Source organism: Pseudomonas sp. 4CAES_32.4 (genome assembly GCF_058136335.1).
Window position 1 is genome coordinate 4,934,062 of record NZ_CM176882.1, and the last position, 56,901, is coordinate 4,990,962.

The following is a 56,901-nucleotide window of genomic DNA, read 5'->3' on the forward strand; positions in this document are numbered from 1 at the left end:
GATGCCGCTTGCCTGTAGGAGCTGCCGCAGGCTGGGATCTTTTGACCTTAAAGACAAAAATCAAAAGATCGCAGCCTGCGGCAGCTCCTACACTCAGGCATCGCGTCGTTGTTCATGATTATCACGGTGCAGAATCAGGCAAGCATCTCGCAGGATGTGTCTACCGCTGGCGCTTGCACAAACATATGCTCTGCTCCATTCCACCTCCCCTGCCGAGGATGCCGTGCATGACGTCATTCGATCGTTTTCAAGCCGAACCCACCGCTGACATGGAAAAGCAGCGCGCGGAACTGGCGGCGATCATCCGCCGCAATACCACCGACGATGGCAGCTACGAGACCGCCATCGGTTCGCTGTACATGTCACGCCACACAAAATCCCACGACTTCGCCCCGGTGCTCGCGCAACCGGCGCTGTGCATCATGGCGCAGGGTCGCAAAGAGGTGCGGCTGGCCGACGAGTTCTTCAACTACGACCCGCTGAATTATCTGGTGGTGTCGGTTTCGATGCCGCTGAGCGGGCGCGTGGTCAATGTCTCGCCCGAGGATCCGATCCTCGCCGTGCGCCTGGACATCGACCCGGCGGAAATCACCGCACTGATCGCCGACGCCGGTCCCATGGGCGTACCGACCCGCCCCACCGGACGCGGTTTGTATGTCGAGCAGATCGACAGCTCGATGCTCGACGCTGTGCTGCGCCTGGCGCGTTTGCTTGATGCACCGAAAGACATCGCCATGCTCGCACCGCTGATTCGCCGGGAGATTCTCTATCGTCTGCTGCGCAGTCCGCAGGGCCATCGTTTGTATGAGATCGCGATTGCCAACAGCCAGAGCCACCGCATCAGCCAGGCGATCAAATGGCTCAATGGCAACTTCGAGCAGCCGCTGCGCATTGATGATCTGGCCAAGGAAGTAAACCTGAGCGTGTCGACCTTGCATCACCGCTTCAAGGCGATGACCGCGATGAGTCCGCTGCAGTATCAGAAGCAGTTGCGTCTGCAAGAGGCGCGGCGGTTGATGCTGGCCGAAGGGTTGGAGGCGTCGGCGGCTGGGTATCGGGTGGGGTATGAAAGTCCGTCGCAATTCAGCCGTGAGTACAGCCGATTGTTTGGTGCGCCGCCGTTAAGGGATTTGGCGCGGTTGCGGTTATCTGTCTGATCCGGAAGCTACGGTGTGGCGGCTGGCCTCATCGCGGGCAAGCCCGCTCCCACAGGAATCGATGCCATGCATAAATTTTGTGCACCCATAAACCTGTGGGAGCGGGCTTGCCCGCGATGAGGCCAGGCCAGCCAATACGCCTCTGTGATCAAACCGCGCGAATCACATGTTTGATCTCCTGAAACGCCGCCAACCCCCAAGGCCCCAGCTCGCGGCCAATGCTGCTCTGCTTGTACCCGCCCCACGCTGCCTGCGGGAAAATCACTTGCGGTGCATTGATCCACACCATCCCCGCCTGCAAGGCATTGGCCACGCGCTCCGCCGCTACAGCATCCGCCGTCACCACACTCGCGACCAAGCCAAACGGCGTGTCATTGGCCAGCCCAATCGCTTCGGCCTCATTGCTGAAACTGCGCACGCACAGCACCGGCCCGAAAATCTCTTCACACCACAATGCGCTGTCCAGCGGCACGTCGGTGAAAACGGTCGGCTGCAAGAAATAGCCACGCGGCAGATCTGCCGGGCGATTGCCGCCACAGAGCAAACGCGCACCGGCGCTGAGGCCACGATCGATGTGCCCAAGCACTCGCTGGTACTGCGCCTGATTGACCAGCGCGCCCATTTCCACCTCAGGGTCAAACGGATCCGCCACACGAATCGCCTGTGCGCGTTTGTGCAAACGAGAGAGAAATTCCTCCTCCAGTTCTTCAGCGACCAGCACACGACTGGTGGCCGAACACATCTGCCCGGCGTTGAAGAACGCGCCGCCGCAGGCCAGTTCAACGGCGAGATCAATGTCGGCATCCGCCAACACCAGCAGCGAAGATTTGCCGCCCAATTCCAGGCTGACACCCTTCACCGTTTCCGCCGCGCGTTGCATCACTTGCACGCCGACCGCGTTGCTGCCGGTAAAGGAAATCTTCGCGATACGCGGATCCGCTGACAACGGCGCACCGACCGCCAATCCCGTGCCGCAGACCAGATTGAACACGCCATTCGGCAGACCCGATTCCGCGATAATTGCCGCCAGTTCCAGCTCCGGCAGCGGCGTTACCTCTGAAGGCTTCAGCACCACGCAGCAACCCGCCGCCAGCGCTGGCGCGAGCTTCCAGGCGGTGGTGACCATCGGGAAATTCCACGGCACGATCAACCCGACCACACCGCACGGTTCGCGGCGCAGGCGTGCGCTGAAATCATCGCTGGGCAGCGGCACATTGCTGTCCTGTTTGGCGTCGAGGCCTTCGGCGAGTTCGGCGTAATACTCGAACGTGGCGATCACGTCGTCGACGTCGATGGCCGCTTCGAATTGCGGTTTGCCGTTGTTGCTCGATTGCAGGTTCATCAAATGCTCGCGACCGTTGCGCACGCCGTTGGCGATGTTGCGCAGGATCGCGCCGCGCTCGGCACCCCTGGTTTGCGACCAGTTCTTGAACGCTGCGCTGGCGGCCGTAACAGCTTGATCGACCGCGTCCTCGTCACCGCCATTGACCGTGGTCAGCAGCGCTTCGCTGGCCGGGTTGATCACGCGCAAATGCTCGAGGCCGGCGAACCATTGGCCGTTGATGTAGAGGCCGTCGAGTGTGGTTGGGAAACTGATCATTGCGCCACCGCCTTCATCCATTGGGTCTGGTCGATTTCAATCAGGGTCGGGCCCTGACGATCGCTTGCACTACGCAACGCGGCACGCAGTTGTTCGATGCTACTGATGGCCTCCGCCGCACAGCCAAGACCCTTGGCCACCGCGACAAAATCCGGGGTGTAGATGTCCACGCCGACCGGTTCGATGGCGCGGTTGACCATGTATTTCTTGATCTCTTCGTAGCCCTGGTTATTCCACAGCAGGACGATCACCGGCACCCGTGCTTCGACGGCGCTGGCCAGTTCCGGCAAGGTAAATTGCAGCCCGCCATCGCCGATCAAACACACCACCGGAGGGCGCGCACCTTTGTCGAGTTGGCCGCCGAGCCACGCACCGATCGCGGCCGGCAAGGCGTAGCCGAGGGTGCCGTAACCGGTCGAGGCGTTGAACCAGCGGCGCGGGTGATCCGGGTTGAACGTGAGGTTGCCGGTGTACACCGGTTGCGTGGAGTCGCCGACGAACACAGCGTTCGGCAATTCATCGAGCACGGTGTCGAGGAAGCGGGTTTGCGCGAGGGTCGGCGCATCCCAGCTCGCGGCCAGTTCGGCGCGCAGTTTGCCGGCGCGGGCCTGACCCCAATCGCTGCTGCGCTCGTCGAGTTTTTCTTGCGACAGCGAGTTCAGCAAGGCTTGCGCGGCATTGCGCGCATCGGCCACCAGCGCCAGGTGCGGCGGGTAGTTGCGCACGGTCTGATCCGCATCGATGTCGATGCGCAGCAGTTTGCCGGGAATATCGAAACCACCGGCGAAGGTGACGTCGTAGTCGGTCTCGGCCAGTTCGGTGCCGATGGCGAGCACCACATCGGCCTCGGCGACCAGCGCGCGGGTGGCGACCAGCGTCTGGGTCGAACCGATCAGCAGCGGATGATTGCCCGGCAGCATGCCTTTGGCATTGATCGTCAGCGCTACCGGCGCGTCGAGCAACTCGGCAAGTCGGGTCAGCTGCGGCGCTGCGTCGATGGCACCGCCACCGGCCAGAATCAGCGGACGTTTGGCGCCAGCGAGCAATTCGCTCATGCGCTTGACCGCACTTGGTGCAGCGCCGGCGCGGTCGATATTGACCGGCACGCTGGCGAGCAAGTCATCGGCGTTTTCGACCAGTACGTCCAACGGAATTTCAATGTGCACCGGACGCGGGCGGCCGGCCTGGAACAGCGCAAAGGCACGCGCCAGCACCCCCGGCAATTCCGCAGCGGACATCAACGTGTGCGAGAACGCCGCGACACCGGAAACCAGCGCACTCTGGTTCGGCAATTCATGCAGCTTGCCGCGACCGCCGCCCAATTGGCTGCGCGACTGCACGCTGGAGATCACCAGCATCGGGATCGAATCGGCGTAGGCCTGGCCCATGGCGGTGGTGATGTTGGTCATCCCCGGCCCGGTGATGATGAAGCACACCCCCGGTTTGCCCGCGGTGCGCGCATAGCCGTCAGCCATGAAACCGGCACCCTGCTCATGCCGAGGGGTGACGTGGCGAATGCTCGAACGCGCCAGCCCGCGATACAGCTCCACGGTGTGCACCCCGGGGATGCCGAACACCTGCTCGACCCCGTACCCTTCGAGTAACTTGACCAGTACTTCGCCACACGTCGCCATGTCGATTGCCCTTGTTGTTCGCTGAAAACACAAGGCTCCTATGTAGGAGTGAGCCTGCTCGCGCTGGCGTCTTTTCATTCACCATTGCGGTGAGTGATTCACCGCTATCGCGAGCAGGCTCACTCCTACATAAAAGCCCTTCATGGCTTCATTGAACGGTCGGCAGGTAGCCGCAACAATCGATTAAAAGTCATACTAGCCATGTCCTCACGTCATACCTTGGATCCCCATGAAGCGCCTGCCTCCTCTCCCCGCCCTGCACACGTTTCTGATCACCGCGCAGTGCTGCAACTTCACCCGCGCCGCCGAGCAGTTGCACATCACTCAAGGCGCGGTGAGCCGGCAGATCGCCGGGCTGGAAGCGCATCTCGGCTATCCGCTGTTCATCCGTCTGGCCCGTGGCCTGGCGCTGACCGCCGAGGGACGCGAATGGCTACCGCGTGTGGAAAAGATCTTCGGGCTGATCAGCGAAGCGACCGAGCAAATCGGCCTGCAGCGTGAAACCCTGCAACTCAAGGCACCGAGCTGCGTGATGCGCTGGCTGCTGCCGCGCCTGCTGCAATGGCAGAAAGAACGCCCGGACGTGCCGGTGAAACTCACGGCATCGTTGCAACACGGCGTGGATTTTCAGCGCGAACAGTTCGATGCAGCGGTGATCTACGGCCCGCCACCCGATAACTCACCGGGCGCCTTGCACCTGTTCGATGAACAACTGACGCCAGTGTGTTCGCCGCTATTGCTCAAGGGCTCGCCTGCGCTGAATTCACCGGCGGATCTGCAACAGCATCTGTTGTTGCATCCGACGCACGATATTCAGGATTGGTCGGTGTGGCTCAACGCTGCGCAGCTGCAACTGAGCAATATCGGCAGCGGCCAGCATTTCGAAACGCTAGATCAGGCGATGTCGATGGCATCGCACGGGACGGGCGTGGCGATCGGGGATTGGTCGTTGATCGGCGATGACCTGCGCGCCGGGCGACTGGTGATGCCGTTTGAATTGAAGGTGAAGACGGGGTTGGCGTATTACGTGGTGTTGCCACCGGGGATTGAAGCTTCGCCGCAGCTGGAAGAGCTGATGATCTGGTTGGTCGAACAAGCGCATACCCGCTGAACACAGAGATCCCCTGTAGGAGCTGCCGCAGGCTGCGATCTTTTGATCGGGTTTTTAAGATCAAGATCAAAAGATCGCAGCCTGCGGCAGCTCCTACAGGGGGGATGTGTTAGTAGCCGACAGTAAACCGCTGACGCGAATGCTTCGGCGTTTCCACTTCGTCGATCAGCGCAATCGCGTAGTCGGCAAAAGTAATCCAGCTACGGCCTTCGGCGCTCACCAGCAAGTGATCCTTGCCGACACGAAATTTTCCCGTGCGCTCACCTTCAACGAATTCCGCCGATGGCGACAGGAAGGTCCAATCCAGATCCTGCTCCTGACGCAACGCATCAAGAAAAGCCGCACCGGCACTGGCCTCGGTTTTGTACTCGGCCGGGAAACCCGCGCTGTCGATCACCCGAGAATCGTCCGGCAGCAACAACGAGCCGGCACCGCCCACCACCAACAGACGCTTCACACCGGCCCGCTGCACCGGCCCGACGATAGCGCTCGCAGGAACAGTAGCGAAATGTGCAGCGGTAATCACCGCATCATGACCTGCCACCGCGTCTTGCAACGCGGCTGAATCCAGCACATCGACATTCTTGCTGACCACACCGGCACGGGCGCCGATCTTCGAGGTATCGCGGGCAATAGCGGTAACGCTATGACCACGACGCAGGGCTTCTTCCAGCAATTGGCTACCGGCACGACCGGTGGCCCCAATGATTACGATCTTGCTCATGACATTCTCCAGTTGGCTTGAGAGTGCTGCGTTTTCAGGTTCGGCTTACCACTGCATTTCGCCCTTGGCGACTTTCGCGCTCAACTCCAGCGAGCTTTCTTCACCGAGTGTCGGGTAGCGCTTTTTCATCGCTGCGATCAGGGCGGTGGCGCCTTTGGCCTTGGCGGTTTCCTGGTCGAAAGCCTTAATGTAGTCGGCGGTGAATTTCACGCTGGCCAATGATCGGCTGCTGTCACCGAGGTAGTGACCCGGCACCACGGTGTTCGGCTTCAGGGTTTCGATCGAGTGCAGGGTTTGCAGCCAGTCGGCGTGGGATTGCGCGGTTTGGGTATCAGCCATCCAGACGTGGATGTTCTCGGCGACCACCACGCCACCGACCACAGCCTTGAGCGAAGGAATCCACACGAAACTGCGATCCGGCTGTTTGCCGTCAAGGCCGACCACCTGCAATTTCTGCCCTTCGAGGATCAGGCTGTCGCCTTTGAGCACGCCCGGCACGATGGTCTTCGCTGGCACGTCGGCGCCCATTTTCGGGCCCCAGAACGCTAGTTTGCCGACGACGGTTTGGTTGATGTGATCGACGGTCGGCTGCGAGGCCAGCACCTTGGCGTCAGGGAAGGCCTGGGTCAGGGTGTCGAGGCCGAAGTAGTAATCCGGGTCACCATGGCTGATGTAAATGGTGGTCAGGTGCTTGCCGCTGGCGCGGATCTTTGCCACGACTTGCTCGGCCTGGGATTTGCCGAATTGCGCATCGACGAGGATCGCGTCTTTCTCGCCGCTGACCAGCACCGAAGTCACCGGGAATATTGCTTCGGTGCCAGGGTTGTAGACATCAAGGGTCAGGTTGGCTGCGGCGGCATGTGCCGCAAAACCCAGTGCGGTGCTGGCGAGTAAAACGCGTTTGATTAGAGTGAAGCCGATCATCTGTTGCTCCGGTGTCCGAATGCCGTGCTTGGCGATGGGACAAAGCTTAGTTGCCTGACTCAGTACAAAAAATGCGATGCTTGGACATAGTTTGTTTCTGAAAGCGGGCAAATCATGGATCGTCTCCAGGCAATGCGGGTGTTTGTGACAGTGGTGGACTTGGGCAGCCAATCAGCGGCGGCGGATCACCTGGACCTGTCACGCCCGGTGGTTTCACGTTATCTGGCGGAGCTGGAAGACTGGGTCGGCGCGCGATTGATGCACCGCACCACGCGCAAATTGAGCCTGACCGCCGCCGGCAGTGAAATTCTGCCGCGCTGTCGGCAGATGATAGAACTGTCGAACGACATGCAGGCTGCCGTCAGTGAACCCCACGATGCGCCGCGCGGATTGCTGCGGATCAGCGTCAGCACCTCGTTTGGTCAGGCGCAACTGGCCGATGCGGTGGCCGCTTACGTCAAACGCTATCCGGGGGTGAGCATCGACCTGCAAATGCTCGATCGCACGGTGAACCTGGTGGATGAACGCATCGATCTGGCGATTCGCACCAGCAATGATCTCGATCCCAACCTGATCGCCCGGCGTCTGACCGTATGTCGCTCGGTGGTGTGCGCCGCGCCGGCTTATCTGCAAGAACAGCCGATGCCTTTACGGGTGGAAGACCTGAGCCGCCATAACTGCCTGACGCATTCGTATTTCGGCAAGAGCCTGTGGCATTTCGAGGAGGATGGCGAACCGGTTTCGGTGCCGGTGCAGGGCAACATCAGCGCCAACGAGGCCAGCACGTTGTTGCGTGCGACGCTGGCCGGCGCAGGTGTGGCAATGCTGCCGACGTATCAGGCCGGGGTGCATATTCACAGCGGTGAACTGGTGCGCCTGCTACCGCATGCCGAGCCCCGGCAGCTGAACATCTACGCGGTCTACGCCTCCCGCAAGCACATGCCGGCGGCGCTGCGCAGCATGCTGGATTTTCTGGTGCAGCGGTTTCCTGAAAATCCGCAATGGGACGTGGGATTTTAAAAGTCAAAAGATCGCAGCCTTCGGCAGCTCCTACATGGATCGGTGTAGGAGCTGCCGAAGGCTGCGATCTTTTGATCTTGTTCTATGCTGAAAGTAATACCGCAGGGTATTTCGTTCAGAGGTGAACGCCATGAACATCAAAACAAGAAGATACGTCGCGATTTTCATCACCTGCGCTGCCACGCTGGCGCTTTACGGCACCGCGGCCTGGCGGGTCGAACAATTGCGACAGCTGCCCCGCGAATACGCGAGCTGCAACTACGAGCGCTGCATTCCGCATAACGCCACGCTCAATGCGTTGCGCTGAGGCTGAAGTTGACTCATTACCTGTGGGAGCTGGCTTGCCAGCGATTGCGGTCTGACATTCAGCATTGAAGGTGACTGGGTCACCGCTATCGCTGGCAAGTCGGACCGTCGCACCGAAGCTCCCACAGGTTTTTACGGTGGTTATGAAATTACTGTTCGGCCTTCAACCGGTCGCGGAACGCCTTTGGCGATATCCCCACCCGGCGCCGAAACAGGCGCGTGAAGTTGGTCGGATCGGAAAACCCCAACAACTCCGACATCTCGTAAATGGTCATGCTGGTGTATGTCAGTAAGCGCTTGGCTTCGAGCAACTGACGCTCATGCATGATCTGCAGCGCCGGCTGCCCCGCCAGTTCACGGCACGTGCCGTTGAGGTGCGATACCGAAATGCCCAGGCGATGCGCCAGATCCTCGACCTTCACATGCTGGCGATAGGTCTCTTCCACCAACTGTATAAAACCGTTGAGGTATTCGCGCTGGCGCTGCGGGCGCTGACTGGCCTTGTGGCGCACGATGGCTTGGCGACTGACCCAGACCATGATCACACTGACCAGCGAATGCATGAGCATTTCCCGCGCCGGTTGATGGCCGTTGTATTCGGCCTGCAAAGCCATGAACAGACTGTTGAGATAATCGCCGTCCTTGCCGGCCGGGTAGTTTTCCGCCTGAGCCAGAGCATGCACCGAGTCGCCCAGTTGCGCCTGCAAGTGGTTGATCAGCGGCGTGGCGAGGGTAACGATAAAGCCTTCAACGTCTTCGGAAAAACGAAAGCCATGCACCGACAACGGTGGCAGGACCTGAATGGCCGGGGTCTCGAGTTGCGTGCGTTGTCCTTCGATTTCAAGCTCTGCCTGACCTTTGAAAACGAAGAGTAATTGGCACAAATCAGCATGGCGGTGGGGTTTGATTTCCCACTCGTGTTCGCGGCTGCGGGAGGAAATGGTTTCACAGTGCAGCAAGTCGGGGGTCGGCCAGTCCAGGCTTTCACCGTAGAGCTTGAACACTGGAATCGAAGGCAGCTCAGGCTTGTTCATCACTTCAATCCAGGCCTCAGGGGTTGTGGGGCGATAATCGCACCGATTGGCAGAATGTACAGGTATCGGCTCAGTTTTCACCTTCAATTGACAGACCCGCAAGGGAAAAATGCAAGCACTCGATCCATAAAAAATATTCGCCGGCGCTTGCCGCGTGAAGCTTGCGAGTCATAAAAACAATGAAAACGCTGAAAACCCAAGTCGCCATTATCGGCGCCGGTCCGTCCGGTTTACTCCTCGGCCAGTTGCTCCACAACGCTGGCATCGACACCCTCATCCTTGAACGGCAAACCCCTGATTATGTGCTTGGGCGCATCCGTGCCGGCGTGCTTGAACAAGGCATGGTAGAGCTGTTGCGTCAGGCTGGTGTGAGTCAGCGCATGGACGCCGAAGGACTGGTGCATGGCGGCTTCGATCTGGCACTGGAAGGACGTCAGGTGCACATCGACCTGCACGCTTTGACCGGCGGCAAGACCGTGATGATCTACGGCCAGACCGAAGTCACCCGCGACTTGATGGCCGCTCGTCGGGAGGCTGGCGCGCCGACTGTTTATGAGGCGAGCAATGTCGTTCCTCACGGCATGAAAAGCGACGAGGCGTTTGTCACCTTTGAAAAGGACGGCGAAACCTGGCGCGTCGATTGCGATTACATCGCCGGTTGCGACGGTTTCCACGGCGTAGCCCGACAGTCGATTCCGGCCGATTGCCTGAAAGTGTTCGAGCGGGTTTACCCGTTTGGCTGGCTGGGCATTCTCGCCGACACGCCGCCGGTGCAGGACGAATTGGTCTACGCCCGTCACGAGCGCGGTTTTGCCTTGTGCAGCATGCGTTCGGCGACGCGCACGCGCTATTACCTGCAAGTGCCGGCCAAGGAAAACGTCGATGACTGGAGCGATCAACGTTTCTGGGATGAGTTGAAAAGTCGTTTGCCTGAGGCGCTCGCCGAGAAACTGGTCACCGGGCCATCGATTGAAAAAAGCATCGCGCCACTGCGCAGTTTTGTCGTCGAGCCGATGCAGTACGGGCGCATGTTTCTGGTCGGTGACGCGGCGCACATCGTGCCGCCCACTGGCGCCAAGGGTTTGAATCTGGCGGCCAGCGACGTCAGCACGCTATTCAATATTCTGTTGAAGGTTTACCGCGACGGTCGCACCGAGCTGTTGGAGAAATACTCGGAAATCTGCCTGCGCCGCGTGTGGAAAGCCGAGCGGTTTTCCTGGTGGATGACTTCGATGCTGCACCGCTTCGACGATCACGATGCGTTCAGCCAGCGCATCAGCGCCTCGGAACTGGACTACTTTGTCAGTTCAGAAGCGGGGCGAAAAACCATTGCAGAAAATTACGTCGGACTTCCTTATGAGGCTATCGAATAGCCTGCTACCGACTTACACTGGCGAGCATCCCCGCTCGCCTGACGATCTGCGGGACTCTCATTGCCCGCAGGTTTTGCCCGTGACCAATCTTAATCACCCCGAAACGCCCAAACCGGCCATTCGCAGCGTGCTGGTCGCGTTGATGATGGCGATCTTTCTCGGTGCGCTGGACCAGACCATCGTCGCCGTATCGATGCCGGCCATCTCCGCACAATTCAAGGATGTCAGCCTGCTGGCCTGGGTGATTTCCGGGTACATGGTGGCGATGACCGTGGCCGTGCCGATCTACGGCAAGCTCGGCGACTTGTACGGGCGGCGCAAACTGATGTTGTTCGGCATGGGTCTGTTCACCCTTGCTTCGCTGTTCTGCGGCATGGCTCAGAGCATGGAGCAACTGGTGCTGGCGCGGATTCTTCAGGGCATTGGCGCTGGCGGGATGATTTCGGTGAGTCAGGCGATCATCGGCGACATCGTTCCGCCGCGTGAGCGCGGCCGTTATCAGGGTTACTTCAGCAGCATGTACGCGGTGGCCAGCGTCGCCGGCCCGGTGCTCGGCGGTTACATGACCGAATACCTGTCGTGGCGCTGGGTGTTTCTGATCAACCTGCCACTCGGCCTCGGCGCGTATTGGGTGGCGCGGCGCAACCTGCGCGGGCTGCCGATTCCGCAACGCAAACCGATCATCGATTACCTCGGCACGCTGTTGATGATCATCGGTCTGACCGCGCTGCTCTTGGGCATTACTCAGGTCGGCCAAGGCCATTCCTGGCGCAGCAGCGAAGTGCTCGGCTTGTTCGCTTGCGCGGTGGTGGTGCTGGCGGTGTTTGTCTGGCATGAGCGTCGGGCTCGGGAACCGTTGCTGCCGATGCACCTGTTCGCCAACCGCAATGCACTGCTGTGCTGGTGCACGATTTTCTTCACCAGTTTCCAGGCGATTTCGCTGATCGTACTGATGCCGCTGCGCTTCCAGAGCGTCACCGGTGCCGGCGCCGACAGCGCTGCGTTGCACTTGCTGCCATTGGCGATGGGGTTGCCGATTGGTGCTTACTTCGCTGGCCGGCGCACCTCGATCACCGGACGCTACAAACCGCAGATTCTGACCGGCGCGATGCTGATGCCGATCTCGATTCTCGGCATGGCCTTCAGCCCGCCCGAGGCGACGCTGGTCAGCGGTTTGTTCATGCTGCTCAGTGGGATTGCCGGTGGCATGCAGTTCCCGACATCGCTGGTCGGCACACAGAACTCGGTAGAACAACGCGACATTGGCGTGGCCACCAGCACCACCAACCTGTTCCGTTCCCTTGGCGGCGCGGTGGGCGTGGCGTTGATGTCGGCGCTGTTGCTGGCGCTGCTGCAGGATTCGAATTTCGCCCATTTGGCGAGCAGTTCGCTGATGAGTGAAGGGCATAGCGGCAACGTGTTGCTGGATGGTCTGAACGCGGCACCGGGGGATGCGCAAAACGCCTTGCGCGCGGAGTTGCTGGTGACGTTCCGGCACTTGTTGTGGGTGAGTGCGGCGGTGTCATTGCTCGGGCTGGTAGCCGCGATTGCGATGCCGAACAATTTGCTGCGCGGGCGTGAGCACGGCGCCAAATAGCCTTTTCACACGATCGTTCCCACGCTCTGCGTGGGAATGCTGCCTGGGACGCTCCGCGTCCCATCCAAAGCCGAACGCAGAGCGTCCGTTGAGGCATTCCCACGCCGAGCGTGGGAACGATCGCGCTGGGATTCAAGGGCTGTAGTAACCCACCGCGACGAGAAAATGCCCGACCTTTTTCAGGTAAGCATGTTTGTCTTCGACCTTGCCGGTCACCGGGTTCTTCCAGCGGTATTCATATTCGCCCTCATCCTGCTTGTCGATCTGCGCCAGAATCGGCTCGCCCACCGGTTTGCCTTCCGGGTCCTTGATCTTGCCGAAGTCGGTATTGATCAAGCGCAGGTTGGTGCCGTGGGCGACGTAGCGCTGGGTGTTCAGATCGACGACAAACACGTACAGATCATCCTGCAGGTAACCGCCCTTGAGCGAGTTGATCGCCGTCAGCGTGCCCTTCTCGTCTTTGCCCAGATCTGTCGCTGCTTTGTCCAGCAGCGCTTTGGCCTGCTCGGCCGAGGCGCGCGGCAAGTAATAACCTACCGCAAGAATCCGCTGGCCGATGCGCTGATAGAACACGTGCTTGCGTTCGACCTTGCCATCGGCCCAGTTCTGCCAACGATATTCAGCCTGCTGAATGCCGTTGCCCTCCGGCACCGTCAATGCTTGTTTGAAGGCTTTCTGCAAATCCGGTCCGAGCACTTCGCTGACATCGCGGCCAATCAGGGCCGAAGAAGGCCCGCCCGCTGGCGAGCATCACCCCTTTGGTATCGACCACAAACACGTAGCGATCCTTGTCGACAAATTCCCCTTGGCGGCTGAAAGCGGCAAACGCCTTGTCGCCGTTGTCGTGGTAATAGGCCAGCGCTTTTTCCAGCAGGGCGATGGCGGCCTGGCCGTCGTCTTTGGCAGTGGTCGCGGCGCTGGCTTGGCCGAGACCGGCCAATAACAGCAAACAGAGACAGGCGAATTTATGCACAAACCCCATGACGCATCCCTCGTTCTTGTTGGTGTTTCAAGAGCGTAGACGGCTTGGGCTGATGCATGGATATTCAGAGGGTTTCTGAACGTGTCGGGAGTTGCGGTGGCGAGAAATTCCTCACCACCGCTGTCAACGGTCAGGGACGCGCGTTGATCTGCTGCTGCAAGTTCTGGATCTGCGCCTGCAGGGTATTGAGGTTACGGGTCATCTGGCCGCGAAAGGCATCGAACTCGGCGGTATTGCCGCCGCCCTGTGGGGCTGCCGGACGATTGTCCTGCTGGCTTTTGAGGACAACGATGTCCTGCTCCAGACGGTCGATGGCCGCGCTTGGATTGCCCTGTTTTTTCAGTGCGGCAATGTCAGCGCCAAGGCTCTTGAATTGCGCGTCGAAACCCTTGAGCTGGGCGTCGACCTTGCTGGTATCGGCCGGGGTGCTTTTCACCGTCGCCAGCTCTGCGGTCAAGGCTTTGACCTGCGCCTGCAACTGGGTGTTGGCGTTCTGCTGCTCGGTGGTCTGTGCAGTCATTTGCGCCAGACGCTTGTCCAGATCGCTGGCCTGCCCGGCCACGCCCTGTTGCTGTTTGCTCTGATCGAGCAGTTTGCCTTCGAGCTGTTTGATCTGCAGTTTCAAGGCTTCGCTGTCGCTGGTGACGTTGCTCTGGCTGGCCACGACCTTGCCGGAAATATCCTGCAGGCGCCCCGCCGCTTCTTCGCTGATCCGGGCGAAACTTTCCTGGGTCGCGACCAGTTGCTGCTCCATCAGCGAAATCTGCTGAAAGCTCCACCAGGCCAGGCCGATGAAAGCAAAGAACAGCGCGCCGACCAATGCCCACAAAGGCCCGGTGCTCGCGGCTTTGACCTTGACCACTGGCGGGGTGCGCGAGTGCACGGAAGTGCGCGCGGTGGTCGGAATGTCATCGTCGTCGAAGGTGTCGGCACGCAGGCTCGGGACATCGTCGAAATCGTCGTGGGCATCATTACGCATGGACATTGAGGCAACCTTTGTGAAACGCGGTGATGGCTAAATGCTGCGAAGTATAACCGCCGCAGCCGCAGGCATTGACCCCCAACCTGCGGTGCGGTTCATTGCCGCCCGGCCGAATCGTTTCAACGGATGTCCTGGGCTTTCCACCACGCACAGAACTCATCCAGCGCCGACCACAGGCTGACTTTCGGATCGTAATCCAGATAATGCCGGGCGCGGCTGATGTCGAGGGTGAAATTTTTCTTCATGACTTGCATGCCCAGACGCGACAGGGTCGGCTCCGGACGCCCCGGCCAGAGCTTGCACGCCCCTTCATTGAGTGCCGCGACGCTGTAGGCCAATCCGTAGGAACGGTACTTGGTGACCTGTGGGACTTCCATCCTGCGCATCACGTAGTTGACCACATCCCACAATGGCACCGGCGCGCCGTTGCTGATGTTGTAGGCCTTGCCCAACGCAGAACCGGCGGCCAGCAGACTGCTGAGCATGGCTTCGTTTAGGTTCTGCACGCTGGTGAAATCGACTTTGTTGAGGCCGTTGCCGATGATCGCCAGACGGCCCTTGCGCTGCATGTTCAGCAGGCGCGGGAAGATGCTCATGTCACCGGCACCGGTGACGAAGCGCGGGCGCAGAGCGATGGTTTCGAGGCCGAACTCCTGCGCGCCGAAGACCTTTTGTTCGGCCAGGTATTTGGTCGCGGCATAGTGATGGTTGAAGCGTTTGGGCACTTGTTCTTCGGTCAGATCGAGGTGATCGCGGCCATCGAAGTAGATCGATGGCGACGACAGGTGCACCAAACGGCGGACGCGCTGCTTGAGGCAGGCTTCGACGACGTTTTCGGTGACCTGCACATTGCCTTGGTGGAAGTCCTGATACCGGCCCCACAGCCCGACGGCACCAGCGCAATGCACCACGGCTTCGACGTCGGAACACAGTTCGCGGACTAAATCAGGATCGGTCAGATCGCCCGGTACAAACTCGGCACCCCGGCGCACCAAGTGCTCAACGCTTTCGGCCCGGCGACCGTTGACCCGCACGTCCAGGCCCTGCTCCAAAGCGAAACGCGCAAAGCGCCCGCCAATGAAGCCGCTTGCGCCGGTGACCAAAATCTTCATGCATAACTCCAACAAAAAAGCAGCTGCGAGCGTCAAGCCTCTAGCTGCAAGTTTAAAACGGTGCGCAGCGCTTGACTTGCCGCTTGCAGCTTGACGCTCGCAGCTGCTTTTAAGCCACCAGCCATTGCGCTGAGGCGCGCACCAATTGCTCGGTCAGCAAACCCAGCAACTGACCGCCATTGCGCCAATGATGCCAGTACAACGGCACGTCGATCGGTTTATCTGGCAGCAACTCGCGCAACACGCCACGTTGCAGTTGATCGCGCACTTGCAGTTCTGGCACCAGCCCCCAGCCCAAACCCGCTTCGGTCAGGCGAATAAAGCCTTCCGAGGATGGGCATAAATGGTGTTCGAATCCACCGTCGACGCCGAGCGAGGCGAGATAGCGGTGCTGGAGCAAATCGTCTGGCCCGAACACCAGTGCTGGCGAGCGCGGCAGCTGTTCGGCGCGCACGCCGTCGGGGAAATGTCGTTCGATAAACGCCGGGCTGGCCAAGGCGCGATAACGCATCGCGCCGAGCAATACGCTGCGCGCACCGGCTACCGGTCGTTCACTGGCGCAGAGGCATGCGGCCACTTCCCCGGCACGCATGCGTTTGAGGCCGACGGTCTGGTCTTCGACGATCAGATCGAGCAACAAATGTTGTTCGGCGCAGAAATCGCCGACCGCTTCGGCCCACCAAGTTGCGAGGCTATCGGCATTGAGCGCGATGCGCAGACGTTCCGGCAGCCCCTCTTCGTCCAATGCCGGCACCAGGGTTTGCAAGTCACGCTCAAGCAAGCGCACTTGCTGCACATGGTTGAGTAGGCGCCGGCCGATTTCGGTTGGTGACGGCGGTGTGCTGCGTATCAGCACCGGTTGACCGACCCGCGCTTCGAGCAGTTTGATCCGCTGCGAAATCGCTGATTGCGACAAACCCACCACCTGCGCCGCGCGCTCGAATCCAGCCTGCTCGACCACGGCGGCCAGAGCGGAAAGCAATTTGTAGTCGAACATCAGTTTTCCTAATGAGCGATCAGCACTATTGGTTTTTCTTATACAGGTTTCGCCCGGAGAATAGCCAGCAAGCACTCTTTATCAAGGAACACTTCCATGGCTGGCGAAACTTCACTCACGACCCTGTTGCGCAGCATGAGCCCGCAACTCAATGCCGGTGAATATGTGTTCTGCACCCTGCCAGGCGGCCAATTGCCGAGCGGGGTGGACATCATCGGCAGCTTCCGCGAACAGGAAGGTCTGACGGTGATTCTCGAACGTTGCGACGCCGAACAGGCCGGTTTCAGCTTCGACTACGTCGCCGCATGGATCACCCTCAACGTGCATTCGGCGCTGGAAGCGGTTGGGCTCACCGCTGCATTCGCCACGGCACTGGGCAAGGCCGGGATCAGTTGCAACGTGATTGCCGGTTACTACCACGATCATTTGTTCGTCGGCCAGGCCGATGCCGAACGCGCCATGCAAGTGCTGCGCGATCTGGCAGCCAACGCGGAGTAATTCTTATGTGGCAAAGCTATGTGAACGGCTTGCTGGTCGCGTTCGGGCTGATCATGGCGATCGGCACGCAGAACGCCTTTGTATTGGCGCAGAGCCTGCGTCGTGAACACCATTTGCCGGTAGCGGCGCTATGCGTGGTGTGCGATGCGCTGCTGGTCGCCGCTGGCGTGTTCGGGCTGGCGACGATCCTGGCGCAGAACCCGACGTTGCTAGCGGTTGCCCGCTGGGGCGGCGCGACATTTTTGATCTGGTACGGCAGCCAGGCGCTGCGGCGAGCCTGTTCGAAACAAAGCATGGGTCAAGGTGAAAACCAGACCGTGCGCTCGCTGCGCGCGGTGATGCTCAGTGCTCTGGCAGTGACACTGCTCAACCCGCACGTTTATCTGGATACGGTGTTGCTGATCGGTTCGCTCGGCGCGCAGCAATCAGTGCCGGGGGCTTATGTGGTGGGTGCTGCGAGTGCTTCGCTGTTGTGGTTTTTCACCTTGGCGTTGGGCGCTGCGTGGTTGGCGCCGTGGCTGGCACGGCCAAGTACCTGGCGAATCCTTGATCTGGTGGTGGCGTTGATGATGTTCACGGTCGCGGGGCAGTTGATAATCGCGAGCTGATTTATTCCAAACGGCTCTGGAACCTCTATCCCACACAGTTGTTGCGTGGTTATGGCGCAACCCCGGTGCTATGATCGAAACCCTGCGCCGCAAAGAGTAAAAACTCGCCGGTGCATTTCTGGCCGCCCGTGATCGGCCTTGCGCTCACCGCAACAGACCTGATTAGGAGAATCATCATGGCTTTCGAATTGCCGCCGCTGCCTTACGCACACGATGCCCTGCAGCCGCACATTTCCAAGGAAACCCTGGAATACCACCACGACAAGCACCACAACACCTACGTCGTGAACCTGAACAACCTGGTGCCAGGCACCGAGTTCGAAGGCAAGACCCTGGAAGAAATCGTCAAGACTTCCTCGGGCGGTATCTTCAACAACGCCGCTCAGGTCTGGAACCACACCTTCTACTGGAACTGCCTGGCGCCAAACGCCGGCGGTCAACCAACCGGCGCACTGGCTGAAGCCATCAACGCTTCGTTCGGTTCGTTCGACAAGTTCAAGGAAGAGTTCAGCAAAACCTCGATCGGCACCTTCGGTTCCGGCTGGGGCTGGCTGGTGAAAAAGGCTGACGGTTCCCTGGCTCTGGCCAGCACCATCGGCGCCGGCAACCCGCTGACCAGCGGCGACACCCCGCTGCTGACCTGCGACGTCTGGGAACACGCTTACTACATCGACTACCGCAACGTTCGTCCTAAGTATGTCGAGGCGTTCTGGAACCTGGTCAACTGGAAGTTCGTTGCTGAGCAGTTCGAAGGCAAAACCTTCACCGCTTAAGCTGCGCGCCAGTCAAAAAACCCGGCTTTTGCCGGGTTTTTTTATGGGCGTTCAATGATCATTCCCGCGCTCCTGCGTAGGAATGCAGGCCGTGACGCTTCGCGTCATTGGACGCAGAGCGTCCCTAGCGGCATTCCCACGCAGAGCGTGGGAACGATCATGGCGTTATTCCCACAGAAAATGCAGCCGCAGACTGCTTGCCGCCCCGGCACAGACGGCTAACATCAAAACATTGGGAAAATTGTTGCGAACCGCTCAAGTTGAGGGCCGATACAACCGACACAGTACAAATAGGGCTAATACTCCAAACAGCAGCATTTCGGCCAACGCCACGGGTAAATCCTCCCGGGCCTGATTGTCCCTTTGACTGCCAACACGGGATTGCCAATACTCATGGCAAACTGACGCTACCCGCTCGGAACAAGGAATAACCCTTTGAAGCTGGAACTCAAGAACAGCTTGTCGGTGAAGTTGCTCCGGGTCGTGCTCCTGTCGGCATTGATCGTCGGCGTGGTCTTGAGCTGCGCGCAGATTGTTTTCGATGCCTACAAAACTCGTCAGGCGGTGGCCGGCGACGCCGAGCGCATCCTCGACATGTTCCGCGACCCCTCGACCCAGGCAGTTTATAGCCTCGACCGGGAGATGGGCATGCAGGTGATCGAAGGCCTGTTCCAGGACGATGCCGTGCGTCAGGCGTCCATCGGCCATCCGAACGAAGCCATGCTCGCGCAGAAATCCCGCGACCTGCAGCATTCCAACAGCCGCTGGCTGACCGATCTGATCCTCGGTCAGGAACGCACCTTCACCACCCAACTGGTAGGGCGCGGCCCGTACAGCGAGTATTACGGCGACCTGAGCATCACCCTCGACACCGCCACCTACGGCGAAGGTTTTATCGTCAGCTCGGTGATCATTTTCATTTCCGGCGTGTTGCGCGCGCTGGCCATGGGCCTGGTGCTGTATCTGGTCTATCACTGGCTGCTGACCAAACCGTTGTCGCGGATTATCGAACACCTCACCGAGATCAACCCCGATCGCCCCAGCGAACACAAGATTCCGCAGCTCAAGGGTCACGAGAAAAACGAGCTGGGCATCTGGATCAACACCGCCAACCAGTTGCTCGAATCGATCGAGCGCAACACCCATCTGCGCCACGAAGCGGAAAACAGCCTGCTGCGCATGGCCCAGTACGACTTCCTGACAGGCCTGCCGAACCGCCAGCAACTGCAGCAGCAACTGGACAAGATTCTGGTCGACGCCGGCAAGCTGCAACGCCGGGTTGCGGTGCTGTGTGTAGGGCTGGATGACTTCAAAGGCATCAACGAACAATTCAGCTACCAGACCGGCGACCAATTGCTGTTGGCGCTGGCTGATCGTCTGCGCGCCCACAGCGGCCGCTTAGGTGCCCTCGCCCGCTTGGGCGGTGACCAGTTTGCGCTGGTGCAGGCCGACATCGAACAGCCTTACGAAGCAGCAGAACTGGCGCAAAGCATCCTCGATGATCTGGAAGCGGCGTTTGCCCTCGATCATCAGGAGATCCGCCTGCGCGCGACCATCGGCATCACCCTGTTCCCGGAGGACGGCGACAGCACCGAGAAGCTGCTGCAAAAGGCCGAGCAGACCATGACGTTGGCGAAGACCCGTTCGCGCAACCGCTATCAGTTCTACATCGCCAGCGTCGACAGCGAGATGCGTCGCCGTCGCGAACTGGAAAAAGACCTGCGCGATGCCTTGCTGCGCGATCAGTTCTACCTCGTCTATCAACCGCAGATCAGCTATCGCGATCACCGCGTGGTCGGCGTCGAGGCGCTGATTCGCTGGCAACATCCCGAGCACGGCCTGGTGCCGCCGGACTTGTTCATTCCACTGGCAGAACAGAACGGCACGATCATCGCGATTGGCGAGTGGGTGCTGGATCAGGCCTGCAAGCAGTTGCGCGAATGGCACGACATGGGTTTTGCCGATCTGCGCATGGCGGTCAATCTGTCCACCGTACAACTGCACCACGCCGAATTGCCACGGGTGGTCAACAATTTGATGCAGATGTACCGCCTGCCGCCGCGCAGTCTGGAGCTGGAAGTCACCGAAACCGGCCTGATGGAAGACATCAGCACCGCCGCCCAACACTTGCTCAGCCTGCGCCGCTCCGGAGCGTTGATCGCCATCGATGACTTCGGCACCGGTTACTCATCGCTGAGTTATCTGAAAAGCCTGCCGCTGGACAAGATCAAGATCGACAAGAGCTTCGTTCAGGATCTGCTCGATGACGACGACGATGCAACGATCGTTCGCGCGATCATTCAACTGGGCAAAAGCCTTGGCATGCAGGTGATTGCCGAGGGCGTGGAAACGGCCGAGCAGGAAAGCTACATCATCTCCGAAGGCTGCCACGAAGGTCAGGGTTACCACTACAGCAAGCCGCTGCCCGCGCGCGAGCTGAGCGTCTACCTCAAACAAGCACAACGCAGTAACGCGGCGATCCTTTGATCCATGCCGCTTTGCCGTCGTAAATAAGAAATATTTCCAGCCACAACCCTTTACACATAATGCGAAAGATTTGCATTATGTCGCAGCTTTGCGCACCCCCGCGCCTGTCAATCAATCAACGAAGCAGGATGTTCGCCATGATTCGTATGCCTCTGGCTACCGCCAGTCTGCTGGCCATCGCTATTTCCCTCGCCGGTTGCGGCGAAGGCAAAGACAAGGCCGCCGCGCCGGCCGCACCGACACCAGCCGCCAGCACCGCCGCACCTGCGGCTGCTCCTGCCGCTGCCGGTAAAGTCGATGAAGCCGCCGCCAAGGCTGTGGTTGCGCACTACGCCGACATGGTCTTCGCCGTTTACAGCGATGCCGAATCCACCGCGAAAACCCTGCAAACCGCCGTCGACGCGTTCCTCGCCAAGCCGAACGCCGACACCCTGAAAGCCGCCAAGGCTGCCTGGGTCGCTGCACGCGTTCCATACCTGCAGAGCGAAGTGTTCCGCTTCGGCAACACCATCATCGACGATTGGGAAGGTCAGGTTAACGCCTGGCCGCTGGACGAGGGTCTGATCGACTACGTCGACAAATCCTACGAGCACGCACTGGGTAACCCGGGCGCAACCGCCAACATCATCGCCAACACCGAAGTTCAGGTGGGCGAAGACAAGGTCGACGTCAAGGACATCACTCCGGAAAAACTCGCCAGCCTCAATGAGCTGGGCGGTTCCGAAGCCAACGTTGCAACGGGCTACCACGCCATCGAATTCCTGCTGTGGGGCCAGGACCTCAACGGTACCGGCCCTGGCGCTGGCAACCGTCCGGCTTCCGATTACCTGGAAGGCGCCGGCGCCACTGGCGGTCACAACGATCGTCGTCGTGCTTACCTGAAGTCCGTGACCCAACTGCTGGTCAGCGACCTGGAAGAGATGGTCGGCAACTGGAAGCCGAATGTGGCTGACAACTACCGCGCCACCCTGGAAGCCGAGCCGGGCGAAACCGGTCTGCGCAAAATGCTCTTCGGCATGGGCAGCCTGTCTCTGGGCGAACTGGCCGGCGAACGCATGAAGGTTTCCCTGGAAGCCAACTCCCCTGAAGACGAGCAGGACTGCTTCAGCGACAACACGCACTACTCGCACTTCTACGATGCCAAAGGCATTCGTAACGTTTACTTGGGCGAGTACACCCGTGTTGACGGCACCAAAATGACTGGCGCCAGCCTGTCGTCGCTGGTGGCCAAGGCCGACCCGGCTGCCGACACCGCACTGAAAGCCGATCTGGCCGCGACCGAAGCGAAGATCCAGGTCATGGTCGATCACGCCAACAAGGGTGAGCACTACGACCAGTTGATCGCTGCGGGCAACACCGCTGGCAACCAGATCGTTCGCGACGCCATCGCGTCCTTGGTCAAGCAGACCGGTTCGATCGAAGCCGCTGCCGGCAAACTGGGCATCAGCGACCTGAACCCGGACAACGCTGATCACGAGTTCTGATCACAGCGTCCGCGTCAAAAAAAGGCGACCTTCGGGTCGCCTTTTTCATGCCTGTTTTTTGTGGTGATGCTGATGGCTCCATCGCTGGCAAGCCAGCTCCCACAGTAATCGGTGGCGTACACAAATTTTGCAAGCACCCGAAATCCTGTGGGAGCTGGCTTGCCAGCGATAGGGGCGACTCGTCCTCGAGTGAAACCCTGCCACAAATCAAGCAAACGATAATTCCTCTTATTCAAACCCCCTCGCCCTGTTAGACTTTGCGCCTTTGTTTTCGCCCGTCCGCAGGATGTCTGATGCCCTTGCTGCCTCTTCGCTTGTCCGCACTGTTTCTGGCCTTGGGCCTGAGTGCCTGCGATGACGCCCCGCGTTTCACCAAGGCCGAGCCAGGTGAAGCGCGTTCCGGCGGTGCGGCAACCGTGCGCAAGACGGATCAGAATGCGTTCTCGCTGCCTTCGGCGAATCTGCCGCCGTCGCGCCGGGTGGATTTCAGTGTCGGCAACAGCTTCTTTCGCAGCCCGTGGGTGATCGCGCCGTCGACTACCACGGCGCGCGATGGCCTCGGCCCGTTGTTCAACACCAATGCCTGCCAGAACTGCCATATCAAGGACGGTCGCGGTCATCCGCCAATGCCGGATGCCGCCAACGCGGTATCGATGCTGGTCAGACTGTCGATTCCTGACGCGCCGGAATATGCCCGACTCATCGAGCAAGTCGGCGTGGTGCCAGAGCCGGTGTACGGCGGGCAGTTTCAGGACATGGCCGTGCCCGGCGTCGCTCCGGAAGGCAAAGTGCGCGTCGACTACACGCCAGTACCTGTGCGCTTCAAGGACGGCACCGAAGTCGAGCTGCGCAAACCGGTTTTGCAGATCACCCAGCTCGGCTACGGCCCGATGCACCCGGACACGCGGTTCTCCGCACGCGTCGCCCCGCCGATGATCGGCCTCGGCCTGCTCGAAGCGATCCCTGAAGAAGCGATCCTCGCCAACGCCGCCGCACAGGCCAAAGAAAAAAACGGCATCCATGGCCGGCCCAATCAGGTCTGGGATGACGCGTTGCAAAAAACCGTCATGGGCAGATTTGGCTGGAAAGCCGGGCAACCGAACCTCAATCAACAAAATGTTCACGCGTTCTCGGGTGATATGGGCCTCACGACCAGCCTGAGACCGTTCGATGACTGCACCGACGCGCAAACCGCCTGCAAACAGGCGCCGAACGGCAATGGCCCCGACGGCGCACCGGAAGTCAGCGATAACATTCTGCGTCTGGTGCTGTTCTACAGCCGTAACCTCGCTGTGCCTGCGCGTCGTGGCGTTAATGATGCAGAGGTCATCGCCGGCAAAAACCTGTTTTTCCAGGCCGGTTGCGATTCCTGCCACACGCCGAAATACACCACCGCCGTCAACGCCGCCGAACCTGAACTGGCCAATCAAGTGATTCGCCCGTACAGCGATCTGCTGCTGCATGACATGGGCGACGGCCTGGCTGACAACCGCACTGAATTCCAGGCCTCCGGCCGCGACTGGCGCACGCCGCCGTTGTGGGGGATCGGCCTGACGCAAGCGGTCAGTGGTCACACACAGTTTTTGCATGATGGTCGCGCGCGCAATCTGCTCGAAGCGGTGCTCTGGCACGGCGGCGAAGCGAAGGCGGCGCAGCAACAGGTTTTATCTTTCAATGCCGAGCAGCGCGCCGCGCTGCTGGCGTTTCTGAACTCACTTTAAACACTGATAAAAGAATCGGGAGCCCGACATGTTCCGTCCCAAGCTACTGTTCACCAGCCTTGCCGCGCTCGCCCTCGGCGCCTGCTCGCCGCAGGATCCGCAAGCGGTCACTTCGGCAGCCATCGCCAAATCGGTGATCCTGCCGACTTATACCCGTTGGGTCGAAGCCGACAAGCAACTGGCCGTCAGTGCCCTCGCCTACTGCCAGGGCAAAGAAACCCTGGAAACCGCCCGTGCCGACTTCCTGCATGCGCAGAAAGCCTGGGCCGAGTTGCAACCGCTGCTGATCGGTCCGTTGGCCGAGGGCAACCGTTCGTGGCAGGTGCAGTTCTGGCCGGACAAGAAAAACCTTGTCGGTCGTCAGGTCGAGCAACTGGTGGTCGCGCAGCCACAGATCGACGCCGCCGCACTGGCCAAATCCAGCGTTGTCGTCCAGGGCCTGTCGGCTTACGAATACATCCTGTTCGACGCCAAGCCTGACGTCGCCAACGCCGAGCAGAAAGCCAAGTACTGCCCACTGCTGATCGCCATCGGCGAGCGTCAGAAGCAACTGGCCGAAGAGATTCTGCAGAACTGGAACAACACCGACGGCATGCTCGCGCAGATGACCAAGTTCCCCAACCAGCGCTATGCCGACTCCCACGAAGCGATCGCCGATCTGCTGCGCGTGCAGGTCACCGCGCTGGACACCCTGAAGAAAAAACTCGGCACGCCAATGGGTCGCCAGAGCAAGGGTGTGCCACAGCCGTTCCAGGCCGATGCATGGCGTAGCCAGTCGTCGTTGACCGCGCTGGAAGCCAGCCTCGCCGCCGCGAAAACCGTGTGGGAAGGCGTCGACAACAAAGGCCTGCGCAGCCTGCTGCCAAGCGATCAGAAGCCACTGGCGGACAAGATCGACGCGGCTTACGCTGCTTCGCTGAAACTGTTCGACAGCACCCAGCGTTCCCTCGGCGAAATGCTTGAAGACGACGCCGGTCGTCAGCAACTCAACGATATCTACGACAGCCTCAACGTCGTCCATCGCCTGCACGAAGGCGAACTGGCCAAGGCGCTGGGTATCCAACTGGGCTTTAACGCCAACGACGGTGACTGATGAGGGCAAGTGCCATGCTGCGACGCCAGGCTCTGACTTTAGCTAGTACGCTGCTGGGAGCAGTGACACTGGGCGGCTGGACGCTGTTCAAACGCAAGGATCAGAGCCCGCTGCTGTTGTCGGCGCGCGACGATACCGACGGCAAGCATTACGCCGTCGGTTATCGCCTGGACGGCAAGCAGGTGTTCGCCACCGAAGTCGGCCAGCGTTGCCACGACATCATCAACCACCCCACGCAGCCGATTGCGTTGTTCGTCGCGCGGCGTCCGGGCACCGAGAGTTACCTGATCGACATGCGCGACGGTAATTTGCTGCAGACGGTGACCTCGCAGCCGAACCGGCACTTCTACGGCCACGCCGTGGTGCACAAGGACGGCGAGTACCTGTACGCGACCGAGAACGACACCAGCGATCCCGGTCGGGGTCTGCTCGGCGTGTACAAGTTCGAAGGCGAGCGGCTGGTGCACAGCGGTGAGATTTCCACCCACGGTCTCGGCCCGCATCAGGTGTCCTGGATGCCTGACGGCGAGACCTTGGTGGTGGCCAACGGCGGGATTCGTACCGAGGCGGAAAGCCGCGTCGACATGAATCTCAATGCCATGGAGCCGAGCCTGGTGCTGATGCAACGCGACGGTACGCTGCTGAGCAAGGAAACCCTCGCTCAGCAGATGAATAGCGTGCGCCATTTGGGCATCGCCAGCGACGGCACCATCGTTGCCAGTCAGCAATTCATGGGCGCCTCCCATGAGCGTTCGGAGTTGCTGGCGATCAAGCGTCCGGGTCAACCGTTCGTGGCGTTCCCGGTGCCGGAGCATCAGTTGCAATCGATGGGGCATTACACCGCCAGCGTCGCCGTGCACAGCGATCTGCGTCTGGTCGCACTGACGGCACCGCGTGGCAACCGCTTCTTTATCTGGGATCTGGACAGCGGCGAAGTACGCCTCGATGCGCCGTTGCCTGATTGCGCGGGCGTCGGTGCGGTGAAGGATGGTTTCGTTGTGACGTCTGGTCAGGGCCGGTGCCGCTACTACGATTGCCGTCAGGATGAGTTGTTGGCCAAACCGCTGGAATTGCCGGCGGGGCTCTGGGACAACCATCTTCATCTGATGGCATAAAACGCCCTTAAAAGATCGTCCGAGGCTCGGGCCGCGATAGGACGATCTTTTTAAGCCCCTGTAATAAGTGCCAGTTGGAATACCCCCTGTACTCGGAGTAATGTGCCCGCCTGTCTCACCTGATTTATCCAAGGAACTGGAAATATGCTGCGTCGCCGCATGCTGATCATGTTGGGTGTTGTTTTGCTGATCGTCCTGGTGCTGGGCGGCTACAAAGCCTTTTCGGTCTATACGATGATCCAGGGCTTTTCCAAGCCGAAGCCGCCGATCAGTGTCGCCGTCGCCAACGCGACCGAACAGCCGTGGCAGATGCGCCTGCCCACCGTCGGCACACTCAAGGCGCTGCAAGGTGTCGAGCTGAGCCTGGAAGTGGCCGGCACCGTCACCGAACTCAAATTCGAATCCGGACAGAAGGTCAAGGCCGGGCAGCCGCTGCTGCAACTCGACAGCGCCGTCGAAACCGCCCTGCTGGAAACCGCCAAAGCCGACCTCGGTCTGGCGCAACTGGATTTCGGTCGTGGCGCCCAACTGGTCGACAGCCGCGCGATCTCCAAAGGCGAGTACGACCGCCTCTCCGCCGTGCTGCAAAAGAACAAGGCCACGGTCAATCAGCTCAACGCCTCGCTGGCAAAAAAACGCATCCTTGCGCCGTTCAGCGGCACCATTGGCATCCGTCAGGTCGACGTCGGCGACTACCTCGCCAGCGGCACCAAAATCGCCACGCTGCAGGATTTGAGCAGCCTCTACGCCGACTTCTACCTGCCCGAACAATCGGTGCCGAAACTGGCCATCGGCCAACCGGTGCAAATCTCGGTCTCCGCTTACCCCGGACAAAATTTCGCCGGCAAGATCAGCGCGATCAACCCGATTGTCGAAAGCACCACGCGCAATATCCTGATTCGCGCCACCCTGGCCAACCCGGACGGCAAACTGTTGCCGGGCATGTTTACCAGCCTTGAAGTGCTGCTGCCCGATCCGCAAAAACACATCGTGGTGCCGGAGAGTGCGATCACCTACACCCTCTACGGCAACTCGATCTACGTGGTCGGGCAGAAGAAAGCCGAGGACGGCAACGTCGAAAAGGATGACAAGGACCAGCCGGTGCTGATCGCCGAGCGACGCTTCATCGAAACCGGTGAGCGCCGTGATGGCCTGGTGATGATCAACAAGGGCGTGCAGAGCGGCGAACAAGTGGTGACGGCTGGCCAGATCAAACTGGACAACGGCGCACACATCGCCATCAGCGACGACAAGACCCTCGGCGAGCAGAACAGTCCGCCCCGCGCCGACTGATCAAGGAATCCCCATGGCTTTTACCGATCCGTTCATCCGCCGCCCGGTGCTCGCCACCGTGGTCAGCCTGTTGATTGTGCTGCTGGGCTTCCAGGCCTGGAGCAAGCTGCCGCTGCGCCAATACCCGCAAATGGAAAACGCCCTGATCACGGTAACCACCGCTTACCCCGGGGCCAACGCCGAAACCATTCAGGGCTACATCACCCAACCGATGCAACAGAGCCTGGCCAGCGCTGAAGGCATCGATTACATGACCTCGGTCAGCCGGCAGAACTTCTCGACGATTTCAATCTACGCGCGCATTGGCGCCAACACCGACCGCTTGTTCACCGAGCTGCTGGCCAAGGCCAACGAGGTCAAGAACCAACTGCCGCAAGACGCCGAAGACCCGGTACTGAGCAAGGAGTCCGCTGACGCTTCGGCGCTGATGTACATCAGTTTCTTCAGCGATGACCTGAGCAACCCGCAGATCACCGACTACCTGTCTCGGGTGATCCAACCGAAACTGGCGACACTGCCCGGCATGGCAGAAGCAGAGATTCTCGGCAATCAGGTGTTCGCCATGCGCCTGTGGCTCGACCCGGTGAAGCTCGCCGGTTTCGGTCTCAGCGCCAGCGACGTGACCAACGCGGTGCGCCAGTACAACTTCCTCTCCGCTGCCGGCGAAGTGAAAGGCGAGTACGTGGTCACCAGCATCAACGCCAACACCGAACTGAAATCCGCCGAGGCGTTCGCGGCGATCCCGCTCAAGGTCAGTGGCGACAGCCGCGTGCTGCTCAGCGATGTCGCACGGGTGGAAATGGGCGCGGAAAACTACGACTCGATCAGCTCGTTCGGCGGCACGCCGTCGGTGTACATCGGCATCAAGGCCACGCCGGGCGCCAACCCGCTGGACGTGATCAAGGAAGTGCGCAAGATCATGCCGGAGCTGGAGGCGCAGCTGCCGCCGAACCTCAAGAGCGAGATCGCCTACGACGCCACGCTGTTCATTCAGGCCTCCATCGATGAAGTGGTGAAAACCCTGTTCGAAGCGGTGCTGATCGTGATCGTCGTGGTGTTCCTGTTCCTTGGCGCCTTGCGTTCGGTGGTGATCCCGGTGGTGACCATTCCACTGTCGATGATCGGCGTGATGTTCTTCATGCAGATGATGGGTTACTCGATCAACCTGCTGACGTTGCTGGCAATGGTGTTGGCCATCGGCCTGGTGGTGGACGATGCGATTGTCGTGGTGGAGAACATTCACCGGCATATCGAGGAAGGCAAAACCCCGTTTGACGCGGCCCTCGAAGGCGCACGGGAAATCGCCATGCCGGTGGTGTCGATGACGATCACCCTGGCGGCGGTGTACGCGCCAATCGGTTTCCTCACCGGACTGACCGGAGCGTTGTTCAAGGAATTCGCCCTGACGCTGGCCGGGGCAGTGGTGATCTCCGGCATTGTCGCCCTGACCCTGTCGCCAATGATGTGCGCCTATCTGCTGCGCCATGAACAAAACCCCAGCGGCCTCGCCCATCGTCTCGACCGCATCTTCGACAGCCTCAAGCGCCGTTACCAGAGCATGCTGCACGGCACGCTGAACACGCGGCCGGTGGTGCTGGTGTTCGCGGTGATCGTGCTGTGCCTGATCCCGGTGTTCCTCAAGTTCACCAAATCGGAACTGGCGCCGGACGAGGATCAGGGCATTATTTTCATGATGGCCACCGCCCCGCAGCCGACCAACCTGGATTACCTGAGCGCCTACACCGACGAGTTCATCAAGATCTTCAAGGAATTCCCTGAGTACTACTCTTCGTTCCAGATCAACGGCTACAACGGTGTGCAGGCCGGCATCGGCGGTTTCCTGCTCAAGCCGTGGAACGAACGCAGCCGCACGCAGATGGAAATCCTTCCCGAGGTGCAGGGCAAACTCGAAGGCATTCCGGGCCTGCAGATCTTCGGTTTCAACCTGCCCTCCTTGCCCGGCACCGGTGAAGGTTTGCCGTTCGAGTTCGTGATCAACACGGCCAACGACTACGAACTGCTGCTGCAAGTCGCTGACCGGATCAAGAAACGCGCCATGGAGTCGGGCAAGTTCGCCTTCGTCGACCTTGATCTGGCGTTCGACAAACCGGAAGTGGTGGTCGACATCGACCGCGCCAAAGCGGCACAGATGGGCGTGTCGATGCAGGACTTGGGCGGCACGCTGGCGACGTTGCTCGGTGAGGCGGAAATCAACCGTTTCACCATTGAAGGGCGCAGCTACAAGGTCATCGCCCAGGTTGAACGGCCCTACCGCGACAACCCGGACTGGCTGAACAATTACTACGTGAAAAACACCCAGGGCGAATTGCTGCCATTGTCGACGCTGATCAAGGTCAGCGACCGCGCACGACCGCGCCAGCTCAACCAGTTCCAGCAACTCAACGCGGCGAAGATTTCCGGTTTTCCGCTGGTGAGCATGGGCGAAGCCATCGACACCGTGCTGCAGATCGCCCGCGAAGAAGCGCCCGCCGGTTTTGCTTTCGACTATGGTGGCGCCTCACGGCAGTTCGTCCAGGAAGGCAGTGCCTTGTGGGTGACGTTTGCCTTGGCGCTGGCGATCATTTTTCTGGTGTTGGCCGCGCAGTTCGAGAGTTTCCGCGATCCGCTGGTGATTCTGGTGACGGTACCGTTGTCGATCTGCGGGGCGTTGATTCCGCTGTTCCTCGGCTGGTCGAGCATGAACATCTACACCCAGGTCGGGCTGGTGACGCTGATCGGTCTGATCAGCAAGCACGGAATCCTGATCGTCGAATTCGCCAACCAGTTACGCAAGGACAAGGGACTGACCGCACGCGAGGCGGTCGAGGAAGCCGCGGCCATTCGATTGCGCCCGGTGTTGATGACCACGGCGGCGATGGTATTTGGCATGGTGCCGCTGATTCTGGCGACCGGTGCCGGCGCCGTCAGCCGCTTTGATATCGGCATGGTAATCGCCACGGGGATGTCGATCGGGACGTTGTTTACGCTGTTCGTCTTGCCGTGCGTCTACACCCTGCTGGCGAAACCTGATAAGTCTTGAACGCAAAAGATCGCAGCCTTCGGCAGCTCCTACACCGATCCATGTAGGAGCTGCCGAAGGCTGCGATCTTTTGATCTTGCTTGCATAAAAAAGGCCTCGCATCTGCGAGGCCTTTTATGTGGGCTTCAATCGGTTCAACTCTGTGGCCTCATCCCTTGAGAGAGTCCGAACATGAACAACAACAAGTCATGATCGGGTTTGGTCGCCACGGAGGCTTTTGCCACCCGTGGGACTGCGCAGTGGGCGTCGTCTATTGACGCGCCAACAACCTGCATACGGGGCTGCTCCCAAGCTGCCACCGCCAATGATGCAACTGCCAAGGCTCCAACCAGAAACAAACCTCGTGCAATTTCTAGTTTCATCGCTATAAACCTTTGATAGCGCTGCCAAACGCCGTCTCATAAAAGTAGACGAGTTTTTTCCAGTCTGTGTCGCTGAACGACGAATGGCGGCGCAATTGTTTCATGTCGTGGGAGGCTGCGCGATGAGCGGTCAGACGCTGCCGGCATTTCTCCAGATCGATCAACGCCACTTCGACCTTCGCCGAATCGCCTTCGCCGGTAACCCGTACGAACACGTGCTTGATATAGATGCAGCTGTGCTGCCAACGGCCCTTGTGCATGCGCGCGAGGTTTTCGGCGAGGTCTTTCAATACGCGCTCGTAAACGGCTTCACTGTACTGCGCACGCCCGCCTGCAGCTTGCCATTTTTCCAGCTCGTCAAAGCCATCCAGCGACTTGGTCACCAGCAGCGCACGCCATTTGTATTGCGGATCAGGCTGAGCGCCGCAGAAAACGATTTCCGGCACCCGCACACCGAGCTTACTGACGCCGGTCAGCGCATCGAGCTCACGCAGCACCGTCGGGCGACCGAACGGATGCAGCCAGCTGCGATAGATATGTCCGGTCTGGCGCTTTGCATACAACAGCTGGCCATCACGTCCCATGACTCGTTGCACACCACTTTCGCCACCACGGCGAACGTTGGGTTCTTCTACCCATTCACCCTGCTGGCTCCAGTAATAGTCAAAGCGATCCTGCGGAGCGAGGCCCGTTTCTGTTGCAAATTGCACTGCCATCCCACTACCTCTTGCGTAATACGTAAACCCGCCACATGGCATAGAGCGGGATGAAATCCAGTTGTTCCTGAATGCGGAACCCTGCTGCTTCGAATTCTTTTTCCACCGTAACAGCGGGTAACACAAAACGGTTTTGGTAACCTTCCTGCCCACGCTTGGCCTCAGCCTTTTTGCGTTTCCAGGCCTTGAAGTTGCCATCCACCCACAGCGAAATAATCACGCTGTCTCGGGTGACGCGCTCAAATTCACGCAGAATGGCCCGTCGATGCTCGGCTTCACCGATGTGATGGAGCAAACGCATGCAGAAAATGCTGTCGACGGCGTTATCAGGCAAGGCAATGTCGAACGCAGACGTGTGCAAGGGTTGTACCCGTTTCACCACATCTGCCGGTTGCGATTGCATCGCTGTCTTGATCATCGATTCGGAGTTGTCCGCACCGATGATCACGCGGTTGGGCTTTTCCGCCAGCAAGGGCCAGAAACGTCCCGCACCACACGGCAAATCCAGTACCAGGCCCGGTTCACCCGCCAGCGTCAAGGCCTTGCGGGCCAACTGTTCGTCACGCCAATGAGACAGACGGCGGCCAAGATTGGCTTGATGCTTGTGCAGGTATTTCTCTGCGTGCTTATCGTCGTACTTTTCGGAAAAATCGAGCTTGATCGGGCCGGCCATCACCAGGACTCCAGAATTACTGATGTCCCCACCTTAAGCGGGGGCGTGTCAGCGTCAGGTCATCCATTTGTGAAAAAAATGTTGGGTAAACCTGCAAACTATTTCAAGGTTATACAGGATTTAGACAGGTTGGCGGGAGTGGCTGGGTGCCACTACCGGGTGTCAATGTTGCCAAGATCTACCTCAAACCGGCAGCCATTGGGTTCCATCGTACTCAAACTGACGGTCCAGCCCTCGTTTTCGCAGATCCGCTGTACCAGGGACAGGCCAAGCCCCAGCCCCTCGCCGCGATTTTCCTTGCCGCGCACGAACGGCTGGAACATGGCCTCGCGCTTCTCTTCGGGAATACCCACGCCCGAGTCCTCGACCACAAATCCTCGCGGCGTCAGTGTCAGGCGAATGAACCCCTGCTCGGTGTAGTGGCAGGCATTGCGCAGCAGATTGCCCATCACCGCCGTCAACAACGTCGCGTTGTAACAAGTCGCTGGCGGGTTGCCCGCCTCGAACTGCAGATTCAGGCCTTTGCTTTCGATCGGTTCGCGCCAGACACACAGCAGGCTGTCCGCCACCTGGATGATATTTTGCTGCGGCGCCAGACCGGCGTCTTCGCGCTGAGCGCGGGCGAGCATCAGGAAGGTTTGCACCAACTCGCGCATTTCCTCACTGGCGCGGGCTATGCGCTCGACTTGAGAGCGACCGCGCTGATCGATCGCAGGGTTTTCCAGCAACAGCTCACACGAGCTGGCCAGCACCATCAGCGGTGTGCGCAATTCATGGCTGACATCACTGGTAAACAAACGCTCGCGGGTCAGCGCCTGACGCAAACGACCCAGCGTGGCATCGAACGCCACCGCCAGTTCACCGACTTCGTCCGCCGCATAATCCGGCGCCAGCGGCGGCGCCAGCCCGAGCAACTGGTCGCGATGACGCACCTGCCGTGCCAGTCGTACCACCGGGGCCATCACTTTGCGCGCCAGCACCCAACCGAGAAAAACCGCCAGCGCCAGGCTGAGTACGAAACCCACCAGCACCACGGCAAACAGCACGCGCTCACGCTCTTCGAAATCGCTTTGATCCTGCAGCAACACATAGCGACGACCGTCGACGACCTCGACCATCGCGTGATACGACAGTTGCTCGCGGAAGACTTCATGAAAACCCGAATCGAGATGACGCAGATCCTTCGGCAGTTCGAAATCGCCCGGCCCACCGCTGAAATAGAACAGCTGATCGGGCTCCGGCCGATGGCTCCAGTCCGAGACGTTGTCCATCAGCAGCAGACGCTGCAGGTCACCACCCAGCCCCGCCGAAATCAGTTTTTCTTCGACCAGATGCACGGTCGCGACGATGCCCATGGCGAAGGCGCCGGCCACCAGCGCACTCATTAGCGCGAAGGCAATGATGATCCGCTGGGAAAGGCTCTGTCTAAACTCCATTACGCATCGGCCAGGCGGTAACCCACGCCGTGCACGGTATGCAGCAGTGGTTTGGCAAAAGGTTTGTCGATCACTTGGCGCAACTGGTGCACATGGCTGCGCAGGCTGTCGCTGTCCGGGCAATCATCGCCCCACAGCGCTTCTTCGAGAATTTCCCGACGCAAGACGTGCGGGCTCTTCTGCATCAACACCGCCAGCAACTTGAGGCCGACCGGGTTGAGTTTCAGCAGTTTGCCTTCGCGGGTCACTTCCAGTGTGTCGAGGTCGTAACTCAGATCGCCGACCTGCAGCGCCCGACGGCCGCCGCCCTGCGCTCGGCGCATCACTGCTTCGACGCGCGCGGCCAGCTCAGACAAGGCGAAGGGTTTGATCAAGTAGTCGTCGGCACCGGACTTGAAGCCCTGCAAACGGTCATCGAGTTGATCGCGTGCGGTGAGCATGATCACCGGCGTGTCGCGGCGGGCATCTTCGCGCAGGCGTTTGCACAGGGTATAGCCGTCGATGCCCGGCAGCATGATGTCGAGCACGATCAAGTCGTAATGCTCGGTGGCCGCCAGATGCAGTCCCGACAGACCGTCCTGGGCACAATCGACGGTATAGCCCTTGAGGCCCAGATAATCGGCCAGATTGGCCAGGATGTCGCGGTTGTCTTCGACCACTAGGATTCGCATGGGCACCTCTTCCGTACACGGTAACGGCCGTCTTGGCCCGCGCAGCTTAAGGCCAAGTGTGGCTCACCGCTAGGCATGTGTTGGGTTGTTTGCGGAGAAAAACGTTCATTGTGCCGGGCAACGTTTTTTTCACTTTCGATTAACAAATCCACGACGCCAGCACGCGCAGACTCCCCGCGGTTGCGCTCCTCAGAACACACTTACCGACCAAGGAATTACCATGGTGTCGACCTCTGCCCGTCCCGTTTCCAGGCCGCTGAATTTCTGGTGGTGCCTGGGAGTACCTGCCGTTGCGGCGATCATTCTGGTGCTACTCGAACTCACCGATCTGGACATGTCTCTGGCCAGACTGTTTTACGACCCGGTGGCGGGCGACTTTATCGGGCGCCACAGTTACTTTCTCGAAGACATCCTGCACGACCGCGCCAAAGAAGTGGTAATCGCCTTTTCGGTGTTTGCGATCCTCGGTTTCATCGGTGCGTTCTTCATTGAGCGGCTGAAACCGTTCAAGCGTGAGCTGGGTTGTCTGGTGTTGTCGCTGGGGTTGGCCACGTCTTTCGTCACGCCAGTAAAAGCCGTGACGGCTGTGCAGTGCCCGTGGAGCCTTGAGCAGTTTGGCGGCCATGAGACTTACAGCAAACTGATGGAGCATCGTCCGCAGACTGACAAGCCTGGTCGTTGCTGGCCGGGTGGGCATGCGGCCACCGGGTTTACCTTGTTCGCGCTGTTCTTTGTGCTGCGTGATCGCCGCCCGCGTCTGGCCAGGCAAGCGTTCATCTTTGCCTTCGCGTTGGGCGCGGTATTCTCGATCAGCCGGATGATGCAGGGCGCGCACTTCTTTTCGCACAACGTGTGGACGGCGATTTTCTGTTGGCTGATTTGCCTGGGCTCGTATTACTGGGTGCTGTATCGCCCGGCGGTGGGGGCGGAGGCTGCAGTCAAAGTACAACCCGTCAGCGCCTGATCTGACGCCATCGCTGGCAAGCCAGCTCCCACAGGGATTCAAGGTATTCACACAATATTTGTTTCACCTTGGACACTGTGGGACCAATCAGCGCCTGATCTGACGCCATCGCTGGCAAGCCAGCTCCCACAGGGATTCAAGGTGTTCACACAATATTTGTTTCACCTTGGACACTGTGGGAGCTGGCTTGCCAGCGATAGCCGCGCCTCGATGTCGTGCCAACACAAAATCGGAGGCAATAAAAAACCCCGCTGACTCGCGCCAGCGGGGTTTTGCGTTACGGGGGTAAGGCTGGCTTACATCATGCCGCCCATGCCACCCATGCCGCCCATGTCTGGCATACCGCCGCCAGCGCCGCCGTCTTTCTTCGGCGCGTCAGCTACGGCTGCTTCGGTGGTCAGGATCAGACCGCCGATCGACGAGGCTGCTTGCAGAGCCGAACGGGTTACCTTGGTTGGGTCCAGGATGCCCATTTCGATCATGTCGCCGTACTCGCCAGTCGCAGCGTTGTAACCGAAGTTACCTTTGCCGTTCTTGACTTCGTTGACCACAACGCTTGGCTCGTCACCGCTGTTGGCAGCGATCTGACGCAGCGGAGCTTCGATTGCACGGCGCAGAACAGCGATACCTACGTCCTGATCGGCGTTGTCGCCTTTCAGATCAAGGATGGCTTCCAGAGCACGGATCAGCGCAACGCCACCGCCAGGTACCACGCCTTCTTCAACGGCTGCACGGGTAGCGTGCAGGGCGTCTTCAACGCGGGCTTTCTTCTCTTTCATTTCAACTTCGGAACCAGCGCCAACCTTGATCACTGCAACGCCGCCGGACAGTTTGGCCAGACGCTCTTGCAGTTTTTCACGGTCGTAGTCCGAGGAAGTTTCGGCAACCTGAGCACGGATCTGAGCGATACGCGATTCGATGTCACCAGCAACGCCAGCACCGTCAACGATGATGGTGTTTTCCTTGGAGATGGTCACGCGCTTGGCGCTGCCCAGGTTTTCCAGGGTGGCTGCTTCCAGGCTCAGGCCGATCTCTTCGGAGATAACGGTACCACCGGTCAGAACAGCGATGTCCTGCAGCATGGCCTTGCGACGGTCGCCGAAGCCTGGCGCCTTGACGGCTGCGACTTTGACGATGCCACGCATGTTGTTCACAACCAGAGTCGCCAGGGCTTCGCCTTCAACGTCTTCGGAAACGATCAGCAGTGGACGGCCAGCTTTGGCAACGGCTTCCAGTACTGGCAGCATTTCGCGGATGTTCGAGATCTTTTTGTCGACCAGCAGGACCAGTGGGTTGTCCAGTTCGGCAACCATGGTTTCCGGCTTGTTGACGAAGTACGGGGACAGGTAGCCACGGTCGAACTGCATGCCTTCTACAACCGACAGTTCGTTTTCCAGGCCAGTGCCTTCTTCAACGGTGATCACGCCTTCTTTACCGACTTTTTCCATGGCTTCGGCAATGATGTCGCCGATGGAGTTGTCGGAGTTGGCCGAGATGGTGCCTACCTGAGCGATAGCCTTGGTGTCAGCGCATGGCTTGGACAGGTTTTTCAGCTCTTTGACAATGGCGATGGTCGCCTTGTCGATGCCGCGCTTCAGGTCCATCGGGTTCATGCCGGCAGCGACGGCTTTCAGGCCTTCGTTGACGATCGACTGAGCCAGAACGGTAGCAGTGGTAGTACCGTCACCAGCGTCATCGTTGGCACGGGAGGCAACGTCTTTGACCAGCTGCGCGCCCATGTTTTCGAAGCGATCTTCGAGTTCGATTTCTTTGGCGACGGAAACGCCGTCCTTGGTGATGGTCGGAGCGCCGAAGCTCTTCTCGAGGATCACGTTACGGCCTTTCGGGCCCAGGGTCGCTTTTACTGCGTCAGCCAGCACGTTGACACCAACGAGCATTTTCTTGCGGGCGGAATCGCCGAATTTAACTTCTTTAGCAGCCATGATCGATATTCCTTAAATACTTTGTAGTAGCGGGAAAATGAACGGGGGTATCAGCCTTCGATAACAGCGAGGATTTCGTTCTCGCTCATTACCAACAGGTCTTCGCCGTCGACTTTCACAGTGTTGCTGCCGGAGTAAGGACCGAACACAACCTTGTCGCCTTCCTTCACGGACAGTGCGCGCACTTCGCCGTTTTCCAGAGCTTTGCCCGGGCCTACAGCGAGAATCACACCGTGGTTGGCTTTTTCAGCAGCCGAACCTGGCAGGACGATACCGCCAGCGGTTTTCTTTTCTTCTTCGCTGCGACGGATTACGACGCGGTCATGCAGAGGACGAAGCTTCATTGTCGATCTCTCCTAATTGTGGTTTTCATCGGCCGGTGTATTCCCGGCGGGTTTAACAAATCCGGCCTGCGCCGGTTGCGGTTCGTCGAGCGAGCCGCGGAAGTCTGTCCGACTCAAATGTCGGAAACCTTTCGGTGACCGATACATAAGGGCGCATAAGCTTATTACAAGGGCGAGGCGAAAAATTTTTCACCGATGTTCTGCACAAAAGCAGCCCATAAACGAACACGGCACCCGAAGGTGCCGTGTCGATGCAGATGTTACTTGGTGTCGCGGTGTTCGAACTCGCCTTCGATCACATCACCCTCGCGGCCCAGAGGCTGGCGCGGTGCCGGACCGCCACGGGGTTGCAGGTCATCGGCGAACGCACGCTGGCGCATGGCCTGTTCCTCGGCGCGCTGGCGCATCTTGTTTGCCAGCAGACGACGGGATATCGGCAGCAACATCACCAGACCGACCACATCGCTGATGAAGCCCGGCAGGATCAACAGACCACCGGCCAGGGCCAGCATCAAACCTTCCAGCATGGTTTGCGCGGGCAGTTCGCCGCGGTTCAGGCTTTCACGGGCACGCAATGCAGTGGCCAGACCGGCGACGCGCAGCACGAAAATGCCGAACATCGAGCCGACAATGATCAGCAGCAGGGCCGGGAAAAACCCGATAGCCCCTGCCACTTTGACGAATACGAACAGCTCCAGCACCGGAAACAGCAGAAAGAGCAACAGAAAAGGGCGCATCAAAGTTTCCTCAACGCAAGAAATGCCTTGCAGTAAGCCTTAGATGACGTCGCCCTTTCGTGAATTCAAGCGTTGGCCACCTCATTTTTTGGCCAGACCTCGGCGTGAGCCAGAGAAACCAAGGCTTCGCGCACTTGTGTCGGCGTATTACAAACTGCTGGAAACGGCAACCAGTACAGCGCCTGACCGATGCGCAGGTGGATGCCCTCGGTGTCGATCCCGGCCAGTTGCGCCGGCACGGTTTGCGGCAGGCCAGCCAGGTCGACGTAGTGCGCGATGGCTTTGGCGTGGTCGCTGTTCATGTGCTCGACCATGCTGATTTCGGCTTTGCCGGCAAACGGATTGGCCAACGTCAGCTGATCAACCCAATGAATCGCGCCGAATCCGCCGATGTAACGATGGCGCACCGGTGTCAGCACCCAAAAGTCGAAATCGTGGGCCTTGTGGTAATTCTGCGAATCCGGGAAATAGCGGTAGTAACGCTCGGCGGCGGACTCTATCGCAGCGGCGTCTTCGATCTTTTGCGCTTCAGCCAGATAGGTCAGGCGACCAACGGCTTGCACGTCGTCAGCCTCGCGCTCGCCGACCAACAGCGAGCATTTTGGGTCTTTTTGCAGGTTGTGGGTGTGCTGGGCGATGCGGCTGATCAGGATCAGCGGGCGGCCCTGCTCGTCCAGGCAGTAAGGCACCACGGAGCCAAAGGGAAAACCGGGCATCGATTTGGAGTGAGTCGACAGCACTCCACGGTATTCCTTGAGAAGCAATTCTCGGGCATTCTTGGCCACTTCAACGCTCAATTTATGACTCCTTAAATAGAATCCGTCGAAAAAACGGACAGGCGACGGGGTTCAAGTCCCAGTCACGCCTTGAGGCAATTCTCGTGTGCAAACCAGCCACGGCCGGTGCAGATCGGGAGTCGCTCACAACAATAACTACTCAGACCTGCTCGGGGCATGCGAATGCAACTCAACGACAAAGTAATCATTATCACTGGCGGTTGCCAGGGTTTGGGCCGCTCGATGGCCGAGTATTTCGCCGGCAAAGGCGCGAAGCTCGCGCTGGTCGACCTGAACCAGGAAAAACTCGACGACGCGGTCGCAGCTTGCAAGGCCAAGGGTGTCGAGGCGCGCAGCTACTTGTGCAACGTTGCCAATGAGGAGCAGGTCGAGCACATGGTCGCTCAGGTCGCCGCCGATTTCGGTGCGATTCACGGCCTGATCAACAACGCCGGGATCCTGCGCGATGGCCTGCTGTTGAAGGTCAAGGACGGCGAAATGACCAAGATGAGCCTGGCACAGTGGCAGGCCGTCATCGATGTCAACCTGACCGGCGTGTTCCTCTGCACCCGTGAAGTGGCAGCGAAAATGGTCGAGCTGAAGACCAGCGGCGCGATCATCAACATCTCGTCGATCTCACGTGCCGGTAACGTGGGCCAGACCAACTATTCCGCCGCCAAGGCTGGCGTTGCAGCAGCAACGGTGACCTGGGCCAAGGAATTGGCGCGTTACGGGATTCGCGTGGCGGGCATCGCGCCGGGCTTCATCGAGACCGAGATGACCCTGGGCATGAAGCCGGAAGCGCTGGAGAAGATGACCTCGGGCATTCCGCTAAAGCGCATGGGCAAGCCTGAAGAGATTGCGCATTCGGCGGCGTATATCTTCGAGAACGACTATTACACCGGGCGGATTCTGGAGATGGATGGCGGGTTGCGTCTCTGACTGACAACACAAAAAACAATGTGGGAGCCAGCCCTGCTGGCGATTGCGCTGGTTCATTCAACCTGTATGTTGAATGTGACCACGCTATCGCTGGCAAGCCAGCTCCCACAGTTGATTGTGTTTCAGGCCATTAATCGTCGCTGATGGTGATGTTCGGCATCGCCGGCGTTGCCGCTTCTTGCAACACAATCCGCGCGCCGACGTGGCGGGCGAGTTCCTGATAGACCATGGCAATCTGGCTGTCCGGCTCGGCGATCACCGTTGGCTTGCCGCCATCGGCCTGCTCGCGGATCAGCATCGACAACGGCAGCGAGGCCAGCAGTTCAACGCCGTACTGCGTCGCCAGCTTCTCACCACCGCCCTCACCGAACAGATGCTCGGCATGCCCGCAGTTCGAGCAGATGTGCACGGCCATGTTTTCCACCACGCCCAGCACCGGAATGTTGACCTTGCGGAACATTTCCACGCCTTTGCGCGCGTCGAGCAGCGCCAGATCCTGTGGCGTGGTGACGATCACCGCACCGGCCACCGGGACTTTCTGCGCCAGGGTCAACTGGATGTCGCCAGTGCCCGGCGGCATGTCGATAACCAGATAATCCAGATCGCCCCAGGCGGTTTGCGTAACCAGTTGCAGCAGCGCACCGGAGACCATCGGCCCGCGCCAGACCATCGGCGTGTTGTCGTCGGTCAGGAAGGCCATGGACATGACTTCCACGCCATGAGCCTTGAGCGGCACGAACCACTTCTGATCCTTGACCTCTGGGCGAGTGCGCTCGGGAATGCCAAACATGATGCCTTGGCTCGGGCCGTAGATATCGGCGTCGAGGATGCCGACCTTGGCGCCTTCACGGGCGAGGGCCAGCGCAAGGTTGGCGGCGGTGGTCGACTTGCCCACGCCGCCCTTGCCCGAGGCCACGGCAACCACGTTCTTGACGTTGGCCAACCCCGGAATCTGCGCCTGGGCCTTGTGCGCGGCGATCACGCTGTTCACTTCAACCTTGGCGATCACCACGCCATCGAGGTTTTCGATGGCCAGTTGCAGCAATTGCGCCCAGCCGCTCTTGAACAGACCGGCGGCGTAACCGATTTCCAGCTGCACGTTGACGCGATCACCGACAATCTCGATGTGCTTCACGCAACCGGAGCTGACCGGGTCCTGGTTCAGGTAAGGGTCGGTGTATTGGCTGAGGACGGCTTCCACCGCTGCGCGAGTGACGGCGCTCATGGGCAACTCCGATAACAAGACTGGGAAAAGATGGCGGGTATCCTACCCCTTCTATCCTCCGGACGGCATGCCTGGCAACGATTTGCAGGGGTGAAATATCTTGCCCGGCGCTTTATAGTGGCCGACCTCCGTTTCATCAAGTAGCGAAGCCCCACATGTCCGAACCACGCAAGATCCTCGTCACCAGCGCCCTGCCCTACGCCAACGGTTCGATTCACCTTGGCCATATGCTGGAATATATCCAGACCGATATGTGGGTGCGCTTCCAGAAGCATCGCGGCAATCAATGCATTTATGTCTGCGCCGACGACGCCCACGGTTCGGCGATCATGCTGCGTGCAGAAAAGGAAGGCATCACCCCGGAACAACTGATCGCCAACGTGCAGGCTGAACACAGCGCCGACTTTGCCGAGTTCCTGGTTGATTTCGACAACTTCCACTCCACTCACGCTGAAGAAAACCGTGAGCTGTCGAGCCAGATCTACCTCAAGCTGCGTGACGCCGGGCACATCGCCCAGCGCTCGATCACCCAGTATTTCGACCCGGAAAAGAAAATGTTCCTGGCCGACCGCTTCATCAAGGGCACTTGCCCGAAGTGCGGCACTGAAGACCAGTACGGCGACAACTGCGAAAAATGCGGTGCGACCTACGCACCGACGGACCTGAAAGATCCGAAGTCGGCGATCTCCGGCGCCACCCCGGTGCTCAAGGATTCCCAGCACTTCTTCTTCAAACTGCCGGACTTCCAGGAAATGCTGCAAGCCTGGACCCGCAGTGGCACCCTGCAGGACGCCGTCGCCAACAAGATCGCCGAATGGCTGGACGCCGGCCTGCAGCAGTGGGACATCTCCCGCGATGCGCCGTACTTCGGCTTCGAGATTCCGGGCGAGCCGGGCAAGTATTTCTACGTGTGGCTGGACGCGCCGATCGGCTACATGGCCAGCTTCAAGAACCTCTGCGACCGCACGCCGGAGCTGGACTTCGACGCGTTCTGGGGCAAAGACTCCACCGCCGAGCTGTACCACTTCATCGGCAAGGACATCGTCAACTTCCACGCACTGTTCTGGCCAGCCATGCTCGAAGGCGCCGGCTACCGCAAGCCGACCGGCATCAACGTACACGGCTACCTGACCGTCAACGGCCAGAAGATGTCCAAGTCGCGTGGCACCTTTATCAAGGCGCGCACTTATCTGGATCACCTGTCGCCGGAATACCTGCGCTACTACTACGCGGCCAAACTGGGCCGTGGCGTCGATGACCTCGACCTCAACCTCGAAGACTTCGTGCAGAAGGTCAACTCTGACCTGGTCGGCAAAGTGGTCAACATCGCCAGCCGTTGCGCCGGTTTCATTCAGAAGGGCAACGGCGGCCTGCTGGTCGACACCAATGCTGCGCCTGAGCTGACCGAAGCGTTCCTCGCCGCCGCGCCAAGCATTGCCGACGCCTATGAAGCCCGCGACTTCGCCCGCGCCATGCGTGAAACCATGGCCCTGGCCGACCGCGCCAACGCCTGGATCGCCGACAAGGCCCCATGGTCGTTGAACAAGCAGGAAGGCAAGCAGGATGAAGTCCAGGCGATCTGCGCAACCGCCATCAACCTGTTCCGCCAACTGGTGATCTTCCTCAAACCGGTGTTGCCGCTGCTGGCCGCCGATGCCGAGGCGTTCCTCAACGTCGCCCCGCTGACCTGGAACGACCACACCACGCTGCTGGCCAACCATCAGCTCAACGAATTCAAGCCGTTGATGACCCGCATTGACCCGGTAAAAGTGCAAGCCATGTCCGACGCCTCGAAGGAAGACCTGACCGCCAGCCAGACCGACACCGGTGCTGCTGCCCCGGCCGGCAATGGCGAACTGGCCAAGGATCCACTGTCGGCGGAAATCGACTTCGATGCATTCGCCGCGATCGACCTGCGCGTCGCGCTGATCGTCAAGGCCGAACACGTCGAAGGCGCCGACAAGCTGCTGCGCCTGACGCTGGATATCGGTGACGAGCAACGCAACGTGTTCTCCGGGATCAAGAGCGCTTATCCGGATCCGTCGAAACTCGACGGTCGCCTGACCATGATGATCGCCAACCTCAAGCCACGGAAAATGAAGTTCGGTATTTCCGAAGGCATGGTGATGGCGGCCGGCCCTGGCGGTGAAGAGATTTACCTGTTGAGCCCGGACAGCGGCGCCAAGCCGGGTCAGCGCATCAAGTAAGCGACAGCAATAAAATCGATCCCACCGACGTGCCCCGCATGCCGGTGGGATTTTTCATATCTGGGCGGATACTGCCTAACCTTAAGAGACACCTGCCCTTTCGCCGACAGAACCATGACCGAACTCGTGCTTACGCTTATCAGTGCTGCGCTGCTCAACAACTTCGTGTTGCACTGGCCGCTGGGCGTAGATCCGCTGTTGGCGGGCAACCGTCGCCAAGTGCATGCGCTGGGGCTGGCGACGTTGTGTCTGATGTTGCTCGTTGGCGTCATCGGTTACGCGATCTGGCACTGGCTGCTGGTGCCGTTGCAACTTGAAGCATTGCGCCTGTTCGTGTTTTTGCCGTTAAGCGTTTTGCTGATCACGCCACTGTTGAAACGGTTGGCGCGTTGGTGGCCGAAGCTGCCGTTTGACGGGTTATGGCCGCTGTTGCTGGGTAACGCCGGTGTGCTCGGTCTGGCATTGATCAACGCTCAAAGCGATCAAGGCCTGCTCCACGCGACCGCGTTGAGCCTCGGCGCCGGGCTGGGTTTCTGGCTGGTACTGAGCCTGTTCTGCGATTTGCGTGAACGCACGGCCGATAACGATATTCCCCTGCCCTTTCGCGGCCTGCCGATCGACCTGATCGGCGCCGGACTGATGGCAGTGATTTTTCTCGGATTCAGTGGACTGATCAAAACATGAGTCTGATTCAACGCATCGATGCCCTTCTGCCGCAGACCCAATGCGGCAAATGCGGCCATCCCGGATGCAAACCGTACGCAGAAGGCATTGCCGACGGCGAGCCGATCAACAAGTGCCCGCCGGGCGGTGAGGAAACCATCGCGGCGCTGGCTGAATTGTTGAAAGTGCCGGTGCTGGAGCTGGACATCAGCCGTGGTTCGGCGCCGCCACAGGTTGCCTATATCCGCGAAGCCGAATGCATCGGCTGCACCAAATGCATTCAGGCCTGCCCGGTTGATGCCATCGTCGGTGCCGCAAAATTGATGCACACGGTGATCATCGACGAGTGCACCGGCTGCGACCTGTGCGTCGCACCTTGCCCGGTGGACTGCATTGAAATGCACCCGCTGCCGCTCGGCACTTTGCCGGTGGTGGGCGGTCTGGCCTTCAACCTCGACGAGCAACGCGCCCGCGCCGCCAAGCGCGATCACGCACGTCAGCGTTTTGAACGTCGCAATGCGCGTCTGCGGCGGGAAGAACAGCAGAAACAAGCTGAGCGTGAAGCCCGCGCCAAACGCGCCGCCCAACCGGAGGTAACAGCAACCGATCCGGTGCAGGCAGCACTGGAACGTGTGCGCGCACAGAAAGCCGCGACCGCCGATGCCGCACTGAAAAAAGCCAAGATCGATGTGGCGATGAGCCGCGCGCAGTTGCACAAATCGCTGAAAGCCTTTGGCCATCCGCCGACGTTCGAGCAACAGTCGCAGCTGGTCGTGCTGCAGCAGCAGTTCGAAGTCGCGGAACACGCTTTGGCCAAACTCGAAGCCAGCGCCCCACCGGCTCCGGTCGTCGCGGCGCCAGCGAAAGATGCAGACTTGAAGCGAGCGAAAATCCAGCTGGCCATGCGCCGCGCCGAACTGAAAAAAGCGCAAACCGCCGAAGCCGCGCCCGAGCAGATCGCACCGCTGGAACAGGCTTTGCGCGATGCCGAACAGGCCTTGCATGATGCCGAAGCGGCAAGCGAACAGCCTTTGCCTGACTTGGTGCGGGTCGAAAAACGCCCGATCGACAGCCAGCTTCGCCAGCTGAAAACCGAATTGGCCTACGCCCGCGCTGACCTGAACAAACTCGAACGCCGCGCCGACACCCCCAGCGAGATCCTCGACCAAGCCCGCGCTCGCCTGCAAGATGCCGAGCGCCAGGTGCAAGACCATGTCACCCCTTGAAACGCCGGATGATCGCCTGCAACAGGCGATGAAGCTGGTGTTGCTCGCCACATTGCCAGGGCTGCTGGTGCTGTTCTGGTTATATGGCTGGGGGGTGTTGATCAACCTGATCGTGGCGGTTGCCACGGCGTTGATCGTCGAGATGATGGTCGCTCGGTTGCGCCGCCAACCGTTACAGCCGACGTTGAGTGATGGCAGCGCGCTGGTTAGCGCAACGTTGCTCGCCGCCGCTTTGCCGCCTTATTGCCCTTGGTGGCTGACGGTGACGGCGGTGGCCTCAGGCCTGTTGTTCGGCAAGCATCTGTACGGTGGCGTCGGTAGAAATCCGTTCAACCCGGCGATGCTGGGGTTTGCGCTGGTGATGGTGATGTTTCCGCAGCCAATGACCCATTGGCCGGAGCACGGTCTCGACCTGACAGCCACTTTTCAGCAGATATTCAACGTCGGCCAGGCGCCTGACGCCTGGGCACAGGCCACCGCGCTGGACAGCCTGCGCATCAACAAAAGCCTGACCATGGACGAATTGTTCGCAAGCAATTCGGCGTTCGGCCATTTCGGCGGACGCGGTGTGGAATGGCTGAATCTTGCGTTTCTCGCCGGTGGACTGTTTCTGCTGCAACGACGAGTGATTGCATGGCATGCGCCGGTGGGCATGCTCGCCAGCCTGTTTGTGGTCAGCCTGTTGTGCTGGAACGGTTCGGGTTCCGATTCCCATGGGTCGCCGCTGTTTCACCTGCTCAGCGGCGCGACCATGCTCGGTGCTTTTTTCATCATCACCGAACCGGTTTCCGGCGCTAGAACGGCGCTGGCCCGATTGCTGTTCGGGGTTGGTGTTGGCTTGCTGACCTATCTGATTTGCACGTGGGGCGGTTATCCGGACGGCGTCGCCTTTGCGGTGCTGTTGATGAACCTGTGCGTGCCGGCACTGGAGCGGTTTGCCGCTCGTCATCAACCACAGGTGAGCCCATGAACCGCGTGGCCAGCGCGCTCATCCTGCTGCTATTGGCCGGCGCCGGCATTGGGGCGACGTATCTGCTGCAACGCAGCAGCGCGCCACAGATCGCCGCAGAGCAACGCCTGGCTGACAGCCGCCAGTTGCTCGACGTACTGGCGGCCGATGCCTACGACAATCAACCGCTGGAACAGCCGCTGACGCTGACCGATGCACAGTTGAGCCATAGCACGCTTTTGGGTGGTTATCGCGCGACCAAAACCGGACGAACCGTCGCAGTCCTGCTGCGCAGCCAGACCGAGGGCTATGCCGCTGCCATCGAGCTGCTGATTGCGATTGATGCCAACGGCAAATTGCTCGGTGTGAAAACCCTCAAGCAAAACGAAACACCGGCACTTGGCGGCGCCATCGGCGACTGGCCTAACCGTTGGCTTCAGGCGTTCAGCGGCAAATCTCGCAACGAACCGCCGGATGCCGGTTGGGCGCTGAAAAAAGATCCGGGCCAATTCGATCAAATGGCCGGTGCGACCATCACTTCGCGCGCGGCCATCAACGCCATCCACGATGCGTTGCGCTATTTTGACGAGCATCGAACGATGTTACTGGGGGGCGGGGCATGAGCCTGGTCAACTCAATGCTGCTGGTGTTTTTGCTGGGCACCAGCGGTTCTCTTTCGGGAGCTCTGGGCACGCTCCTGATGCTTGCGATCGTGATGAGCGTTTACAGCCTGACCATGCCGCCCCTGCGATCGCGCCTGGACAGTGCAAACACCCTGCTGGCCAGCGTGCTGCTTGCCGCGACACTGGCCAGTTGTGCCGATCTGTTCGCGCAACGCTGGTTTCTGGCATGGCATCAGACTCTTGGACTTTATGGCGGACTGATCGCTTTGCAGTGTGTGGTACTGGAGCAGCATGGCTTCTTCCAGCGACCGCTGGCCAAACGCATGAGGCTCTGCGCGCTGTTCGTCGTGTTGATGCTGGTGCTCGCCACTGCGCGTGAACTGATCGGCAGCGGCAGCCTGGGTCGTGGACTGACTGAGCACGGGACTGGCCTGGTTCTATTCAGCAAAACGCTGCCGCTGGCAACCCTGGTTCCCGGCGCTTTCATTATCTTGGGGCTACTGCTCGCCGCCCGACAGGCGTGGACTCGCTCGAACTCTATTTCCAAGGAAACGCATCGCCCATGAATGCCGCAAAACGTCTTGAGATCTTTCGCAGACTGCACGAAGACAATCCCGAGCCGAAGACTGAACTGGCGTATTCCTCGCCCTTCGAACTGCTGATTGCAGTGATCCTTTCGGCGCAGTCGACCGATGTCGGGGTCAACAAGGCCACCGCCAAACTGTTTCCGATCGCTAACACGCCGGCAGCCATCCATGCGCTGGGCGTCGAAGGCTTGTCCGAGTACATCAAGACCATCGGTCTCTATAACAGCAAAGCCAAAAATGTCATCGAGACCTGTCGCCTGCTCGTCGAACGTCACGGCAGTGAAGTGCCGCAGACCCGCGAAGAGCTGGAAGCCTTGCCCGGCGTAGGCCGCAAGACCGCCAACGTGGTACTCAATACCGCATTTCGCCAGTTGACCATGGCAGTCGATACGCACATTTTCCGGGTCAGCAACCGCACCGGGATTGCTCCCGGCAAAAATGTGGTGGAGGTGGAAAAGAAGCTGATGAAGTTTGTACCAAAGGAATTCCTGCTCGACTCGCACCATTGGCTGATCTTGCACGGCCGCTACGTGTGCCTGGCGCGCAAGCCCCGGTGCGGCAGTTGCCGGATAGAAGACCTGTGCGAGTACAAAGACAAAACCTCGGACGATTGACTGACTATTGGATTTATTGATTTATCGATTGAAAAAATCTTTTTTACCCGCTGCAGGAATATCGATATAAGGGGCGCCAAAGGCATTATTAGCCGGGAGTCAGCTTATGAGTAGCGACAAAGAGCCACTGGATGTAGATGAAGATATCGCTGCAGAAACTGATGACGCCGAACCTGTAGTCGAAGTCGCCAAGACCAATCTGAGCAAGCGCCGCACCATCGATAACCTGCTGGAGGAGCGCCGACTGCAAAAGCAATTGGCCGATTACGATTTTGATCTCTGAAACCTGAAGCCTCCCGCAACGGAGGCTTTTTTCTTTCTATCGTTAGCTGAACTCGATCGGCCCATGATCCGGTCAACTAGCGAAACGCTCAGACCAGCCCATTGCGTTGCGCTAATTCAATCAGATCGACCAGCGACCGCGCATTGAGTTTAAGCAACAATCGGGTTTTGTAAGTACTCACGGTCTTGTTGCTCAAAAACATCCCGTCGGCGATTTCCTTGTTTGTCTTGCCCCGCGCCAATTGCTGTAACACCATCATTTCGCGCCCTGAAAGGCGATCGACCATATCGGCTTCGCTAGCATTGCCCAGACTGGTTCGTACAGTATGCAATGCCTGGTTCGGGAAATAACTGTAGCCCGACAGAACTGCCTTGATTGCGCTGAGCAACTCGGTCAAGTCTTGTTGCTTGCAGACATACCCTGCGGCCCCCGACTGCATACAACGCATGGAAAAGTGCCCGGGCGCTTGAGAAGTCAACACCAGCACTTTCATTGGCATCGCCACTGAACTCAAACGGGCGATAACTTCCAGTCCATCAAGTTTTGGTATGCCAATATCCAGGATAACGATATCGGGCATTTGTTCACGAGCCAGTTGTAATGCATCAACGCCATTGTCTGTTTCTGCAATGACTTCGTAGCCATGACGCTCCATCAGCATGCGCACAGCAAGCCGAATGACGGGGTGATCATCCACGATCAGCACTTTATTCATGGGCAGGTCCAATTTCGCTGTTCGATTTTTAGAGCCCGCACAATAGCGTAGTCAATTCACTCGTGGGACAGACGAGTTCACTTGCACTTGCAGCGAGAGACACCTCCTACAATCATTGAAGATTATTCCTACAAAAAACACACTTCAGACAATCAACAAGCTTGCAAATGCAACACGGCGCAGTCTGCACAGCCTGCTCAGACAACACTGCTGCCCCTAAAAACCTGAAACAAGATACGTCTATTCAATCAGATTCTTTTAATATAAATATTAACTTCCACCCCACCCAAACTAACGCCAAGGAAGTTAACGTGAACAAAATAAAAAACCAAATAAGTAATCCAATGACGGTTATTGCAACATTCGCATTTATCTCGGAAACGTCTGCCGCCGTATCGCTGCCTTTCCTTGAGAATGAAGAACGTAAAATCTATATCTGGTTCTTGATAAGTTTCCCTTTTTATCTAATATTTCTTTTCTTTCTAACTCTGAACTTTAACTATCGCTCTCTCTATGCGCCTTCTGACTTTGCCAAGGACGATAACTTCTTAAAAGCCTTTGATGACACAGAACCTAGTAACAAGTCCCAGGAAACCGCAGATGACGCGGCACCGAGATCGAAGATTTCAGATGTTCACTGCGCAGTGAACATTGCATCTCCTCACCCAGGCCAAGTACCCGATCCGCCCGAATGTGATTTATCGGAAGTCTTTCCCTGGGTCGAGTACGCTGTTCAATTGCCGAAAGCGATAGGCACGCTGCGTGTGATTGATGTACGCCAGATGAGCACACAGTCGCAGTTCGATAAATTGCTGTTTGATCTCCCACGGCTCGCCAAACAACCGTGCAAGTTCATGGTGTTTCTTACCCACTCTCCAAGCGACGACCTACTGAAACAAACAGCACTGCGCCATATCAAGCAGACGAAAAAAAGCATGGGGGCGACGCGGCATATTGCTTACAACGTTAGTCGGCAAACAACTACGATTTTGAGATGGGACTGAGAGGCAGGATTGCTTCTTGAACAGAACACTGACCTTGAGCGCGGTATTGATACAACACGCCGAAGAAGCTGACAGATCAAAGTCTGATGAGAAAAGAGTGGTAAACAATGGCGGCCTTGCCATTACGACAAGGCCGCTATTTGTTTGCGTGTCTGAAGGACTCAGAACAGCTTGCGGCCTTTGTTGGCAGCAATGCGCATGCGCAAAGCGTTGAGCTTGATGAAGCCCGCCGCGTCGGCCTGGTTGTATGCACCGCCGTCTTCTTCGAAGGTCGCGATGTTGGAATCGAACAGCGAATCGTCGGACTTGCGGCCAGTGACGATCACGTTGCCTTTATACAGTTTCAGGCGCACAACGCCGTTCACGTTGACCTGCGAAGCGTCGATCATCTGCTGCAGCATCAGACGCTCCGGGCTCCACCAGTAACCGGTGTAGATCAGGCTGGCGTATTTCGGCATCAGCTCGTCTTTGAGGTGAGCGACTTCGCGGTCCAGGGTGATCGATTCAATGGCGCGGTGAGCGCGCAGCATGATGGTGCCACCCGGGGTTTCGTAGCAGCCACGAGACTTCATGCCGACGTAACGGTTTTCGACGATGTCGAGACGGCCGATACCGTGAGCACCACCGATCTTGTTCAGCGTCGCCAGCACGGTAGCCGGGGTCATCTCGACGCCGTCCAGTGCAACGATGTCGCCGTTACGGTAAGTCAGTTCCAGGTATTGCGCTTTGTCAGGAGCGTTCTCCGGGGAGACGGTCCATTTCCACATGTCTTCTTCGTGCTCGGTCCAGGTATCTTCCAGCACGCCGCCTTCATAGGAGATGTGCAGCAGGTTGGCGTCCATCGAGTACGGGGATTTCTTCTTGCCGTGACGCTCGATCGGGATCGCGTGCTTCTCGGCGTAGTCCATCAGCTTCTCGCGGGACAGCAGGTCCCACTCACGCCAAGGGGCAATCACTTTTACGCCTGGCTTGAGCGCATAGGCACCCAGTTCGAAACGCACCTGGTCGTTGCCCTTGCCGGTCGCGCCGTGGGAAATGGCGTCAGCGCCGGTTTCGTTGGCGATTTCGATCAGACGCTTGGCGATCAGCGGACGTGCGATGGAAGTACCCAGCAGGTACTCGCCTTCGTAAACGGTGTTGGCGCGGAACATCGGGAACACGAAATCACGCACGAATTCTTCGCGCAGATCGTCGATGTAGATTTCTTTGACGCCCATGGCCTGAGCCTTGGCGCGGGCCGGCTCGACCTCTTCGCCTTGACCGAGATCAGCGGTGAAGGTCACCACTTCACAGTTATAAGTATCCTGCAGCCACTTGAGGATCACCGAAGTGTCCAGGCCGCCGGAATACGCCAGAACGACCTTGTTTACGTCCGCCATGCCATCACTCCACGGGGTTCTACGGAAAGCCGAGGAGTCTACCGCCCAAACGCGATAATTTACAGAGGCGCGACAGCTTAAGACGACAAAGCGACAGAATCTGTCGAGAGCGCGACGATGACCGGCGGGTCAGGAAGTCGCTGCGGTGCTGGCTGGCGTACTCGCTTGCGGCGCCGGAGCCACTGTCGGCGCCACACGCGCCAGTTTGACATTGACCCGACGGTTCTTCGCGCGATTGGCCGCATTGGTGTTCGGCACGATCGGATACTGCTCGCCGTGGAACCGCACGGTGATCTGCGATTCCTGAATGCCATTGGCCTTGAAGAAGTCGACCACCGCCAGCGCCCGGCGGCGCGACAGTTCCCGATTGGTCAGGCGATTACCGCTGTTGTCCGAGTGGCCGTCGAGCTCGATGTGATTGACCGTCGGATCGGCCTTCATGAACTCGAGCATCACTTGCAACCTGGCTTTGGCGGCGGAATCCAGGTCAACGCCTTCGCCAGGGAAGCCGATCTGCGACTGTTTGATCTGGTCGAAATTCTGCGGCAGCAATTTCGCCACACAGGTTTGATAGTCGTTGAACGCCTTGCTGAACTTGACTGGCAACAGACGCACTTCCGACACCCTTCCGTCGCCAGACGCACGCCGCACCACCGGGCTGCGACCGTCGAGCAGGCCACTGATCAAGCCGCCGGCCTGGGATTGCGAGCTATTGAAGAGCACATTGCCGCTGCCGATTCTGACGCTGCCCAGGTTGATATCGCCGCGCCCCGGCTGCCAGGGCGCCGCCGCTGCCAGCAACGTCGCCGAGCCGCCGCCGAGCATCGCGTTGTAAGCGTTCAGACGAAATATCGCCTGCTCGCCGGCCTTGCGCACGAACTCACCCGAGCCGAAATCGGTGATCGGCTGGGTCAGACGACATTCGAACTTGTCGCCGGCGACCGTCCACTCAATGTTCTCCAGACGGGTCTGGTACGTGAGCGCCATCGCGGGGAGGCTGGCAAACACACTGAGCAAGGCTAAATAACGCTGGCGCACGGGAGGCTCCATTGGCTTCTGAAACACAAAGACCGATTCACACTATGTTTACGGCATACCTACGGGATATCGGAAGCTTCCCGCAAAACTTGATAGCGAGTGCCTGCAAGAGTCTTTTCCGGTAGCATTCGCCTCAGTTTGACCCGCCTGGAATCCCCTCATGTCCGACCGCCTGACCCTGCTGCGTCCCGACGACTGGCACATTCATCTTCGCGATGGTGCCGTGTTGACCAATACCGTTGCCGATGTTGCGCGCACTTTTGGCCGCGCCATCATCATGCCCAACCTGGTACCGCCGGTGCGCAACGCCGCTGAAGCCGATGGCTATCGCCAGCGGATTCTCGCTGCCCGCCCGGCCGGCAGTCGCTTTGAGCCGCTGATGGTGCTGTACCTCACCGACCGCACCCAGCCCGAAGAAATTCGTGAGGCCAAGGCCAGCGGTTTCGTGTACGCCGCCAAGCTGTACCCGGCTGGCGCGACCACCAACTCCGACTCTGGCGTGACCAGCATCGACAAGATTCTGCCGGCGATCGAAGCCATGGCCGAAGTCGGCATGCCGCTGTTGATCCACGGTGAAGTCACCCGCGGCGACGTCGATGTGTTCGACCGCGAAAAGATTTTCATCGATGAGCACATGCGTCGTGTGGTCGAGCGCTTCCCGACGCTGAAAGTGGTGTTCGAACACATCACCACCGGCGACGCCGTGCAGTTCGTCAACGAGGCTTCGGCCAACGTTGGCGCGACCATCACCGCGCATCACCTGCTCTACAACCGCAACCACATGCTGGTGGGCGGGATTCGGCCGCACTTCTACTGCCTGCCGATCCTCAAGCGCAATACGCACCAGGAAGCCCTGCTCGACGCCGCCACCAGTGGCAGTGCGAAGTTCTTCCTTGGCACCGACTCGGCGCCGCACGCTCAGCACGCCAAGGAAGCCGCTTGCGGCTGTGCCGGCTGCTACACCGCGTACGCCGCCATCGAGATGTACGCCGAAGCCTTCGAACAGCGTAACGCGCTGGACAAACTCGAAGCCTTTGCCAGCCTCAACGGCCCGCGTTTCTACGGCCTGCCGGCGAACACCGATCGCATTACTTTGGTTCGTGAAGAATGGACTGCCCCGACCAGCCTGCCGTTTGGCGAGCTGACCGTTATCCCGCTGCGCGCCGGTGAAAAACTGCGCTGGCGCCTGCTGGAGGAACACGCGTGAGTGAAGACCATTTCGACGACGAACTGGACGGTCAAAGTGGCGGCGGCGGTTCCCGTCACCCGATGGCAGCACGCTTTCGCGGCTACCTGCCGGTTGTGGTCGACGTAGAAACCGGTGGCTTCAACTCGGCCACCGATGCGTTGCTGGAGATTGCCGCGACGACCATCGCCATGGATGAAAAGGGTTTCGTTTACCCGGATCACACCTACTTCTTCCGCGTTGAGCCGTTCGAAGGCGCCAACATTGAAGCAGCAGCGCTGGAGTTCACCGGCATCAAGCTCGATCACCCGCTGCGCATGGCGGTCAGCGAAGAAACCGCGCTGACCGACATCTTCCGAGGCATCCGCAAGGCGCTGAAGGCCAACGGCTGCAAGCGCGCGATCCTGGTCGGTCATAACAGCAGCTTCGACCTCGGCTTCCTCAACGCTGCGGTCGCGCGTCTGGACATGAAGCGCAACCCGTTCCACCCGTTCTCCAGCTTCGATACCGCGACGCTGGCCGGTCTGGCTTACGGTCAAACCGTACTGGCGAAAGCCTGCCAGGCCGCCGACATCGATTTCGACGGCCGTGAAGCGCACTCGGCGCGTTACGACACCGAGAAAACTGCTGAGCTGTTCTGCGGCATCGTCAACCGCTGGAAACAGATGGGCGGCTGGGAAGACTTCGACGACTGATCCTCGTCAGATAAATCCCGCGCATAAAAAAACCGGCCACATGGGCCGGTTTTTTTGTACCTCGACGTTGCGCCTTACAGGGCAGCAGCGTTCTCGGTCAGGTAAGCCGCAACGCCTTCTGGCGAAGCGTTCATGCCTTTGTCGCCTTTTTTCCAGTTGGCAGGGCAGACTTCGCCGTGCTCTTCGTGGAATTGCAGAGCGTCGACCAGACGGATCAGCTCTTCCATGTTACGGCCCAGTGGCAGGTCGTTGATGATCTGCGAGCGGACAACGCCTTTGTCGTCGATCAGGAACGCGCCACGGAACGCTACGCCGCCTTCCGACTCAACGTCGTAAGCCTTGGCGATGTCGTGCTTCATGTCGGCAGCCATGGTGTATTTCACCTGACCGATACCGCCATTGTTCACTGGGGTGTTGCGCCATGCGTTGTGAGTGAAGTGCGAGTCGATCGACACAGCGATCACTTCAACGTTGCGCGCCTTGAAGTCCGCCATGCGGTTGTCCAGAGCGATCAGCTCGGACGGGCAGACGAAGGTGAAGTCCAGTGGGTAGAAGAACACCAGGCCGTATTTGCCTTTGATGGCCGAGGACAGGGTGAAGCTGTCAACGATCTCGCCATTGCCGAGTACGGCCGGGACGGTGAAGTCAGGGGCTTGTTTGCCTACGAGTACGCTCATTGATATCTCCTGGTGTAAAAACTTGAAGTTCAGGGTCCGCGCCAGCCTGCCATCCTCAGACGACAGCCCTGTGACACGAACCCCCTTCGCAAGGGCCGACCATCATACACTGCGTTTTTCGCCTGTCCTTAACGGTTTTTTAAAGGAAGCGGATAACCATGCTGCATTTACGGGGCCAGGCAATTAGCCAGTAAACACCGTTCGTCAGTCACGGCTGTCAATCCGCTGAAGCGCCCCGAAAGCACTTTGACAATCATTCTCGTTAACATTAAGATCCATCGCAATTGAGTCACAACCAGCGACGGTTCTCACTTATGTATGTTTGTCTCTGCACTGGCGTCACCGACGGACAGATCCGCGAAGCGATCTATGAAGGTTGCTGCAGCTATAAGGAAGTTCGCCAGGCTACTGGCGTTGCCAGCCAATGCGGCAAATGTGCCTGCCTTGCCAAGGAAGTGGTCCGCGAAACCCTGACCAAGCTGCAAACCGCCCAGGCCGCGATCCCCTATCCGGTAGAATTTACTGCTGCGTAATAACACCCCATTTCAAAGAACCGGACTTACGTCCGGTTTTTTTATGCCTGTAAATCAATTGCTTAGGCTCCAGACGCGGAACACAAACATTCTTATTCCGATTAATTTTCATATATTATTCAATAACTTAGGTTTGACACTTATAAATACGAAGCTCAGACTCTGCCGTATATACAGCGAATACAGGGCAGGACTCCGATCATGAAAGGCGACATTACAGTCATCCAGCATCTCAACAAGATCCTTGCCAATGAGCTGGTCGCGATCAATCAGTACTTCCTGCATGCACGCATGTACGAAGATTGGGGTCTGAACAAGCTCGGCAAGCACGAGTACAAAGAATCCATCGACGAGATGAAACACGCGGACAAGCTGATCAAGCGCATCCTGTTCCTCGAAGGCCTGCCGAACGTGCAGGACCTGGGCAAGCTGCACATCGGCGAGCACACCAAGGAAATGCTGGAGTGCGACCTGCGTATCGAGAAGACCGGCCACGCTGACCTGAAAACCGCGATCGCGCATTGCGAAACCGTCGGTGACTTCGGCAGCCGTGAATTGCTCGAAGACATTCTTGAATCCGAAGAAGAACATATCGACTGGCTGGAAACCCAATTGGGCCTGATCGATAAAATCGGTCTTGAGAACTATCTGCAATCGCAGATGGGCGAAGAGTAAGTTAGCGCCCGCTAAACTCGAGACACTAAAAAGCCCCGCCCTCTTTCGAGGCGCGGGGCTTTTTATTGCCCTTTGTGGGAGCCTGGCTTGCCAGCGATGCAGACGCTGCGGTTTTACAGGAAAACCGCATTATCGTTTTTCGCGAGCAAGCTTTTGCACCTACAACAAAAGCATCAGGCTTCGGACTTGTTCGCCGCAGCCGCTTCAACAGCCGCCTTAATGGTGCTTTGCAGCGAACCGTCTGCAGCCATCTCGGTCATGATGTCGCTACCGCCGACCAGTTCACCGCCGACCCACAGTTGCGGGAAAGTCGGCCAGTTGGCGTACTTTGGCAGGTTGGCGCGGATTTCCGGGTTCTGCAGGATGTCCACGTAAGCAAACTTTTCGCCACAC

General features: G+C 59.1%; 53 protein-coding genes and 2 pseudogenes (1 of these 55 only partly in view). 31 read left to right on the forward strand and 24 right to left on the reverse strand.

All coding sequences use genetic code 11. The features are described 5' to 3' along the window. The first annotated feature begins 227 nt into the window (after window positions 1-227). Complete coding sequence (locus AC3Y64_RS22125; protein ID WP_489985254.1) at window positions 228-1,157, forward strand: AraC family transcriptional regulator; 930 nt, start codon at window positions 228-230, stop codon at window positions 1,155-1,157. Window positions 1,158-1,305: 148 nt separating this feature from the next. On the opposite strand, the gene AC3Y64_RS22130 is transcribed toward AC3Y64_RS22125, so the two are convergent. After that, on the reverse strand, window positions 1,306-2,754 hold the full coding sequence (locus tag AC3Y64_RS22130; RefSeq protein WP_489988020.1) for an aldehyde dehydrogenase family protein: 1,449 nt from the start codon (window positions 2,752-2,754) through the stop codon (window positions 1,306-1,308). Then, window positions 2,754-4,391 carry a 5-guanidino-2-oxopentanoate decarboxylase gene (locus AC3Y64_RS22135; RefSeq protein ID WP_489985255.1) on the reverse strand — a complete coding sequence of 546 codons (1,638 nt, stop codon included), beginning with the start codon at window positions 4,389-4,391 and terminating at the stop codon, window positions 2,754-2,756. Before AC3Y64_RS22135 ends, AC3Y64_RS22130 begins: the two co-directional genes overlap by 1 nt. 229 nt (window positions 4,392-4,620) lie before the next feature. Here AC3Y64_RS22135 and AC3Y64_RS22140 point away from each other — a divergent pair, with 229 nt between their 5' ends. Continuing rightward, on the forward strand, window positions 4,621-5,502 hold the full coding sequence (locus tag AC3Y64_RS22140; protein WP_489985256.1) for a LysR substrate-binding domain-containing protein: 882 nt from the start codon (window positions 4,621-4,623) through the stop codon (window positions 5,500-5,502). 109 nt (window positions 5,503-5,611) lie between these two features. Here the strand turns inward: AC3Y64_RS22140 and AC3Y64_RS22145 are convergent, their stop codons facing one another. Then, window positions 5,612-6,226, reverse strand: coding sequence for an NAD(P)-dependent oxidoreductase (locus AC3Y64_RS22145; RefSeq protein WP_489985257.1), 615 nt, complete (start codon window positions 6,224-6,226; stop codon window positions 5,612-5,614). Between the two features lie 45 nt (window positions 6,227-6,271). Further along, window positions 6,272-7,150 (reverse strand): MBL fold metallo-hydrolase, encoded by an 879-nt coding sequence (locus AC3Y64_RS22150; protein WP_489985258.1) that lies wholly within the window; start codon window positions 7,148-7,150, stop codon window positions 6,272-6,274. Window positions 7,151-7,264: 114 nt separating this feature from the next. Here AC3Y64_RS22150 and AC3Y64_RS22155 point away from each other — a divergent pair, with 114 nt between their 5' ends. Next, the gene (locus AC3Y64_RS22155) at window positions 7,265-8,170 is read left to right on the forward strand and encodes a LysR family transcriptional regulator (protein ID WP_489985259.1); all 906 of its coding nucleotides are present in this window, start codon (window positions 7,265-7,267) and stop codon (window positions 8,168-8,170) included. Window positions 8,171-8,300: 130 nt separating this feature from the next. Continuing rightward, on the forward strand, window positions 8,301-8,477 hold the full coding sequence (locus AC3Y64_RS22160; RefSeq protein WP_178113631.1) for a hypothetical protein: 177 nt from the start codon (window positions 8,301-8,303) through the stop codon (window positions 8,475-8,477). A 148-nt stretch (window positions 8,478-8,625) separates the two neighbouring features. Here the strand turns inward: AC3Y64_RS22160 and AC3Y64_RS22165 are convergent, their stop codons facing one another. After that, entirely contained in the window at window positions 8,626-9,510 is an 885-nt protein-coding gene (locus AC3Y64_RS22165; protein WP_489985260.1) for a helix-turn-helix domain-containing protein, read from the reverse strand. 188 nt (window positions 9,511-9,698) lie between these two features. On the opposite strand from AC3Y64_RS22165, the gene pobA reads away from it, so the two are divergent. Further along, on the forward strand, window positions 9,699-10,883 hold the full coding sequence (gene pobA / locus AC3Y64_RS22170) for a 4-hydroxybenzoate 3-monooxygenase (protein ID WP_489988021.1): 1,185 nt from the start codon (window positions 9,699-9,701) through the stop codon (window positions 10,881-10,883). A 79-nt stretch (window positions 10,884-10,962) separates the two neighbouring features. Continuing rightward, window positions 10,963-12,480 carry an MDR family MFS transporter gene (locus tag AC3Y64_RS22175; RefSeq protein ID WP_489985261.1) on the forward strand — a complete coding sequence of 506 codons (1,518 nt, stop codon included), beginning with the start codon at window positions 10,963-10,965 and terminating at the stop codon, window positions 12,478-12,480. A gap of 132 nt (window positions 12,481-12,612) precedes the next feature. Here the strand turns inward: AC3Y64_RS22175 and AC3Y64_RS22180 are convergent. From AC3Y64_RS22180 to AC3Y64_RS22195, 4 genes and pseudogenes are all read right to left on the reverse strand, one after another. After that, window positions 12,613-13,462, reverse strand: a pseudogene (locus AC3Y64_RS22180) (cache domain-containing protein). Between the two features lie 130 nt (window positions 13,463-13,592). Next, the gene (locus tag AC3Y64_RS22185; protein WP_489985262.1) at window positions 13,593-14,447 is read right to left on the reverse strand and encodes an ATPase; all 855 of its coding nucleotides are present in this window, start codon (window positions 14,445-14,447) and stop codon (window positions 13,593-13,595) included. A 116-nt stretch (window positions 14,448-14,563) separates the two neighbouring features. After that, entirely contained in the window at window positions 14,564-15,556 is a 993-nt protein-coding gene (locus AC3Y64_RS22190; protein WP_489985263.1) for an NAD-dependent epimerase/dehydratase family protein, read from the reverse strand. A 109-nt stretch (window positions 15,557-15,665) separates the two neighbouring features. Beyond that, window positions 15,666-16,553 (reverse strand): LysR family transcriptional regulator ArgP, encoded by an 888-nt coding sequence (locus AC3Y64_RS22195; protein ID WP_489985264.1) that lies wholly within the window; start codon window positions 16,551-16,553, stop codon window positions 15,666-15,668. Between the two features lie 96 nt (window positions 16,554-16,649). On the opposite strand from AC3Y64_RS22195, the gene AC3Y64_RS22200 reads away from it, so the two are divergent. The 10 genes from AC3Y64_RS22200 to AC3Y64_RS22245 all read left to right on the forward strand — a co-directional run bounded on the left by AC3Y64_RS22200 (window position 16,650) and on the right by AC3Y64_RS22245 (window position 30,665). Continuing rightward, the gene (locus AC3Y64_RS22200; RefSeq protein ID WP_489985265.1) at window positions 16,650-17,051 is read left to right on the forward strand and encodes an ACT domain-containing protein; all 402 of its coding nucleotides are present in this window, start codon (window positions 16,650-16,652) and stop codon (window positions 17,049-17,051) included. Between the two features lie 5 nt (window positions 17,052-17,056). Continuing rightward, window positions 17,057-17,659, forward strand: coding sequence for a LysE/ArgO family amino acid transporter (locus tag AC3Y64_RS22205; protein ID WP_064391898.1), 603 nt, complete (start codon window positions 17,057-17,059; stop codon window positions 17,657-17,659). 176 nt (window positions 17,660-17,835) lie between these two features. Further along, window positions 17,836-18,432 carry a superoxide dismutase gene (locus tag AC3Y64_RS22210; protein ID WP_008085479.1) on the forward strand — a complete coding sequence of 199 codons (597 nt, stop codon included), beginning with the start codon at window positions 17,836-17,838 and terminating at the stop codon, window positions 18,430-18,432. Between the two features lie 435 nt (window positions 18,433-18,867). Next, window positions 18,868-20,919, forward strand: a complete 2,052-nt coding sequence (locus tag AC3Y64_RS22215; RefSeq protein WP_489985266.1) for a putative bifunctional diguanylate cyclase/phosphodiesterase — start codon at window positions 18,868-18,870, stop codon at window positions 20,917-20,919. A 137-nt stretch (window positions 20,920-21,056) separates the two neighbouring features. Beyond that, on the forward strand, window positions 21,057-22,403 hold the full coding sequence (locus AC3Y64_RS22220; protein WP_489985267.1) for an imelysin family protein: 1,347 nt from the start codon (window positions 21,057-21,059) through the stop codon (window positions 22,401-22,403). A gap of 293 nt (window positions 22,404-22,696) precedes the next feature. Further along, complete coding sequence (locus AC3Y64_RS22225) at window positions 22,697-24,124, forward strand: di-heme oxidoreductase family protein (RefSeq protein ID WP_489985268.1); 1,428 nt, start codon at window positions 22,697-22,699, stop codon at window positions 24,122-24,124. A gap of 28 nt (window positions 24,125-24,152) precedes the next feature. Continuing rightward, a complete protein-coding gene (locus tag AC3Y64_RS22230) occupies window positions 24,153-25,217 on the forward strand; it encodes an imelysin family protein (protein WP_489985269.1) in 1,065 nt (354 codons plus the stop codon). A 14-nt stretch (window positions 25,218-25,231) separates the two neighbouring features. Further along, window positions 25,232-26,332, forward strand: a complete 1,101-nt coding sequence (locus AC3Y64_RS22235) for a DUF1513 domain-containing protein (RefSeq protein ID WP_489985270.1) — start codon at window positions 25,232-25,234, stop codon at window positions 26,330-26,332. Between the two features lie 144 nt (window positions 26,333-26,476). Then, window positions 26,477-27,625, forward strand: coding sequence for an efflux RND transporter periplasmic adaptor subunit (locus AC3Y64_RS22240; protein WP_489985271.1), 1,149 nt, complete (start codon window positions 26,477-26,479; stop codon window positions 27,623-27,625). 13 nt (window positions 27,626-27,638) lie between these two features. After that, the gene (locus tag AC3Y64_RS22245) at window positions 27,639-30,665 is read left to right on the forward strand and encodes a multidrug efflux RND transporter permease subunit (RefSeq protein WP_489985272.1); all 3,027 of its coding nucleotides are present in this window, start codon (window positions 27,639-27,641) and stop codon (window positions 30,663-30,665) included. A gap of 134 nt (window positions 30,666-30,799) precedes the next feature. Here the strand turns inward: AC3Y64_RS22245 and AC3Y64_RS22250 are convergent, their stop codons facing one another. From AC3Y64_RS22250 to colR, 5 genes are all read right to left on the reverse strand, one after another. Further along, window positions 30,800-31,027, reverse strand: coding sequence for a hypothetical protein (locus AC3Y64_RS22250; RefSeq protein ID WP_122589718.1), 228 nt, complete (start codon window positions 31,025-31,027; stop codon window positions 30,800-30,802). Window positions 31,028-31,029: 2 nt separating this feature from the next. After that, window positions 31,030-31,743, reverse strand: coding sequence for a lipopolysaccharide kinase InaA family protein (locus AC3Y64_RS22255; RefSeq protein ID WP_489985273.1), 714 nt, complete (start codon window positions 31,741-31,743; stop codon window positions 31,030-31,032). Window positions 31,744-31,747: 4 nt separating this feature from the next. Continuing rightward, complete coding sequence (locus tag AC3Y64_RS22260; protein WP_489985274.1) at window positions 31,748-32,416, reverse strand: class I SAM-dependent methyltransferase; 669 nt, start codon at window positions 32,414-32,416, stop codon at window positions 31,748-31,750. A gap of 152 nt (window positions 32,417-32,568) precedes the next feature. Further along, complete coding sequence (locus tag AC3Y64_RS22265) at window positions 32,569-33,852, reverse strand: sensor histidine kinase (protein ID WP_489985275.1); 1,284 nt, start codon at window positions 33,850-33,852, stop codon at window positions 32,569-32,571. Beyond that, the gene (gene colR / locus AC3Y64_RS22270; protein ID WP_489985276.1) at window positions 33,852-34,523 is read right to left on the reverse strand and encodes a two-component system response regulator ColR; all 672 of its coding nucleotides are present in this window, start codon (window positions 34,521-34,523) and stop codon (window positions 33,852-33,854) included. The genes AC3Y64_RS22265 and colR overlap by 1 nt, the downstream gene beginning before the upstream one ends. Window positions 34,524-34,743: 220 nt before the next feature. Here colR and AC3Y64_RS22275 point away from each other — a divergent pair, with 220 nt between their 5' ends. Further along, on the forward strand, window positions 34,744-35,487 hold the full coding sequence (locus AC3Y64_RS22275) for a phosphatase PAP2 family protein (RefSeq protein ID WP_489985277.1): 744 nt from the start codon (window positions 34,744-34,746) through the stop codon (window positions 35,485-35,487). A gap of 296 nt (window positions 35,488-35,783) precedes the next feature. Here AC3Y64_RS22275 and groL read toward each other — a convergent pair whose 3' ends face one another. From groL to AC3Y64_RS22295, 4 genes are all read right to left on the reverse strand, one after another. After that, window positions 35,784-37,430, reverse strand: a complete 1,647-nt coding sequence (gene groL, locus AC3Y64_RS22280; protein WP_064391926.1) for a chaperonin GroEL — start codon at window positions 37,428-37,430, stop codon at window positions 35,784-35,786. Between the two features lie 50 nt (window positions 37,431-37,480). Then, window positions 37,481-37,774 carry a co-chaperone GroES gene (locus tag AC3Y64_RS22285; protein ID WP_007916610.1) on the reverse strand — a complete coding sequence of 98 codons (294 nt, stop codon included), beginning with the start codon at window positions 37,772-37,774 and terminating at the stop codon, window positions 37,481-37,483. Between the two features lie 260 nt (window positions 37,775-38,034). Beyond that, on the reverse strand, window positions 38,035-38,511 hold the full coding sequence (locus AC3Y64_RS22290) for an FxsA family protein (RefSeq protein WP_489985278.1): 477 nt from the start codon (window positions 38,509-38,511) through the stop codon (window positions 38,035-38,037). Between the two features lie 65 nt (window positions 38,512-38,576). Further along, window positions 38,577-39,308 carry a HugZ family pyridoxamine 5'-phosphate oxidase gene (locus tag AC3Y64_RS22295; protein WP_489985279.1) on the reverse strand — a complete coding sequence of 244 codons (732 nt, stop codon included), beginning with the start codon at window positions 39,306-39,308 and terminating at the stop codon, window positions 38,577-38,579. A gap of 162 nt (window positions 39,309-39,470) precedes the next feature. On the opposite strand from AC3Y64_RS22295, the gene AC3Y64_RS22300 reads away from it, so the two are divergent. Next, complete coding sequence (locus tag AC3Y64_RS22300) at window positions 39,471-40,229, forward strand: SDR family oxidoreductase (protein ID WP_489985280.1); 759 nt, start codon at window positions 39,471-39,473, stop codon at window positions 40,227-40,229. A 130-nt stretch (window positions 40,230-40,359) separates the two neighbouring features. Here the strand turns inward: AC3Y64_RS22300 and apbC are convergent, their stop codons facing one another. Next, window positions 40,360-41,454, reverse strand: a complete 1,095-nt coding sequence (gene apbC / locus AC3Y64_RS22305) for an iron-sulfur cluster carrier protein ApbC (RefSeq protein WP_489985281.1) — start codon at window positions 41,452-41,454, stop codon at window positions 40,360-40,362. A 155-nt stretch (window positions 41,455-41,609) separates the two neighbouring features. Between apbC and metG the strand changes: the two genes are divergently transcribed. The 8 genes and pseudogenes from metG (at window position 41,610) to AC3Y64_RS22345 (ending at window position 48,606) form a co-directional block, all read left to right on the forward strand. Continuing rightward, window positions 41,610-43,661 carry a methionine--tRNA ligase gene (metG, locus tag AC3Y64_RS22310; RefSeq protein ID WP_158960535.1) on the forward strand — a complete coding sequence of 684 codons (2,052 nt, stop codon included), beginning with the start codon at window positions 41,610-41,612 and terminating at the stop codon, window positions 43,659-43,661. Window positions 43,662-43,775: 114 nt separating this feature from the next. Continuing rightward, complete coding sequence (locus tag AC3Y64_RS22315; protein ID WP_489985282.1) at window positions 43,776-44,345, forward strand: electron transport complex protein RnfA; 570 nt, start codon at window positions 43,776-43,778, stop codon at window positions 44,343-44,345. Window positions 44,346-44,362: 17 nt separating this feature from the next. Continuing rightward, a pseudogene (gene rsxB / locus AC3Y64_RS22320) lies at window positions 44,363-44,737 on the forward strand (electron transport complex subunit RsxB); the annotation flags it as partial. 799 nt (window positions 44,738-45,536) lie between these two features. Then, window positions 45,537-46,520, forward strand: coding sequence for an RnfABCDGE type electron transport complex subunit D (locus AC3Y64_RS22325; RefSeq protein ID WP_489985283.1), 984 nt, complete (start codon window positions 45,537-45,539; stop codon window positions 46,518-46,520). Then, a complete protein-coding gene (locus tag AC3Y64_RS22330) occupies window positions 46,517-47,122 on the forward strand; it encodes an RnfABCDGE type electron transport complex subunit G (protein WP_489985284.1) in 606 nt (201 codons plus the stop codon). Before AC3Y64_RS22325 ends, AC3Y64_RS22330 begins: the two co-directional genes overlap by 4 nt. Then, window positions 47,119-47,688, forward strand: coding sequence for an Rnf-Nqr domain containing protein (locus AC3Y64_RS22335; RefSeq protein WP_489985285.1), 570 nt, complete (start codon window positions 47,119-47,121; stop codon window positions 47,686-47,688). Before AC3Y64_RS22330 ends, AC3Y64_RS22335 begins: the two co-directional genes overlap by 4 nt. Next, entirely contained in the window at window positions 47,685-48,323 is a 639-nt protein-coding gene (nth, locus tag AC3Y64_RS22340; RefSeq protein ID WP_489985286.1) for an endonuclease III, read from the forward strand. The genes AC3Y64_RS22335 and nth overlap by 4 nt, the downstream gene beginning before the upstream one ends. 106 nt (window positions 48,324-48,429) lie before the next feature. Next, on the forward strand, window positions 48,430-48,606 hold the full coding sequence (locus AC3Y64_RS22345) for a PA3496 family putative envelope integrity protein (protein WP_489985287.1): 177 nt from the start codon (window positions 48,430-48,432) through the stop codon (window positions 48,604-48,606). Between the two features lie 88 nt (window positions 48,607-48,694). On the opposite strand, the gene AC3Y64_RS22350 is transcribed toward AC3Y64_RS22345, so the two are convergent. Continuing rightward, window positions 48,695-49,321 carry a response regulator transcription factor gene (locus tag AC3Y64_RS22350; protein WP_053123410.1) on the reverse strand — a complete coding sequence of 209 codons (627 nt, stop codon included), beginning with the start codon at window positions 49,319-49,321 and terminating at the stop codon, window positions 48,695-48,697. A gap of 167 nt (window positions 49,322-49,488) precedes the next feature. On the opposite strand from AC3Y64_RS22350, the gene AC3Y64_RS22355 reads away from it, so the two are divergent. After that, the gene (locus tag AC3Y64_RS22355) at window positions 49,489-50,325 is read left to right on the forward strand and encodes a hypothetical protein (RefSeq protein WP_489985288.1); all 837 of its coding nucleotides are present in this window, start codon (window positions 49,489-49,491) and stop codon (window positions 50,323-50,325) included. 161 nt (window positions 50,326-50,486) lie between these two features. Here AC3Y64_RS22355 and AC3Y64_RS22360 read toward each other — a convergent pair whose 3' ends face one another. Both AC3Y64_RS22360 and AC3Y64_RS22365 read right to left on the reverse strand, forming a co-directional pair. Continuing rightward, a complete protein-coding gene (locus tag AC3Y64_RS22360; protein WP_007916658.1) occupies window positions 50,487-51,704 on the reverse strand; it encodes an argininosuccinate synthase in 1,218 nt (405 codons plus the stop codon). 129 nt (window positions 51,705-51,833) lie between these two features. Continuing rightward, window positions 51,834-52,742 carry a flagellar protein MotY gene (locus AC3Y64_RS22365; protein WP_489985289.1) on the reverse strand — a complete coding sequence of 303 codons (909 nt, stop codon included), beginning with the start codon at window positions 52,740-52,742 and terminating at the stop codon, window positions 51,834-51,836. A gap of 160 nt (window positions 52,743-52,902) precedes the next feature. On the opposite strand from AC3Y64_RS22365, the gene pyrC reads away from it, so the two are divergent. Further along, on the forward strand, window positions 52,903-53,949 hold the full coding sequence (gene pyrC / locus AC3Y64_RS22370; RefSeq protein ID WP_007916661.1) for a dihydroorotase: 1,047 nt from the start codon (window positions 52,903-52,905) through the stop codon (window positions 53,947-53,949). Further along, window positions 53,946-54,623, forward strand: coding sequence for a ribonuclease T (rnt, locus tag AC3Y64_RS22375; RefSeq protein ID WP_007916667.1), 678 nt, complete (start codon window positions 53,946-53,948; stop codon window positions 54,621-54,623). Before pyrC ends, rnt begins: the two co-directional genes overlap by 4 nt. 74 nt (window positions 54,624-54,697) lie before the next feature. Here the strand turns inward: rnt and AC3Y64_RS22380 are convergent, their stop codons facing one another. Next, on the reverse strand, window positions 54,698-55,300 hold the full coding sequence (locus tag AC3Y64_RS22380) for a peroxiredoxin (protein WP_003227723.1): 603 nt from the start codon (window positions 55,298-55,300) through the stop codon (window positions 54,698-54,700). A gap of 314 nt (window positions 55,301-55,614) precedes the next feature. Between AC3Y64_RS22380 and AC3Y64_RS22385 the strand changes: the two genes are divergently transcribed. Together AC3Y64_RS22385 and bfr are read left to right on the forward strand one after the other, a co-directional pair. Next, on the forward strand, window positions 55,615-55,833 hold the full coding sequence (locus AC3Y64_RS22385; protein WP_003227725.1) for a bacterioferritin-associated ferredoxin: 219 nt from the start codon (window positions 55,615-55,617) through the stop codon (window positions 55,831-55,833). A gap of 201 nt (window positions 55,834-56,034) precedes the next feature. Then, window positions 56,035-56,508, forward strand: coding sequence for a bacterioferritin (gene bfr / locus AC3Y64_RS22390; protein WP_095123255.1), 474 nt, complete (start codon window positions 56,035-56,037; stop codon window positions 56,506-56,508). Window positions 56,509-56,681: 173 nt separating this feature from the next. On the opposite strand, the gene grxD is transcribed toward bfr, so the two are convergent. After that, window positions 56,682-56,901, reverse strand: the 3' portion of a protein-coding gene (grxD, locus tag AC3Y64_RS22395) for a Grx4 family monothiol glutaredoxin (RefSeq protein ID WP_016773402.1). The gene runs 122 nt beyond the window's last position; the window shows 220 of its 342 coding nt (coding positions 123-342); its start codon lies beyond the right edge, outside the window; the stop codon is at window positions 56,682-56,684.

Bases quoted from the DNA above. Each gene is read 5' to 3' on its own strand.
- AC3Y64_RS22135 (WP_489985255.1), bottom strand. From the start codon at position 4,391: ATGGCGACGTGTGGCGAAGTACTGGTCAAGTTACTCGAAGGGTACGGG.
- AC3Y64_RS22285 (WP_007916610.1), bottom strand. From the start codon at position 37,774: ATGAAGCTTCGTCCTCTGCATGACCGCGTCGTAATCCGTCGCAGCGAA.
- AC3Y64_RS22210 (WP_008085479.1), top strand. From the start codon at position 17,836: ATGGCTTTCGAATTGCCGCCGCTGCCTTACGCACACGATGCCCTGCAG.
- AC3Y64_RS22200 (WP_489985265.1), top strand. From the start codon at position 16,650: ATGGCTGGCGAAACTTCACTCACGACCCTGTTGCGCAGCATGAGCCCG.
- AC3Y64_RS22160 (WP_178113631.1), top strand. From the start codon at position 8,301: ATGAACATCAAAACAAGAAGATACGTCGCGATTTTCATCACCTGCGCT.
- apbC (WP_489985281.1), bottom strand. From the start codon at position 41,454: ATGAGCGCCGTCACTCGCGCAGCGGTGGAAGCCGTCCTCAGCCAATAC.
- AC3Y64_RS22205 (WP_064391898.1), top strand. From the start codon at position 17,057: ATGTGGCAAAGCTATGTGAACGGCTTGCTGGTCGCGTTCGGGCTGATC.
- AC3Y64_RS22145 (WP_489985257.1), bottom strand. From the start codon at position 6,226: ATGAGCAAGATCGTAATCATTGGGGCCACCGGTCGTGCCGGTAGCCAA.
- AC3Y64_RS22155 (WP_489985259.1), top strand. From the start codon at position 7,265: ATGGATCGTCTCCAGGCAATGCGGGTGTTTGTGACAGTGGTGGACTTG.
- AC3Y64_RS22125 (WP_489985254.1), top strand. From the start codon at position 228: ATGACGTCATTCGATCGTTTTCAAGCCGAACCCACCGCTGACATGGAA.
- AC3Y64_RS22350 (WP_053123410.1), bottom strand. From the start codon at position 49,321: ATGAATAAAGTGCTGATCGTGGATGATCACCCCGTCATTCGGCTTGCT.
- AC3Y64_RS22335 (WP_489985285.1), top strand. From the start codon at position 47,119: ATGAGCCTGGTCAACTCAATGCTGCTGGTGTTTTTGCTGGGCACCAGC.
- AC3Y64_RS22325 (WP_489985283.1), top strand. From the start codon at position 45,537: ATGTCACCCCTTGAAACGCCGGATGATCGCCTGCAACAGGCGATGAAG.
- AC3Y64_RS22250 (WP_122589718.1), bottom strand. From the start codon at position 31,027: ATGAAACTAGAAATTGCACGAGGTTTGTTTCTGGTTGGAGCCTTGGCA.
- AC3Y64_RS22185 (WP_489985262.1), bottom strand. From the start codon at position 14,447: ATGTCCATGCGTAATGATGCCCACGACGATTTCGACGATGTCCCGAGC.
- colR (WP_489985276.1), bottom strand. From the start codon at position 34,523: ATGCGAATCCTAGTGGTCGAAGACAACCGCGACATCCTGGCCAATCTG.
- bfr (WP_095123255.1), top strand. From the start codon at position 56,035: ATGAAAGGCGACATTACAGTCATCCAGCATCTCAACAAGATCCTTGCC.
- AC3Y64_RS22190 (WP_489985263.1), bottom strand. From the start codon at position 15,556: ATGAAGATTTTGGTCACCGGCGCAAGCGGCTTCATTGGCGGGCGCTTT.
- AC3Y64_RS22255 (WP_489985273.1), bottom strand. From the start codon at position 31,743: ATGGCAGTGCAATTTGCAACAGAAACGGGCCTCGCTCCGCAGGATCGC.
- AC3Y64_RS22275 (WP_489985277.1), top strand. From the start codon at position 34,744: ATGGTGTCGACCTCTGCCCGTCCCGTTTCCAGGCCGCTGAATTTCTGG.
- groL (WP_064391926.1), bottom strand. From the start codon at position 37,430: ATGGCTGCTAAAGAAGTTAAATTCGGCGATTCCGCCCGCAAGAAAATG.
- AC3Y64_RS22330 (WP_489985284.1), top strand. From the start codon at position 46,517: ATGAACCGCGTGGCCAGCGCGCTCATCCTGCTGCTATTGGCCGGCGCC.
- pyrC (WP_007916661.1), top strand. From the start codon at position 52,903: ATGTCCGACCGCCTGACCCTGCTGCGTCCCGACGACTGGCACATTCAT.
- AC3Y64_RS22245 (WP_489985272.1), top strand. From the start codon at position 27,639: ATGGCTTTTACCGATCCGTTCATCCGCCGCCCGGTGCTCGCCACCGTG.
- AC3Y64_RS22315 (WP_489985282.1), top strand. From the start codon at position 43,776: ATGACCGAACTCGTGCTTACGCTTATCAGTGCTGCGCTGCTCAACAAC.
- AC3Y64_RS22140 (WP_489985256.1), top strand. From the start codon at position 4,621: ATGAAGCGCCTGCCTCCTCTCCCCGCCCTGCACACGTTTCTGATCACC.
- AC3Y64_RS22355 (WP_489985288.1), top strand. From the start codon at position 49,489: ATGCAACACGGCGCAGTCTGCACAGCCTGCTCAGACAACACTGCTGCC.
- AC3Y64_RS22195 (WP_489985264.1), bottom strand. From the start codon at position 16,553: ATGTTCGACTACAAATTGCTTTCCGCTCTGGCCGCCGTGGTCGAGCAG.
- AC3Y64_RS22240 (WP_489985271.1), top strand. From the start codon at position 26,477: ATGCTGCGTCGCCGCATGCTGATCATGTTGGGTGTTGTTTTGCTGATC.
- nth (WP_489985286.1), top strand. From the start codon at position 47,685: ATGAATGCCGCAAAACGTCTTGAGATCTTTCGCAGACTGCACGAAGAC.
- AC3Y64_RS22380 (WP_003227723.1), bottom strand. From the start codon at position 55,300: ATGAGCGTACTCGTAGGCAAACAAGCCCCTGACTTCACCGTCCCGGCC.
- AC3Y64_RS22150 (WP_489985258.1), bottom strand. From the start codon at position 7,150: ATGATCGGCTTCACTCTAATCAAACGCGTTTTACTCGCCAGCACCGCA.
- AC3Y64_RS22235 (WP_489985270.1), top strand. From the start codon at position 25,232: ATGCTGCGACGCCAGGCTCTGACTTTAGCTAGTACGCTGCTGGGAGCA.
- AC3Y64_RS22360 (WP_007916658.1), bottom strand. From the start codon at position 51,704: ATGGCGGACGTAAACAAGGTCGTTCTGGCGTATTCCGGCGGCCTGGAC.
- AC3Y64_RS22165 (WP_489985260.1), bottom strand. From the start codon at position 9,510: ATGAACAAGCCTGAGCTGCCTTCGATTCCAGTGTTCAAGCTCTACGGT.
- AC3Y64_RS22385 (WP_003227725.1), top strand. From the start codon at position 55,615: ATGTATGTTTGTCTCTGCACTGGCGTCACCGACGGACAGATCCGCGAA.
- AC3Y64_RS22230 (WP_489985269.1), top strand. From the start codon at position 24,153: ATGTTCCGTCCCAAGCTACTGTTCACCAGCCTTGCCGCGCTCGCCCTC.
- AC3Y64_RS22220 (WP_489985267.1), top strand. From the start codon at position 21,057: ATGATTCGTATGCCTCTGGCTACCGCCAGTCTGCTGGCCATCGCTATT.
- AC3Y64_RS22225 (WP_489985268.1), top strand. From the start codon at position 22,697: ATGCCCTTGCTGCCTCTTCGCTTGTCCGCACTGTTTCTGGCCTTGGGC.
- AC3Y64_RS22345 (WP_489985287.1), top strand. From the start codon at position 48,430: ATGAGTAGCGACAAAGAGCCACTGGATGTAGATGAAGATATCGCTGCA.
- AC3Y64_RS22260 (WP_489985274.1), bottom strand. From the start codon at position 32,416: ATGGCCGGCCCGATCAAGCTCGATTTTTCCGAAAAGTACGACGATAAG.
- AC3Y64_RS22265 (WP_489985275.1), bottom strand. From the start codon at position 33,852: ATGGAGTTTAGACAGAGCCTTTCCCAGCGGATCATCATTGCCTTCGCG.
- AC3Y64_RS22290 (WP_489985278.1), bottom strand. From the start codon at position 38,511: ATGCGCCCTTTTCTGTTGCTCTTTCTGCTGTTTCCGGTGCTGGAGCTG.
- AC3Y64_RS22300 (WP_489985280.1), top strand. From the start codon at position 39,471: ATGCAACTCAACGACAAAGTAATCATTATCACTGGCGGTTGCCAGGGT.
- metG (WP_158960535.1), top strand. From the start codon at position 41,610: ATGTCCGAACCACGCAAGATCCTCGTCACCAGCGCCCTGCCCTACGCC.